This window comes from Siminovitchia jepli (assembly GCF_047228825.1).
Classification (GTDB): domain Bacteria; phylum Bacillota; class Bacilli; order Bacillales; family Bacillaceae_C; genus Siminovitchia.
On the sequence record NZ_JBFEGN010000008.1, the window covers coordinates 1 to 57671 of the forward strand.

Annotated in this window: 48 protein-coding genes and 2 pseudogenes (1 of these 50 running past the window's edge); 11 read left to right on the plus strand and 39 right to left on the minus strand. The window is 43.4% G+C overall.

The window, feature by feature from the left end; translation table 11 throughout:
• Positions 1-405: 405 nt before the first annotated feature.
• The 21 genes from AB1L08_RS05590 to AB1L08_RS05690 form a co-directional block, all read right to left on the minus strand.
• Positions 406-2100, minus strand: a complete 1695-nt coding sequence (locus AB1L08_RS05590) for a PucR family transcriptional regulator (protein ID WP_413063680.1) — start codon at positions 2098-2100, stop codon at positions 406-408.
• A gap of 40 nt (positions 2101-2140) precedes the next feature.
• On the minus strand, positions 2141-3151 hold the full coding sequence (gene eutB, locus AB1L08_RS05595) for a hydroxyectoine utilization dehydratase EutB (RefSeq protein ID WP_413063681.1): 1011 nt from the start codon (positions 3149-3151) through the stop codon (positions 2141-2143).
• Between the two features lie 131 nt (positions 3152-3282).
• The gene (gene nhaC / locus AB1L08_RS05600; RefSeq protein ID WP_413063682.1) at positions 3283-4728 is read right to left on the minus strand and encodes a Na+/H+ antiporter NhaC; all 1446 of its coding nucleotides are present in this window, start codon (positions 4726-4728) and stop codon (positions 3283-3285) included.
• 95 nt (positions 4729-4823) lie between these two features.
• Complete coding sequence (locus tag AB1L08_RS05605) at positions 4824-5243, minus strand: PaaI family thioesterase (protein WP_413063683.1); 420 nt, start codon at positions 5241-5243, stop codon at positions 4824-4826.
• Between the two features lie 39 nt (positions 5244-5282).
• Positions 5283-6425: a Leu/Phe/Val dehydrogenase gene (locus AB1L08_RS05610; protein WP_413063684.1), complete on the minus strand. Its 1143-nt coding sequence runs from the start codon at positions 6423-6425 to the stop codon at positions 5283-5285.
• Between the two features lie 27 nt (positions 6426-6452).
• Complete coding sequence (locus AB1L08_RS05615) at positions 6453-7697, minus strand: dihydrolipoamide acetyltransferase family protein (RefSeq protein ID WP_413063685.1); 1245 nt, start codon at positions 7695-7697, stop codon at positions 6453-6455.
• 12 nt (positions 7698-7709) lie between these two features.
• On the minus strand, positions 7710-8702 hold the full coding sequence (locus tag AB1L08_RS05620; protein WP_413063686.1) for an alpha-ketoacid dehydrogenase subunit beta: 993 nt from the start codon (positions 8700-8702) through the stop codon (positions 7710-7712).
• Entirely contained in the window at positions 8699-9793 is a 1095-nt protein-coding gene (gene pdhA / locus AB1L08_RS05625) for a pyruvate dehydrogenase (acetyl-transferring) E1 component subunit alpha (RefSeq protein WP_413063687.1), read from the minus strand. The genes AB1L08_RS05620 and pdhA overlap by 4 nt, the downstream gene beginning before the upstream one ends.
• A 539-nt stretch (positions 9794-10332) precedes the next feature.
• On the minus strand, positions 10333-11463 hold the full coding sequence (gene solA / locus AB1L08_RS05630; protein WP_413063688.1) for an N-methyl-L-tryptophan oxidase: 1131 nt from the start codon (positions 11461-11463) through the stop codon (positions 10333-10335).
• A gap of 125 nt (positions 11464-11588) precedes the next feature.
• Positions 11589-12536, minus strand: a complete 948-nt coding sequence (locus tag AB1L08_RS05635) for an Rpn family recombination-promoting nuclease/putative transposase (RefSeq protein ID WP_413063689.1) — start codon at positions 12534-12536, stop codon at positions 11589-11591.
• 521 nt (positions 12537-13057) lie between these two features.
• Positions 13058-13297 carry a hypothetical protein gene (locus tag AB1L08_RS05640; protein ID WP_413063690.1) on the minus strand — a complete coding sequence of 80 codons (240 nt, stop codon included), beginning with the start codon at positions 13295-13297 and terminating at the stop codon, positions 13058-13060.
• A 72-nt stretch (positions 13298-13369) separates the two neighbouring features.
• Positions 13370-14836: a sodium:solute symporter family transporter gene (locus AB1L08_RS05645; RefSeq protein WP_413063691.1), complete on the minus strand. Its 1467-nt coding sequence runs from the start codon at positions 14834-14836 to the stop codon at positions 13370-13372.
• Positions 14837-14841: 5 nt separating this feature from the next.
• Positions 14842-15261, minus strand: coding sequence for a hypothetical protein (locus AB1L08_RS05650; RefSeq protein ID WP_413063692.1), 420 nt, complete (start codon positions 15259-15261; stop codon positions 14842-14844).
• 101 nt (positions 15262-15362) lie between these two features.
• On the minus strand, positions 15363-16889 hold the full coding sequence (locus AB1L08_RS05655) for an acyl-CoA carboxylase subunit beta (protein ID WP_413063693.1): 1527 nt from the start codon (positions 16887-16889) through the stop codon (positions 15363-15365).
• Between the two features lie 26 nt (positions 16890-16915).
• Positions 16916-17128 (minus strand): acetyl-CoA carboxylase biotin carboxyl carrier protein subunit, encoded by a 213-nt coding sequence (locus AB1L08_RS05660; protein WP_413063694.1) that lies wholly within the window; start codon positions 17126-17128, stop codon positions 16916-16918.
• 12 nt (positions 17129-17140) lie between these two features.
• Positions 17141-18481 carry an acetyl-CoA carboxylase biotin carboxylase subunit gene (gene accC / locus AB1L08_RS05665; RefSeq protein ID WP_413063695.1) on the minus strand — a complete coding sequence of 447 codons (1341 nt, stop codon included), beginning with the start codon at positions 18479-18481 and terminating at the stop codon, positions 17141-17143.
• A gap of 20 nt (positions 18482-18501) precedes the next feature.
• A complete protein-coding gene (locus AB1L08_RS05670) occupies positions 18502-19293 on the minus strand; it encodes an enoyl-CoA hydratase (protein ID WP_413063696.1) in 792 nt (263 codons plus the stop codon).
• Between the two features lie 20 nt (positions 19294-19313).
• On the minus strand, positions 19314-20891 hold the full coding sequence (locus tag AB1L08_RS05675) for an ATP-dependent acyl-CoA ligase (RefSeq protein ID WP_413063697.1): 1578 nt from the start codon (positions 20889-20891) through the stop codon (positions 19314-19316).
• 187 nt (positions 20892-21078) lie between these two features.
• The gene (locus AB1L08_RS05680; RefSeq protein ID WP_413063698.1) at positions 21079-22764 is read right to left on the minus strand and encodes a sigma 54-interacting transcriptional regulator; all 1686 of its coding nucleotides are present in this window, start codon (positions 22762-22764) and stop codon (positions 21079-21081) included.
• Between the two features lie 89 nt (positions 22765-22853).
• Positions 22854-23741: a GNAT family N-acetyltransferase gene (locus AB1L08_RS05685; RefSeq protein ID WP_413063699.1), complete on the minus strand. Its 888-nt coding sequence runs from the start codon at positions 23739-23741 to the stop codon at positions 22854-22856.
• Positions 23742-23779: 38 nt separating this feature from the next.
• Positions 23780-24727 carry a helix-turn-helix transcriptional regulator gene (locus AB1L08_RS05690; RefSeq protein WP_413063700.1) on the minus strand — a complete coding sequence of 316 codons (948 nt, stop codon included), beginning with the start codon at positions 24725-24727 and terminating at the stop codon, positions 23780-23782.
• A gap of 97 nt (positions 24728-24824) precedes the next feature.
• Here AB1L08_RS05690 and AB1L08_RS05695 point away from each other — a divergent pair, with 97 nt between their 5' ends.
• The 5 genes and pseudogenes from AB1L08_RS05695 (at position 24825) to AB1L08_RS05715 (ending at position 30133) form a co-directional block, all read left to right on the plus strand.
• Positions 24825-24977 carry a hypothetical protein gene (locus AB1L08_RS05695; protein ID WP_489686520.1) on the plus strand — a complete coding sequence of 51 codons (153 nt, stop codon included), beginning with the start codon at positions 24825-24827 and terminating at the stop codon, positions 24975-24977.
• 564 nt (positions 24978-25541) lie between these two features.
• On the plus strand, positions 25542-27086 hold the full coding sequence (gene pruA / locus AB1L08_RS05700) for an L-glutamate gamma-semialdehyde dehydrogenase (RefSeq protein WP_413063701.1): 1545 nt from the start codon (positions 25542-25544) through the stop codon (positions 27084-27086).
• 101 nt (positions 27087-27187) lie between these two features.
• Positions 27188-27451: pseudogene (locus AB1L08_RS05705) on the plus strand (sodium:solute symporter family transporter); the annotation flags it as partial.
• A 105-nt stretch (positions 27452-27556) separates the two neighbouring features.
• A complete protein-coding gene (locus AB1L08_RS05710) occupies positions 27557-28795 on the plus strand; it encodes a PucR family transcriptional regulator (protein ID WP_413063702.1) in 1239 nt (412 codons plus the stop codon).
• A 348-nt stretch (positions 28796-29143) separates the two neighbouring features.
• Positions 29144-30133, plus strand: coding sequence for a proline dehydrogenase family protein (locus AB1L08_RS05715; protein WP_413063703.1), 990 nt, complete (start codon positions 29144-29146; stop codon positions 30131-30133).
• A 211-nt stretch (positions 30134-30344) separates the two neighbouring features.
• Here the strand turns inward: AB1L08_RS05715 and AB1L08_RS05720 are convergent, their stop codons facing one another.
• The 9 genes from AB1L08_RS05720 to AB1L08_RS05760 form a co-directional block, all read right to left on the minus strand.
• Positions 30345-31676, minus strand: coding sequence for a purine-cytosine permease family protein (locus tag AB1L08_RS05720; RefSeq protein ID WP_413063704.1), 1332 nt, complete (start codon positions 31674-31676; stop codon positions 30345-30347).
• A 156-nt stretch (positions 31677-31832) separates the two neighbouring features.
• Positions 31833-32984: an S-methyl thiohydantoin desulfurase family protein gene (locus AB1L08_RS05725; RefSeq protein ID WP_413063705.1), complete on the minus strand. Its 1152-nt coding sequence runs from the start codon at positions 32982-32984 to the stop codon at positions 31833-31835.
• A 16-nt stretch (positions 32985-33000) separates the two neighbouring features.
• Complete coding sequence (locus AB1L08_RS05730) at positions 33001-34098, minus strand: M24 family metallopeptidase (protein ID WP_413063706.1); 1098 nt, start codon at positions 34096-34098, stop codon at positions 33001-33003.
• 30 nt (positions 34099-34128) lie between these two features.
• Positions 34129-34401: a hypothetical protein gene (locus tag AB1L08_RS05735; protein ID WP_413063707.1), complete on the minus strand. Its 273-nt coding sequence runs from the start codon at positions 34399-34401 to the stop codon at positions 34129-34131.
• 1 nt (position 34402) lies between these two features.
• The gene (locus AB1L08_RS05740) at positions 34403-35569 is read right to left on the minus strand and encodes an S-methyl thiohydantoin desulfurase family protein (RefSeq protein WP_413063708.1); all 1167 of its coding nucleotides are present in this window, start codon (positions 35567-35569) and stop codon (positions 34403-34405) included.
• A gap of 30 nt (positions 35570-35599) precedes the next feature.
• Positions 35600-37195: a hydantoinase/oxoprolinase N-terminal domain-containing protein gene (locus tag AB1L08_RS05745; protein WP_413063709.1), complete on the minus strand. Its 1596-nt coding sequence runs from the start codon at positions 37193-37195 to the stop codon at positions 35600-35602.
• Positions 37196-37553: 358 nt separating this feature from the next.
• The gene (locus AB1L08_RS05750; protein ID WP_413063710.1) at positions 37554-38633 is read right to left on the minus strand and encodes a dipeptidase; all 1080 of its coding nucleotides are present in this window, start codon (positions 38631-38633) and stop codon (positions 37554-37556) included.
• A gap of 355 nt (positions 38634-38988) precedes the next feature.
• On the minus strand, positions 38989-40680 hold the full coding sequence (locus tag AB1L08_RS05755; protein ID WP_413063711.1) for a PucR family transcriptional regulator: 1692 nt from the start codon (positions 40678-40680) through the stop codon (positions 38989-38991).
• 387 nt (positions 40681-41067) lie between these two features.
• Positions 41068-42453 carry a sigma-54 interaction domain-containing protein gene (locus tag AB1L08_RS05760; protein WP_413063712.1) on the minus strand — a complete coding sequence of 462 codons (1386 nt, stop codon included), beginning with the start codon at positions 42451-42453 and terminating at the stop codon, positions 41068-41070.
• A 185-nt stretch (positions 42454-42638) separates the two neighbouring features.
• Here AB1L08_RS05760 and AB1L08_RS05765 point away from each other — a divergent pair, with 185 nt between their 5' ends.
• On the plus strand, positions 42639-43622 hold the full coding sequence (locus tag AB1L08_RS05765; protein WP_413063713.1) for a proline racemase family protein: 984 nt from the start codon (positions 42639-42641) through the stop codon (positions 43620-43622).
• Between the two features lie 301 nt (positions 43623-43923).
• Positions 43924-45285 carry a branched-chain amino acid transport system II carrier protein gene (brnQ, locus tag AB1L08_RS05770; protein ID WP_413063714.1) on the plus strand — a complete coding sequence of 454 codons (1362 nt, stop codon included), beginning with the start codon at positions 43924-43926 and terminating at the stop codon, positions 45283-45285.
• Between the two features lie 350 nt (positions 45286-45635).
• On the opposite strand, the gene AB1L08_RS05775 is transcribed toward brnQ, so the two are convergent.
• From AB1L08_RS05775 to AB1L08_RS05810, 8 genes and pseudogenes are all read right to left on the minus strand, one after another.
• Positions 45636-45827, minus strand: a complete 192-nt coding sequence (locus AB1L08_RS05775) for a cupin domain-containing protein (RefSeq protein ID WP_413063715.1) — start codon at positions 45825-45827, stop codon at positions 45636-45638.
• Between the two features lie 143 nt (positions 45828-45970).
• A pseudogene (locus AB1L08_RS05780) lies at positions 45971-46066 on the minus strand (DNA-binding protein); the annotation flags it as partial.
• Between the two features lie 271 nt (positions 46067-46337).
• Positions 46338-47822 carry an aldehyde dehydrogenase family protein gene (locus AB1L08_RS05785; RefSeq protein WP_413063716.1) on the minus strand — a complete coding sequence of 495 codons (1485 nt, stop codon included), beginning with the start codon at positions 47820-47822 and terminating at the stop codon, positions 46338-46340.
• Positions 47823-47843: 21 nt separating this feature from the next.
• On the minus strand, positions 47844-48740 hold the full coding sequence (dapA, locus tag AB1L08_RS05790; RefSeq protein ID WP_413063717.1) for a 4-hydroxy-tetrahydrodipicolinate synthase: 897 nt from the start codon (positions 48738-48740) through the stop codon (positions 47844-47846).
• 217 nt (positions 48741-48957) lie between these two features.
• A complete protein-coding gene (locus AB1L08_RS05795) occupies positions 48958-50427 on the minus strand; it encodes an alanine/glycine:cation symporter family protein (protein WP_413063718.1) in 1470 nt (489 codons plus the stop codon).
• 34 nt (positions 50428-50461) lie between these two features.
• Positions 50462-51400: a proline racemase family protein gene (locus AB1L08_RS05800; RefSeq protein ID WP_413063719.1), complete on the minus strand. Its 939-nt coding sequence runs from the start codon at positions 51398-51400 to the stop codon at positions 50462-50464.
• A complete protein-coding gene (locus AB1L08_RS05805; RefSeq protein WP_413063720.1) occupies positions 51397-52434 on the minus strand; it encodes a 4-hydroxyproline epimerase in 1038 nt (345 codons plus the stop codon). The genes AB1L08_RS05800 and AB1L08_RS05805 overlap by 4 nt, the downstream gene beginning before the upstream one ends.
• Positions 52431-53606 carry an NAD(P)/FAD-dependent oxidoreductase gene (locus tag AB1L08_RS05810; protein ID WP_413063721.1) on the minus strand — a complete coding sequence of 392 codons (1176 nt, stop codon included), beginning with the start codon at positions 53604-53606 and terminating at the stop codon, positions 52431-52433. Before AB1L08_RS05810 ends, AB1L08_RS05805 begins: the two co-directional genes overlap by 4 nt.
• A gap of 170 nt (positions 53607-53776) precedes the next feature.
• On the opposite strand from AB1L08_RS05810, the gene AB1L08_RS05815 reads away from it, so the two are divergent.
• From AB1L08_RS05815 to AB1L08_RS05830, 4 genes are all read left to right on the plus strand, one after another.
• The gene (locus tag AB1L08_RS05815; RefSeq protein WP_413063722.1) at positions 53777-55444 is read left to right on the plus strand and encodes a sigma-54 interaction domain-containing protein; all 1668 of its coding nucleotides are present in this window, start codon (positions 53777-53779) and stop codon (positions 55442-55444) included.
• 67 nt (positions 55445-55511) lie between these two features.
• A complete protein-coding gene (locus AB1L08_RS05820) occupies positions 55512-55787 on the plus strand; it encodes a (2Fe-2S)-binding protein (RefSeq protein WP_413063723.1) in 276 nt (91 codons plus the stop codon).
• Positions 55780-56112, plus strand: coding sequence for a (2Fe-2S)-binding protein (locus tag AB1L08_RS05825; RefSeq protein ID WP_413063724.1), 333 nt, complete (start codon positions 55780-55782; stop codon positions 56110-56112). Before AB1L08_RS05820 ends, AB1L08_RS05825 begins: the two co-directional genes overlap by 8 nt.
• Positions 56109-57344, plus strand: a complete 1236-nt coding sequence (locus AB1L08_RS05830) for an NAD(P)/FAD-dependent oxidoreductase (RefSeq protein ID WP_413063725.1) — start codon at positions 56109-56111, stop codon at positions 57342-57344. Before AB1L08_RS05825 ends, AB1L08_RS05830 begins: the two co-directional genes overlap by 4 nt.
• A 213-nt stretch (positions 57345-57557) precedes the next feature.
• Here AB1L08_RS05830 and AB1L08_RS05835 read toward each other — a convergent pair whose 3' ends face one another.
• A protein-coding gene (locus tag AB1L08_RS05835) for an aminopeptidase P family protein (RefSeq protein WP_413063726.1) crosses the window boundary here: on the minus strand, positions 57558-57671 show its 3' end. It continues 987 nt past the right edge of the window; the window shows 114 of its 1101 coding nt (coding positions 988-1101); the start codon falls outside the window, past its right edge; it ends in the stop codon at positions 57558-57560.

The following is a 57671-nucleotide window of genomic DNA, read 5'->3' on the forward strand; positions in this document are numbered from 1 at the left end:
GATTCGTTCAAGGGTGCCTTTGTCGCTTTTCGCTTTCCCTCCACCTTTAGACGCGTTATTGGATCCGCATGCACTGATAAGAACCAAAAGGACGGCTGCCAAAATGACAAAATATTTTTTCATGATTATCCCCCTTGTTTGCTGTATTTTAGAAATTGTACGCGACTGCTTCTGCTCCTCATAAAATAGACATTCCTTTGTATCATGCTTGAAAATTGCTGCTCCCCCAAAACAAGAAATCTGCCAGCTTTCGTCGTTCTTTGTCTTGTAAGTGCTTACATTTATATTTCATTATAAATAGTAAAAATGTAAAAAACATTATAAAACTTGTATGAATTTCACCGGGATGTCTTTATACAATTTGAATAAAAAATAAGACAGGCAAAGAACCTGTCCAATTTTTTCTCAAAGTACAAACCGGTCTTTATTTTGATTCATGCCGCTCATCCAAATTTTGATGCTGAAATCAAGCAAAAACAAATCATCCGGATTTGTTAAGGAGAGGTTTGTCAGTGATTCAATTTTTCGGAGCCTATATAATAAAGATTGGCGATGCAAGTTCAAAACGCGGGCAGCTTGGCTTACATTTCCGGAGTTTTCATTATAGGCAATAAACGTATTAATCAAATCCATTTCTCTTTTTTGATCATATTCGATCAACGGGGAAAGTGTTGACATAGCAATTTCCCGCACTTCTTCATTTTTCGATAAGTTTAAAATAAGCCGGCTGATCCGGGTATTGTCAAAATGGTAGCGCTTCCCGATCCCTTTTTGCTTTCTTCCGACTTCCAAGGCGGAAAGTGCCTTTTGATAACTTCGGAAAAAAGTCATTTTCCCATCTTCATGCTTTCCAATTCCCCATGACACAATCAGCCCGGGAAGCAGTTTATTTAATCTGCGCTCCACATGGTCCAGAAACTGATTGATCGTTCCATTCGAAGACGATTGGGATGCGAAATCGGTTGTCTCCAGGAATATGACCAGTTTATCCTCTTCCTGAGCATACATCACGTTCCGATGAATCGATTGGCCGGCATCGGCCAGTTCACTCTCAATATACGTCATCATGCTTTCAAACCACGAATGCTTTGTTTCATGATTGGTCCCGCCATCTTCATAAAAAAGAGTCTCCAAATTTTCCGGATAACCAATAATGCATTCATATTTTAAGTCAATATCAAAACCGAGATTCCGCGCCTTCTCCCGTAACGTTTCCACTTCCGGCTCTTCTTCTCCCGTTAACCCGATCACAAATTCATTCTGCAAAAGCGCCTTATTTTCTGCAATGGCCGTCTCACTCGTCAACCAAAGTGCAGAAACCATAACAGCCTGTTCAATAATATTGACTTCTCTTAATCTCATCTTATAGGTTGGAGGGGCAACGATAAAAAAAACACCTTGATCTTGTTCACTGGATTGAATGTTCATGTGAAACAATTGAACTTCCTTGCCGATTGTCCTATTTAACTTGGAAAAAATCGGATGATGCGACTCCTCGGCATCGTTATTTTCTTTCATACTTTTCCACAAGCGGCGAACTTGGTGAATATTGGCGGAACCAGCTGCAACATGCCCTTTGTTGTTTACAACAAGTACCGGGAGCCCCAATTCTTTCTCAACGACACGAATAATTTCCGCAAAAGGCTGCTTCGTTAAAAACATTTCAATCAGCTGCTGCTGGAATTCTTTTAATCTGATCAGTTCATCGTGTTGAATATGGTTAATGGCGCTTGTCACTTCGTGTATGATATCTGCGAATCGAATTTCCCACGGCAAATCCAAAAGAACAAAATGATTTTTCTCTGCAAACTGGGTGATTTCTTCCGGTATTCTATTAATATAGTGGCCTGTGGCAATCGCCAAGGCGGATGCACCAGACTCGTAAACGTCTTTGCAAAAATCAAAAAAAGACTGCATATTCGTATAACAGCCAATGCCTGTTGTTAAAACCAGCTCATTCTCCCTGACAAAATTTTCTACGGGACTTTCAATGACGGACACCCATTCCACTGATTTTTGACTGATGACGCCTTTCCCAGAAATAACCTTTGCAGTCTCGAAAATGGGAAACTTTAATACCTCTTCCAATAACAGATTCAACGTTCACCCTCCCCCATAATGTGATATAAGGCAATATGCACTATTTCCGTTGATAGTCTTGAATCACATTTGAAATAACAGAGAGATCCACATTATTTCCGGTGATAATCGTTCCTGCCTTCATGCCTGCCAAATCTATCTTTCTATTCAGCAATGCTGCAACTCCGGTAGCTGCAGCCCCCTCTACAATCATCCGGTGTTCGGCCGCCATAAAGCCCATTGCTTCGGCAATTTCTTCTTCCGATACCAGTACAAAATCATCTACCAGATTTTTGGCAATCTCAAAAGTATACGCATTGTTGAGCCCAATTCCTCCAAGCAAACTATCCGCAAGCGTGGGCTGTTCCTTCAGGATCACAGGCTTTCCGGCCCGGATACTCTCATACATGACGGGAGAACGCTCCATCGATACGCCAATCATTTTCATTTTCGGATTATATGACTTTAAAGCGGTTGCAATACCGGCAAACAGTCCCCCTCCGGATATCGGTATCACGGCAACTTCAATGTCTGGTTCCTCTTCTGCCATTTCGATGCCAATCGTCCCCTGTCCGGCGATAATATCGGGGTCGTCAAACGGCTTAATCACCGTTACACCGTTTTTTTCCTCCAATTCATAGCAGTATTTTTCTGCATCATCCTGCCCTTCCCCGACGATTTCAATCCGTGCCCCTGCCAACCGTATGGCGTCCACTTTTGCTTTTGGAACACGATTTGAAATGCAAACGGTTGCAGAAATCCCCATTTTTTTCGCCACATAGGCAACTGCCAGTCCGTGGTTCCCAGTAGAAAAAGTGGCGACTCCACGCTTTTTTTCTTCATTTGACAATTGCAAAATTTTATTCGCGGCACCCCTTACTTTAAAAGCGCCAATTTCATGGTAGTTTTCAAGTTTCAAATATACGGGTGAACCGAGTTGATCCGAAAGCTGGATGGATTGGATAAACGGTGTAGGTTTTACAATTTGATAGACTCGCCTTTTAGCTTCAAAAATCTGTTGGAGTGTCACGTGTTTCCCTGCGGAAGTATGAAGTGTTTCTGTCTTTCCCAATATTAGCCCTCCTTTAAGTACTTTCAGCTTGATGTTTTCCTGAATATTAATAATACTATCACAAGAAGTGTGAAATTTATAAACCATTTTTTTGCTTAAGAGCCGTGAAAAATAAAAGGCTGCCGGAAGAGTCAGTTTTCGCTGACTTTCCGAACAGCCAAATTGAATTTGTAATCCTCTTTATTCTGTCTGGGTTCTGAGTAATCTTTCCTGGCAATGGAAATATCCAAATAGCCGTAGATGATATTGATGACAGGCACGAGAAAAGCAAAAAAGATGAACGGAATAAATGCCGTTGCCTTTACGCCCAAGACCTGTGTGGCAAAAATGGACGGTACACTCCATGGGATAAGTGTAATTCCCACCGTACCGGCGGCTTCCACGCATCTGGACAGGTTTTTCGTATCCAATCCCCGTTCTTTAAACTTATCGCGGAATGTTCTGGCCGGCAAGATGATGGACAAATATTGCTCGCCGCTTGCCAAGCCGACTAAAAACGTTGATGAAATGGTGGACAGAATCAGTGAACCGGTGCTCCTGATTTTGTGCGCCACCGCATCGATTATTCTTTTGAATGCCCCGGTGCCGTCCAATATTCCGCCCAATCCTGTTGCCAGTACAACCAGCCCGATCGTCGGAAGCATGGATGTGATGCCGCCGCGGTTCAACAATGAATCTATCGTTTCTACGCCTGTATCAACCGTATAACCGTCGGTCATCACGTTCACAATTTGGGTGATACTGCTTCCCTGGACAAAAAACGCAATCAAGGCACCCAGCGCACTGATAAAAATCAATGAAGGGACAGCGGGAAGGCGCTTGTAAACAACATAAAAAGTAAGCAAAGGCAAAATCAGGAGCAGCGGATTGATCAGAAAGAGCTTGTCCAGCCCCTGCATGATCTCCTGGACTTTTCCATCAGTTGCTGCCCCGGCCGAATAATTGAGGCCGACAACCCAATACAGTATAAGGGAAATGGCAAATGCCGGAACTGTATCCCAAAGCATATGGCGGATATGGCTGAACAGATCCGTATCAGCCATAACCGGTGCAATATTGGTCGTGTCTGACAAAGGTGACAGCTTATCCCCCAAAAAGGCACCGGAAATGACCGCACCGGCAACAATGGCCGCAGGAAAGCCCAGGCCTTCCCCTATTGCCATCAAGGCAAGACCCACCGTTGCAATGGAAGTGAGCGAGCTTCCAAGTGTCATGGAAACAATCCCCGTAATAAAAGCGACCGCAGGCAGAAAAATTTTCGGGCTGAGAATTCCCAGGCCATAATAGATAATGGTAGGAATTACACCGCCCAGAATCCATGTACCAATGATTATGCCGATAAGAAAAAGGATGAAAATGGCAGGCAGAGCCCGGGCCACCCCTTGAGCAATGAACTTTTCAAGCTCTGCCCATTTGAATCCTGCCATCATTCCGACAGTGGCAGTGGCAATGATGCCCCCCAGTAAAGGAATGAACATGCCCGCATCCCATTTGAAGATGGACAATGCCGCCAACAGGGTCAGTATGACAATTGGGGCCCATGCATAGTATAAGTTCAACTGTTTATGAGAATTCATGGAGACCTCCAGTTTTTCTGAAAAAAATAAAGAGAATTATATTATACAACGACTTAGTCTATTTCAGTTGAATTGACGTCTTTCCAAAAGGTTTCTTATTTTTCAATAATCATGACGGAAGAAACAGCATTCCCCGCTTTTTTATCGTTCTGTACCAATTCCGCCGTTAAGTAGGCCACCTTTTTTCCGAGCCTTTCAACGACAGCGTACACTTCCACTGTTCCGGGAAAAACCGGCCGGTGAAAGGTTGTATGTAAATCAATCGAAGCAAAGGTCTGGCCTTCCTTCAGCAGCGACGAAATGGCATACGCCATCATGATATCCGCCGCCGAAGCAAGGTATCCGCCCATTGTCACTCCGAGTCCATTCAGGAATTTTTCGTCCACTTCCCAAATCCCTTTTGCTTTTCCATCCTTCGCAAAAACAGTTTGAATCTGCAGGGTGAGATCACAATTCGGAGGGGTGGCTTTGTTGTTGGCCACCTCCATCAGATCTATTGTATCATGTTTGTTCATCCAGACTTCTCCCTTCCAATGTTCGCGCTTTCAAATCACTCATTCTTTAATATTCCACTTTGGCTTGCGGCCCCTTGTAAAAAAGCTGTTGCGGTTCCGTTGGTCTTCAATCGTCTTTTGGCATTTTCGGTTTGCTGCTTCCACCGTCGTGATGCAGTCAAGATCAGCCTGTTTAAAAATTTCCAGGAGGGAGCGGTATATTTCTTTCGTTTTGAGCAATACCCGTTCCTTATTCGGTCCATACAGTTCGTCAGCTACCTGGATCAGCCCGCCGGCATTGACAATATAATCAGGCGCATAAAGAATTCCCTTTTCTTCCAGCAACTTTGCATGATGGTCACTGAGGAGCTGGTTGTTTGCAGATCCCACAATGGCTTTTACTTTTAACCGGGGAATCGTTTCGTCATTGATCACGCCGCCCAGCGCACAGGGGACGAACACATCGGCATCCACACTGTAAATCTCATCGCTTTTTACAATCGTTACCGAGCCGCCCAGTTCTTTTGATTTTTCTTTGATGGATTTCAGGACATGTTCATGAATGTCTGTTACAAATAAATTGGCGCCGGCTTCAAGTAATTGTTCCGCCACCTTATATCCTACTTTCCCCAACCCCTGGATGGCGTATGTTTTTCCGGAAAGGTGATCACTGCCGAACAAATACTTGTTCGTCGCTTTCAGTGCATAGACAACCCCTTGTGAAGTCGGAATGGATGAATCGCCGCTTCCGCCGTATTGTTCGGGAATGCCGTTAATAAAATTCGTCTCTTTCAATGCGTGGACGAAATCATCCATTGTCGTTCCCATGTCTGTACCCGTATAGAATCTTCCATTCAGGGAGTCTACGAATTGGCCGAACGCCCGGAACAAAGCCGGTGATTTGTCTTTTTCCGGATTGCCGATAATGACCGCTTTCCCGCCGCCAAAGTCGAGACCGGCAGCTGCGCATTTATACGTCATCCCTTCTGACAGGCGAAGGACGTCTTTAAGTGCCTCGTCCACGCTTGCATAAGGATACATCCGGGTCCCTCCCAGTGCCGGACCGAGCGTTGTATCATGAATCGCGATGATTGCCCGCAGGCCGGAGGCCGGATCGTTGCAAAAGACGACTTGCTCATGGTTGGCCATTTTTTGAAAAATATCTTCATTGCCGATTGATGACTTTTCAAGCTGTTTTGCCATTTTCTTTTTCCTCCGTTCAATTATTTGCTAGACAAGCTCCAGCATTAATTTTTTAGGATTTTCAATCAGGGATTTAAACCGGTTGGTAAAAGCGATCGCTGTACCGCCATCGGCGACACGGTGGTCAAATGTCATCGTTACATTCATGATGGAACGGATGACGATCTCATCATTTTCATTTACGACAGGCATCTTTTTCGTTTTGTGGAATGCCATGAGACCGGTTTCAGGATAATTGATGATCGGTGTGGCGCCAATGCTTCCCATTGGCCCTACATTGCTGATCGTAAACGTGCTGCCTGTGATTTCCTTTACCGTCAATTTGTTCTCTTTCGCTTTTTGTGTCAGTTCCTTCATTTCCCGATGAATGACGCGGAGCGATTTTTTATCCGCATCGCGGATAACCGGAACGATCAAGCCTTCCTCCGCATCGGCGGCAATGCCCATGTGCACCGATTTTCCGAGGCGGATTACTTCATTTTCTTCATCCAGTTTGGCATTGAACACCGGGTATTCTTTTAACGCGATGGCCAGCACCTTAATGAAAAAGGCGGCAACAGAAATATTTTCATCCATTGCTTTCAGCTCTTTGCGGAAATGGAGCAGTTCGGTCATGTCGACTTCCTCAAAATGACAAACATGGGGGATCGTAAAGAGCGACTGGCTCATTTTCATCGCGATTTGCTTGCGGCGGCCTTTGAATGGAATCGTGTCAAATTGTTCCTCGGACTGTGGTGCAGTTTCTTTTTCCGCGGCTTGCGTTTCTTCCGGGACGGACACTGCTTCCGTTCGGCCGTGATCCCTTTCTTTTACATACCGGAGAACGTCTTCGACCGTTATCCGCCCCCCGCGTCCCGTTCCTTCGACAAGTGCAATATCCACGTCATGTTCCCTGGCCACTTTTCTTGTATAAGGAGCGGCCTTCACCCTTTTAAGCGGATCTTGCCTGGGTTTTTCCATAATCATTGATTTTTGTATCGGAATGGCTGATATGGCCCCCTCTTTTTTTGCATTGAAAGGAGCTGGATCTGAACCTTGTTCAGATGCGATGGTCAAAATCGTTGTTCCGACCGGAATCGTTTTTCCGATATCAACCAAAATTTCCTTGACGGTGCCGTTGGCCGGTGATGTCAATTCCGCTACCATTTTTTCTGTCTGGACCTCGACTAGCGGCTGGTCAACAGTGACAGTGTCGCCTTCTTTCACCAGATACGATATGATATCCCCTTCTGTCATTCCTTCGCCAATATCATGCAATTTTACCTCGATCATTCAAATCCCTCCTTAAAAATGGATGACTTTGTCGATTGCTTCCTTGACACGTGCAGGCGTCGGCACATAATGTTCTTCCAAAGCCCAAAATGGAACATGGACGTCCGCTCCGGTGACCCTTTCGATCGGAGCTTTCATATATAGGAAAGAGGTATCATTGATGATCGAAACAACATCGTTGCCAAGTCCGCCTGTGCCGTGTGCTTCATGGACGATGACGCAACGGCCCGTCTTTTGGACCGATTCGGCGATAATATCTTTGTCAATCGGATATAATGTCCGCAAATCGATCACATCACAGGTAATGCCTTCTTGCTCCGCCTGCTCTGCAGCTTTCATGGCGATCGGCATCATCGCTCCCCAGGCGATGATGGTCATATCTTCCCCTTCTTTTAACCGGGCCCCTTTTCCGATTTCCACCGTATATTTTCCCTCCGGCACCTCTCCCCTTACCGAGCGGTACAGGCGCAGGGATTCCAGGAACAGGACCGGATCGGGATCTTCAATGGCAGATATAAGCAAGCCTTTGGCATCATACGGATTGGACGGGCAGACGACTTTGATTCCGGGCATATGGGTGAACAATGCCTCCACACTGTCCGAATGGATTTCCGGGGCGCGGACCCCCGCTCCGTACGGGGCCCGGATCACCAGCGGCACGGTAAACTGCCCCATGGAACGATAGCGCATGCGTGTTGCGTGGGTCATAATCTGCTCATAGGCCGGGTAAACAAACCCCAAAAATTGGATTTCAGCGACAGGCTTCATGCCGTACATCGCCATCCCGATGGATGTCCCGATGATTCCCGCTTCACTCAAAGGCGTATCAATCACCCGCTGTTCGCCAAATTCTTCCTGGAGCCCATCCGTTGCCCGGAACACACCGCCGTTTTTTCCGACGTCCTCACCCAAAACGAGGACTTCCTCTCTTTCTCTCAGCATCGTGCGCAATCCGTCCGTAACCGCCTGAATCAGCGTCATTTGTTTCGTTTCGGCAGCAATCATCTTGTTCCACCTCTCAAATGCTCCAAATATTGTTTTTTATGTTCTGCAATCGTCCACGGAAGCTCCTCAAACATGTGATCATAAAGATCATTTACATCTGGCGGAGGCATCATTTCCATTTCCTTCACCGCCGCCTCAATTTCTTCTGTTGCCTCTTCTTCAACGCTCAGTGCCCAAACTTCGTCCCAATAGCCATTCTTTTTCATAAACAGTTCAAGCCTCGTGACTGGATCATACTTTCTCCGTTGTTCACTTTCCTGCTGGTCACGGTATTTTTTCGGATCGTCTGCCGTTGTATGGGCGCCGTATCTCCATGTAACCGCTTCAATTAAAGTGGGCCCTTCACCGCTTCGCGCACGCGCGAGCGCTTTTTTCGTCTCAAAATAAACGATGAAAATATCATTCCCGTCAATGCGGACGCCCGGCATGTCATAGGCGACTGATTTTTGGGCAATCGTTTTTGAATTCATCTGCTTTTCAATCGGAACAGAAATCGCATAACCATTGTTTTGATTGAAAAATACAACGGGGGCTTTGAATACGCTCGCAAAATTCAGCCCTTCATGGAAATCGCCTTCCGATGTCGCTCCATCTCCGAAATAAGCGATTGAAGCTGCCGTATCTCCTTGAAATTTGGCTGCCATCGCTGCACCTGTTGCAAGTGGAAGCTGTGTGGCAATCGGGACCGACGGCGGCAGGATCTTCTTCCCTTTTGGCGGCACGTTGCCTTCAATCCGCCCATTCCAATTGGCCAAAATATTGTAGGACTGGCCAAAAGTAATCATCGCCGCATGGTCTCTATATGTCGGGAACATCCAGTCCGTGTCATCCAACGATAAAGCGCTTCCAACTTGTGCCGCTTCCTGCCCTTCAAACGGCGGATAAGTTCCCAGACGTCCCTGGCGCTGAAGATTGACCGCTTTCCGGTCAAATAACCGCATTTTTTTTAGCTGCCGGTAAAACGTTTGAGCCAATTCCTTTGTCATTTCGCTTTTATACGTGTCATTTACAAGATTCCCTTCATGATCGACTACCTGCAGCATCGGAAACTGCAATTCGGCATCAAATGTCCTTGTCTCTGTCGCTCTCATTTTCTATCACTCCTTACATCTTTTAGAGCATCTTTCAAAATCCGTTCATTTACTGTCAGCTTAATATAAATGAAAAATCCGCGCAAACACATGCTTCAACGCGTTTTTTCTTTATAGCATCAATCTTTTAATCCGTTAAAGCGGTGTGCTTGATTGGAGATGTTCAGTTGCTTCCGGGTTTGAATCAAGCGGAATATAAGCCTAATGTGGCAGGTTTGCCAAAAAAAAGAACTAACCACTAGGTCAGTTCTTTTTTATGTTCATTTTATACATCTTTGCCATGATTTTTGGAGATCTTCATTCTTATTTTTCAAAAAACATCTTTTTTCCCAATTCAATTCAAATGATGACAATTTTACCGCTCCCTTACAGTACGATATCCTTTTTCTGTTCCCATTTCCATAGCTGAATGATAAAAACGATACCGGCTAAGAGAAGAAGACTATAACATACTGGGACAATCCATTGCGGTAAATAAATGCTTGTTATCCGGTCGACTAAAATGACCACGATCGTTCCCAATTTATCTCGGTCAGCGATCAAAACCTGTCAATTGCAAAAGCGGATATATCCATTTCAGTTTTTCCATCCATGATCATTTGGCTCAATATCTCTCCGACGACACTGGCGAATTTGAATCCATGCCCGGAAAAACCGCAGGCAAAGAATACATTTTTCAAATCAGGATGCTTGTCAATGATAAAATCGCTGTCTGGCGTATTTGTGTAAACACAGGTTTTTCCATATTTTAGTGGCATTTCGCGGGACAAGAATCTTTCGGCGAAGCCCTTTACGTCCTGTTTATCGTCGGGAATTGTTCCGAAATCGGCCAATTTTTCCCCCGGCTGCACCGGATGTCCTTCATCGTGGCGGCCGATTTTTACCCCTGCACCATCTATGCTTGGAAAGCCATAGTACAATTCATCCGAATTTGGATAATTGACCGCGAAAGCAGGAAATTGGTTCATACGATAAACGGCTTCGTCAGAATCAAACCAGGAAAAAGTTTTTCTTACGGGCTGAAGCGGCAATTCCAGACCCAACGTGGAAAGGATGGGACCTGTCCCTTTTCCGGCAGTGACGATCAATTTTTCACCTGTAAAAACCTCACAGTCCGTTTTAACGGTAACCGAAGATTCGGTGGCTTCTATTGATGTCACGGTTGTGTTTGTTTTAAGTACTGTACCATTTTTTTCTGCAAGTTCCCGGTATGACCGGATGCAATCTTCAACCATAAGGACACCGGAATTTTTTTCAAAACAGCCGATGAGATCATCCGTGAATTGGAATCCAGGCCATCTTTTATTCATTTCCGCGGCAGTTAACACCTCAACAGGCAATGAATAGGTTTCACCGCTCTTGATGACATTTTTTATAAACGCCGAATCAGGGGCACCCACATTTAAAACACCCGTCTGCAAGAACAACTTTCCGTTGGATTCTTTTTCTAATGCAAGCCACAGCTCCTGCGCTCTAAGCGCAAGCGGAACGTAATTTTCCCCCTCGCCATAGGCATGCCGGATAATCCGGGTTTCTCCATGATGGGAACCTTCCGTATGCGGCGGATCGAAAGCATCGATCAACAATACCTTCTTTCCTTTATTTGATAAATAATATCCTGCAGCCATTCCCATGGAACCGGCACCGATAATGATCACTTCGTAGCTCATGTCTCAACACTCTCCTCTTATTCTCCATTATAAGTAATTCCGCACTTCCAATTATCAAGGATTTAGATTCTGTTCCACTGTTTGTGCGGTATATAAAAAGTGTGGGTACCAGGCACCCACACCTTTTATAATTTCCGAACTTCCGCTTCCGAAAGTTCGGTCACTTTCACAATCTCTTGTATTGAATAGCCTTCCTGCAACATCTTTTTGGCAATCTCCCGTTGTTTTTTTTCAATTCCTTCCTCTCTTCCTTCCTCCTTGACTGTTTTCTCCCATTCAGACCAACTTAATGGTAAGTTGTTTCGATCGAGATAGAGCATTTCCTTTGCCTCCTCTGATATGATAATTTCCCTTCTTAGCTTTTTTGTCAGTTCTTCTGGAATTTGCAGCAGATAGTCAATGAAATAAATGAGAGCAGATACATATAGGCGTCGTTCTTCTGGGGGATAATTCTTATGTTGCAATACGGATTGGATGATTTCTCTTTTAAAGCGATAGCGTTTTTCAGTGTCGCGTTTGGCTTCATTGGCATATTTGCCTGCCAACACAGCCAAACCAAAGGGGTTCTTGGAACGTAGCAGTTGTTCTTCATCTTGATCTTGAAATTTGTAGATATTATATTGGTACGTTAATGTTGTGCCAAAAGAGGAACGTTGATACATATTTGGCCGGAAATAGTTAGAAGCATCTGTTAACAAAGCGATGGCGATCACATCGCGGTCGTACTTATCAAATATTCGATAGTAATAACGAAACATCCTTTTAGAAAAGTCCGGATCGGGATCTCCTTGAATCTCAATATGGATAAAAATCCACTTTTCTCCGCCGTTCTTCAGAAAAACCTTCACCACTTGATCGGCAACCTGTTTCCCTTTCTTTTCCTGGATAATTTCCCGGAAAAGCTCTTGCTGCAAAAATTCAGGTTTCTTTAAAAAATCTACCTCCTCGTATAAATGAGCAGCAAAAAACAACAGAAATTCTTCAAACAATTCATAAATCAATTTCTTCCATAGGCCGTCATAGTCGACATTCATGTATTCTCGGGGCTTTTCCAATACCAAACTTGTTACCATCAGTTTATCACATCCTTGACCCGTTTGATACCTGAATTATACCATGAAGCAAACATATGTTCCGCAAAAAAGCCATTAAAAAGAGGTTTAATCAATTTCAGAGAATGGTTAAACTTCTTACTTAAAGGCCTGCGTTCAAGTTACGAACTATACCCTATCTTTTATTAAATTTTTAAACTTTCTATCTCTCTCTTCCCTTTCACTCCTTTATGCGCAAATCATATTTCTTCAATAAATGGAATACTTCATTCAACGTTTCCTGAGGCTGCTCGCTTTGTGAAAAATGTCCCAGTTCCTCTGCCAGACTCCCCGGCAAAATAAAAATGAAGTTACTAAACCTCCTCTTAAAGAAGGAGTAAAGAAACATCCGAAGGAGAACATTTGTTTATAACGAACCTTATAGATACATTTACAGCTAAGGCAATGACAATATATTCTGTCAAAACCAGGAACAGGTTTGAGCTTCGTTAATCCTTATCAATCAAGAACACTAGCAACAAAAGGAACAGGTGTCTGAGAACTCAGACACCTGTCTTATTCACCAATCCCGCAATCCTTTCATTTCTTCCCTCTCGCTCTTCTTCACTGGCCAGGTCATACTTTTTCAAGAGATGAAACAGTTCATTCAACGTTTCCTGAGAATGTTCATTTTTTAAAAATGCTTCTGTCCTGCCGGCCAGTCCTTTTGGCAAGAATGGTTTTTGATCATCGAGCTTTTTTACAACATCTTCACGCGAGTGATCCAAATTACATTTCCCCATGTTCCATCACCTTCCTTCAGTCTTATCATAAAGAACCCGGACCGAAAAAGATAGACTTCCGCCGAAACAACCTTATCCCTCCATCGCATCAACTACATCTTTGTCCAATTTGACGACAGACTCCTGTGTCAGAAGGGAAACGCCGATAAACACGATAATCGATACGATAAAGGCAAATGCTCCGACAATGACGCCTGGCGGCAAAAGGGAAACTTCGTATTTATTCAAAATTTCCAAGGTGAAGTTTAAGATCAGCCCGACGATAATACTGGCAATCGCCCCGTATTTTGTGGCCTTTTTCCAAATCAGCCCCAAAACGATGGGCGGGAATACTGCAGAAGCGAATGTTCCCCAGCCGAAGATGCCGAGCAAAGCAACGAGCGTATCCATATAAAACGAAAATAAAAGAGATAATATCAATAGTCCGACGACCGCCAGCCGATTGAACAGCAATTCATTTTTAACCTGTTTATTAAATGCCCTCGGGATATCTCGTATTAAACTGGCTGCACCCAATGTAACGAATGCGGACCCAGTAGACATGATAGCTGCAAGTAGCCCGGAAAGCACAAGGCCTGCCACAATCGGCGAGGTAAAATGCGTAACAAAGGTGGTAAGAGACTCGTCAGGGGAAGCAATCTCCGGAAACTTCCCTTGAATTTCCAGGGACCTGGCTGTCAGCCCAATCCCAATCACCAATAAGGTGGTAAAAGCATACGCAAGACCTGCCGTAAAAGCACCCCACTTTAATTCTTTTTGGCTTTTAATCATTAAGAATTTATTAATAAAATGCGGCTGTCCTGCTGCTCCCAGGCTGAACAAAAAAATCCAGCAGACAACGGTGATGATTGGATATGTTCCAAAAGATGAAGTTAACAGGGGATCGGCACTTTGAAGGTTTTCGGAAATAGTTTGCACACCGCCTCCTGCATTGATGGCCAGGAAAAAGACAATCAAAGAAACAACAACCATAATAACTCCTTGGAAAAGATCTGTATAAACGCTTGCAATAATGCCCCCGCCTACACAATAAAACGCGAGAATGCCAAGCCCGATAATGGCCCCCAGCTTGGGAGAGATGCCAAAAATACTTTGCATGATGACACCCATCGCCTGGACTTGCGTCCCCAAATAACCTATCACGCCAAAAGCAATCGCAAGACCAAGCCATCCGCGGACAGCCTTGCTTTCGTATCTTTTTTCCACGACGTCACCGAGCGTATAAACTTCACCCAAACTCCCGATTTGCCAAATCCTTTTGCCAGCCAAATACCATGTTAGCGCAAATCCCAACGAAGCCGATATGCCGATTCCCGCAACGAATCCCATCCCGTTGCTGAAAGTCAATCCGGTGCCGCCCAGCATGCCAAATCCGCTTTGAATCGAAGAAAACGCCGCAATCGCCATGACAAACATGCCCAAATTTCTTCCGGCAATTAAAAAGTCGCTCGCTGTTTTCGTTCTTCTTGTTGCCCATAGCCCGATCAAAATACAAATAAGCAAATAGATGGCTACAATAATAATGATTGTAGTACTCAAAGACTTCACCCCTCAATATTTATGTTCTTTTTGCCCCCATGACGGAGCTGCTGTGTAACATCATCTTTCGGAAAGGTCAAAGTATATAATAGACAAACAAGAACAGCCATTGGCCAAATGCCGAAAATATACAAAGCCATTGCCGGTGAAAGACCAAATATGAAACCCGTTCCTCCTGACGGGGAATCCAGCGTGATGACATCGTGGAATATATACAAAAGTAAATAAATCGCTGTAACCGTTACGGGAATCCAAATTTTACGGGGATTTTTTTTGACATCTTTGATCAGCCCCAGGAAGATGGCAAGCCCGATCATCAGTAAATAAGGATAGAGAACTGCCCTCCAGGACCCGGTTACCATCCCGATGAACATCACAATGGAAAGTCCGAGCAGTGCATAAATGGCTTGATCTGTACGCGACATCCGTATTCCTCCTTTTTAATAAGTTTGAAAAATGAACCTCCACTAAATATTCCGTCATTTTTTGTTTTCGGGGTTCCACGGAACCCCATGAACGGCTTTTCTTAAACTGGATAAACCGGGTGTTTTCGTTCGGAAAAAACCGTATACTTTGACGAATATGCTTCAAACCGTTGGATCAGTTCTCCGCGTAGCGAATCGGCGGAAACGATGCCGTCGACGATCATTTCCGAAGCCAGTTTATATATATCAATCCCTTCCTTATACTCTTTTCTCTTTTGCTGGATAAAAGCATTCCGCTCACTTTCATCAAGCTCGGCTATTTTCTTTGCATAGACAGCGTTTACGGCAGCTTCCGGCCCCATCACAGCGATTTGGGCTGAGGGCAGCGCAAGGCAGCAATCCGGTTCAAACGCCGGTCCGCACATCGCATATAATCCCGCCCCATACGCCTTCCGGACAATGATGGAGATTTTGGGCACCGTCGCTTCCGACATCGCCGAGATCATTTTCGCCCCGTGGCGGATAATTCCTTCACGCTCCACTTTTGTTCCGATCATGAAGCCGGGAACATCGACAAGGAACAGGAGCGGAATATGAAATGCATCGCAAAGGGTCATAAATCTGGCCGCCTTGTCTGCAGAGTCATGAAATAATACGCCGCCTTTCACCCGGGGTTGGTTCGCGATGATTCCGACCGGTTTTCCATCCAGTCTGGCAAGCCCGGTAATGATTTCACCTGCAAACAACTTCTTGATTTCAAAAAATGAATCCTCATCAATAATTCCATTTATAAAGTCATACATATTGAACGGAGCGTTTTGATTGGCAGGAATGAGCTCTTCCAATGTTTTTTCCAACTTTTTTGCAGGAACTGCTTCCCGTACCGGCGGCTTTTCCGAAAAATTCGCCGGAAAATACGAGAGATAACTTTTAACCAGCTCAATGGCTTCTTCCTCATTATGGGCCAATACATCCCCGCACCCTGATACCGAACAATGCATGCGGGCACCGCCCATTTCTTCCAGTGTCACCTTTTCCCCGATGACCATTTCCGCCATTCGCGGCGAACCGAGATACATGGAAGCATTTTGATCAACCATGATGACGATATCGCAAAAAGCGGGTATATAAGCACCACCAGCTGCTGATGGACCGAATAACACACAAATTTGCGGGATTTTTCCGGACAGTTTTACTTGATTGTAAAAAATTCTCCCTGCCCCGCGGCGGCCCGGAAACATTTCTACCTGGTCGGTAATTCTTGCACCTGCCGAATCAACCAGATAAATGAGCGGGACCCTCATCTTTTCGGCCGTTTCCTGGATGCGGATGATTTTCTCTACGGTCCTTGCCCCCCATGAACCGGCCTTTACAGTGGAATCGTTCGCCATGACACAAACCGTCTGGCCGCCCATTTTCCCGAGCCCCGTCACGACTCCGTCCGCCGGCAGGCCATCCGCTTCGCAATTGGCAAACATGGCATCCTCCAAAAATGAATCCGCATCAAGCAGCCGCTTTAAACGGTCGCGGACGAAAAGCTTCCTCCGTTTCTCATTTTGTTCATGGTATTTGGGAGCACCGCCTTGCTGAATGCGCTCCATTCTTTTATTCAGTGTTTCTCTTAACATGGTTCATGGCTCCTTTGTAAAAAAATTTATTCCAGCTCGATCAGTACGTCACCTTCGTTGACAAAGTCACCTTCATTGACTTTGATTTCCTTAATGACTCCACCTGTTTCAGCCTGGATGGGAATTTCCATCTTCATTGATTCCAAAATGACAACATCTTCACCCGCTTGAACTTCATCCCCTTCTTTATAAAGAATCTTCCATACGTTTCCAGCCATGCTGGCCAATACTTTACTCATAATAATTCCTCCTCACTGCTTCAAATGTTTATCAATAAAATTGGTTGCTGTCTCGCCTTTTTGAAAAGCAGGATGGTCCGCAATTCGTTGCAAAAGCGGAATATTGGTTTTAATCCCTTCTACTTCATAGGCCGAAAGTGCCGCCTGCAGCCGCCCGATCGCTTCATCCCTGTCTTTTCCTTTCACAATCAGCTTGGCAATCATCGGGTCATAAAAAGGCGTTACATTTGATTTGTCATGTACACCGACATCGTTGCGGACGCCGGGACCAGCGGGCAATATCAATTTCGTTATTTTACCCGGAGAAGGGAAAAATGTTTTCGGATCCTCCGCATAAATTCTTGCTTCTATGGCATGACCCTTTGGATGGATATCTGACTGGGACATCGTTAACGAATAGTCGGCTGCAATTTTCAATTGCTCAGCAACCAAATCCAGCCCGGTGATTTCTTCTGTAATCGGATGTTCCACCTGCAGGCGGGTGTTCATTTCCAGAAAATAAAAGTTTTTGTCTTGATCTACTAAAAATTCAACCGTCCCGGCATTGGAATATCCTATGGCATGGGCTGCCTTGACAGCTGCTTCACCCATTTTCTTCCTTGTGTCATCATCTAAAAACGGAGAAGGGGCTTCCTCCAGCACTTTTTGGTGACGGCGCTGAATGGAGCATTCCCGCTCCCATAAATGAACGGTATTGCCGAGCTTATCGGCCAAAATTTGGATTTCAATATGGCGCGGATTTTCAATATATTTTTCCATATACATGGCACTGTCGCCAAAAAAATCCGCCGCCCGCTTTTGATTTCCGGCAAATGCTTTTCGCAGTTCATCGGCATTGCGGGCAATTTGCATACCGATCCCCCCGCCGCCGGCGGAAGCTTTTAACATGACCGGAAACCCGATTTCCTCGGCCGTCCGAACGGCTGCTTCTACATCAGCAAGCGAATGGGTAATGCCGGGAACAACCGGAACACCTGCTTCCTGCATGGCTTTTCTTGATTCAATTTTGCTGCCCATCCGGGAAATCACATCCGGAGAGGGGCCGATGAATACAAGGCCTTCTTCTTCACATCGTTTGGCAAATTTACTGTTTTCGGAGAGAAAGCCATATCCCGGATGAATGGCATCCGCTGCGGATTTTGTCGCGGCATCCAAAATTTTTTCTGGGTTCAGGTAACTTTCAACCACTCTTGGGCCTCCCAAAAGGTAGGCTTCATCCGCCTTTTGAACGTGCGGCGCATCTGCATCCGCTTCAGAATATACTGCAACTGTTTGGATGCCTAACAGTTGGCAAGTCCGTATAATCCGAACAGCAATCTCACCCCGGTTTGCAATCAACACTTTTTGAAACATGACTGAACACCGCCTTCTCTTTACTTGTGAGTAAATGCAGGACTTCGTTTTTCAATAAAGGCTGATACCCCTTCTTTCACATCTTCCGTTTGAAATACTTGGCCGAAATATTTGGCTTCCAATGCCAATCCGCTTTCAAGAGATCCGTCCCGCCCTTCCGTGATTGCTTTTTTCATCAGCGACAGGGCGGGCATCGAGTATCCGGACATTTTTTTCGCCAGCTCCCGAGCTTTTTTTACAGCCTCACCTTGGGGAACAACGATATTGACAAGCCCAATCCGAAGGGCTTCACGGGCCGAAACGGGTTCCCCTGTAAACATCAATTCTTTTGCTTTCCCTTCCCCGATAAGCCTTGGCAGCCGCTGCGTACCGCCTGCTCCCGGAAAAAGGCCCAGCATGATTTCCGGAAGCCCGATTTGGGCATGTTCTTCCGCTATGCGCATATCACAAGCAAGGGCCAGCTCGCAGCCTCCACCCAAAGCCAGACCGTTGATCGCCGCAATCGTCGGCTTCGAAAGCCGGTCAATCAAATCAAAGGGATACTGAAGCCATTTCGATTTTTCTTCGGCCAATTCCTCTCCTTTGCCGATCCAATCAGGGAATTCCTTAATATTGGCCCCCGCAACAAACGCTTTTTCACCGTTTCCTGTGATGATCACTGCCCTCACGTGCGGGTCACCTTCAATATCTTTCATCATATTGGTGAGTTGATTGACTACTTCCCCGCTTAACGCGTTTACAGGCGGATGATCAATCTCTACGATTGCGACCCCTTCATTCTTCAAGACACGTACTACTTGATCTACATCCACTATCTTCCCCCCCGTAAACATTATTTTTTTCGAATCCGCCCGAGTGCTTTTTCCCTGTCCCATGCGTCCCCAATCCCTTCTTCCTTCAGCTTAAATTTTTGCACGCGCTCAGTGGCGGTTTTGGGAAAGGAATCGACATATTGAATGTAGCGCGGAACCATAAAGTATGCCATACGGTCTTCACACCACTTAATCAATTCAACATACGGCAGGGTTTCACCTTCCCTTAAAATGACATATACCTTGACGTCTTCCTCCCCGATTTCGGACGGAACTCCGACAGCCGCCGATTCAAGCACCTTTGGATGGGCATTAATCACTTTTTCAACTTCCCATGACGAAATGTTTTCACCTCTTCGCCTGATACACTGTTTTAAGCGGTCACAGAAATACATATAGCCTTCTTCATCTTCGTACCCAAGGTCACCGGTTCGAAACCAGCCGTCGAGCAAGGCTTCCTCTGTTTTATCCGGCATTTTATAATACCCTTCCATAAACGCATGTTTCTGTAAGGAACGGATGAATATTTCTCCGATTTCCCCTATTTGCAAACGCTTACCATTTTCGTCGGCAATTTTGGCTTCAGCAAAAGGAAACGGCTTTCCGATTGAAGGAATTCGTCCTTCATGAATAGGATTCGAGACGCAAAATCCAGTTGTTTCCGTCAGGCCGTAGCCTTCAACAATTTTTATTTTAAATCTTTCTTCAAATGGTTTCCAGAATTTTTCCGGCGTTGCAGCACACGCCGCAATGCGGGCGGGATTATCTTGATCGTTTTCTTGTTCGGGCTGTTTGCAAAGAATGGGAATCATGGAGCCCAAAGCGTTGAAAATGGTCGCATGATGAAAGCGGACTTCATCCCAAAAGCGGGAAGCGCTGAATTTCTTGCTCAAAGCAATGGTCGCATTGGCGTGAATTCCGCCCAACACGGTATGGGCTTGGGCATTAATATGAAATAAAGGCAAAGTGGTAAAAAGAATATCGTCCTTGCGTACGCCCACCATCCGCTCGGCAAATTCCTTTGCAGAATGGACATATGCTGCATGGCTCAACATGACCCCTTTGGGCGGCCCGGTTGTTCCCGATGTGTACAGAATGCTGTTGATCGCGGTTCCCGGAAAATCCAAAGAAGGCAGATTGCTTTCGGGATGTGTGATAACATCTTTGAGTTTCGTGTATTCTCCCCAATCGGGTAATTGCTTTTCTGTATGGATTATTATTTTTACATCCTTTGGCAATGAAGACAGACATGGCCTGATGCGATCCATATAGCTATCGTCCAATACGATCGCCTTGCATTCCGAATGCGATAAAATATACTGCAGGCCGTCCCCTTTTAAATGGACATTGATGGGTACAATAACGGCTCCTATGCATGTAAGCCCAAACCATACATCCATATATTCCGGGCTGTTATCGAGCATCACGCACACTTTGTCCTCCGTTTGAATGCCCAGCTCGGAAAACCCTCTCGCAGATTGCGCTGCGCGCCTATACAATCCTTCATACGTGATTCGCTGCTGTTCAAACTCGAGAAACACTTTTTCCGGTGTTTTTTCAATTCTCCGGACTAAAAACTGCGCCAAATTTTCAATCATCCAACGTCTTCTCCCCTTTCATGGATTTTTTGCACTTAAACTCTATAACGCAAAAACCATGCCATTCACTTTTTACGGACAGATCCGGGAAAAGCCGCATAAATGTCGCAAAAATGATCTATTTAACCGTCTCAATTTTGCGACTGGTTCGCAGCTTTGCAACAAAAAAAGAGGCTTTTTAGCCCCTTCACTCATCCATTATTCCGTACTTTTCGATTTTCCTGTAAAGACTTGCCCTGTGGATCCCCAATAGCTTTGCCGCCTTCTGTCTGTTTCCTTCCGTTTTTTCCAGCGCTTTTAAAATGGCTCTTTTTTCAGCTTCTTCCATTTGGTTTTTCAACGAAAAGATGCCATCTGTTTCCATCGAACTTCTTCTTTTTCTTAAATAAACAGGCAAATGATGCATTTGAATCAAACCGTCATTTTCAACGACGTTCATGGAACGTTCCAAAACATTTTCAAGCTCCCGGATGTTTCCCGGCCAATGATAGCTCAAAAATACCTGTTGAACTGCGCCATTCATGGCAGTAACATTCACACCCATTTCTCCATTCAGCTTTTGCATAAGATGGCTTGCAATGGGAATAATGTCTTCCTTTCTTTCCCGCAATGAGGGAATATCAAGCATAAAAACGTTCAGGCGATAATACAAATCATCCCGAAAGCTACCCTCGCGCGTCATTTCCCATAAGTCTTGATTCGTTGCAGCAATAATGCGGACATCAATTTTTTTGGATGTCGTTCCGCCAATTCGTTCAATTTCCTTCCTTTCCAGCGCTCTTAGAAGCTTTGCCTGCATATCAAGCGGCAAGTCACCTATTTCATCCAAAAACAATGTTCCGTTATTGGCCAGCTCAAATTTTCCCTGCTTCCCGGTTTTTTTTGCGCCGGTAAAAGCACCGCTTTCATAACCGAACAATTCCGCTTCCAACAACTCTTTCGGAATTGCGGCACAGTTAACAGGGATAAACGGCCCGGCACTGCGCGGACTCGCAAGATGGATCGCGTGGGCAAACAATTCTTTTCCCGTTCCGGTTTCCCCCTTAATTAAAACCGTCGATCGGCTTCTCGCCACTTTTTGGGCATTGTTTTTTACTTCCCTGATTTTGGCGCTGTTTCCCACGATGCTTTGAAAGGAATATTTGGCTCCCCGAATCCGTTTCATCTCTTTTTCATAAAACGCAATTTTGGACTCCATTTCCTGAACCCTGTTCGCCAATGCTTTAAATTCGTCAACATCATGAAACATGATCTTTCCAATGGCTCCAGTAATTTTTCCGTTCTGAAAAATAGGGATTCGGGTCGCCAATACCGTTTTTCCGCCAATTTTCATCAAATGTCCTATTTCTGTTTCACCCGTTTGAATGACGATATGCATTCTCGTGTTTTCAACGACCTCGGTACAATGTTTTCCAATGACGGAATTCGGGTCATCAATTCCGAGCAAGTTGGCATAGGAGCGGCTTAAAAAATTGACATTCCCTTTGTCATCCACGCCTAGAATACACTCGGACAGTTGGTTGAGAGCGTTTTCATATTTGTCGATCGTTTGCTGGAGCAATTGATCAGGCTGGTCGTCAATGATGATGAGCATTCCGGCTTCGTCGTGCCCATCATGCATGGGACATTGGTGTAAAAGAAGACGCTTCCCTTTCCTTGAAATATGGATATGATGTTCATTGTGCAGCTTCGTTTCCGGAATGATTGCTTCCAATTTTTGGCCGATCAGTTCATTCCTTCGTTTTTTAAAACATGTACCGGCCAAATCATTGCAGGCAATGATCGTTCTTGTTCGGTCCGTGATGAGCATCGCGCGTTGCACATATCGAAGCAGGTGGTCAAATTCCAAGTGTAAAGCGAGGCGAGTATTCATTTCAGCCATCTCCCTTTATTTGGTCCCCTTGATTTACTTTCATTTTAACACTAATTTGAACGAACGGGGTTAAATGGATTTGTCAAACTTTATTTGGGATGACAGATCATAAAAACCTGTTCGAGCAGGGTGCCGCTGTCCGTATACATTTCTTTGAAGCCGGATGATTTCAAAATACGGATAAGGAGCTCGTTTGATTTTGGCAAATTGTAAACTACCCGGGGATAAGATTTCTCTCCGGAAAACACGTTTGCCAGCATGCTTTTGAGGATTCCCTCTCGATCGGATTGATTTTCGGCCGCAATACATTGAAAAAGAGTCACTGCGGCAAGGCTGCCATCTTCGGTATTTCTCTTTTGGTACAGGGCATACCCCACAGGTTCACCGTCTCGGTTTTTGGCAATGACCGCTTCCCCTTGGCGGATAAAATTCCAACGCGTTTGCCATGGGACCTGCTCCTGATAGAACGGAAGGCAGGCAGCCCTTTTGGCCAATCCGTTCTCCAGTAAATACTCATTTTTTTCTTCCATTAAGAATGTGTCTGTGCTCTTAAGAAACAGAAGGCGGTCTACCGTCTCATACCCAAAAGATTCGTAGAGCCGGATTGCATTTTCATTGACGCTGAACGCTTCCAGGCTGGCCCGTTCCACGTCTTCTTTTCTGTATATCTCCATCGTCGCTTCCATCAGCTTCTTTCCAATTCCCTGGCCCCGATGCAATGGTGACACACTGGTACCTCCATTCCATGCCCACTTTGTCCCGTTGAATGTTTGGATCGCATTCAGAATGACACCAACCGGCTGCCCATCGTCATAGGCAACGAAAGAAAACCGCGGTGAAATTTGGTCATTCCCAAACCGGAAAGCCAGCTGATCGACTGGCATCCTCAAATTGGAATAATAATCTGAAAACCCCTTGTTCCATGCTTCAGCCGCATCTGTCAAGGGACATTCGCTCAAAGCCTTAACTTCAATCATGGGGTAGCCTCCTAGAATTTGATTTTTTGTATATCTTCCTATTGATACATCCTCAAAACAGCCAGCGCCTCGGCCGCTACTTTTTCACGGAGTTCCGCCGGTTCAAGTGCTTTCATAAGCGCACCATAACCAAGAATGATTTCACAGGCCGATTCGACTGTGTTGAATTCGACATCGGCTTCGATCCAGCCACTGTTCACCGTGTCAGTGGTGTGAATTTTCATATATGGCTGTTTTGAAAGGCGGTCGTGCACCGTTTCGCAAAAGCTGATTCGGGCCGGGTAGCGGGGAAGCTGCGCTTTGAACTGCTTCGTGGATTGTTCCCAATATCCGGCCAAATCAAAGTGATCCGGCCGTCGGAATGATTCCGCTGTGATCCGGGCACGCTCGATACGCGAGATGCGGTATGTACGCAGCTCACCATCCGCCGCAGCAGCCAGATACCAGATACTCCCTTTGGCCACAAGCCCCAACGGCTCGACAATACGCTCATAAATCTTTTCATCTCGCCGGTACACCATTTCCAGCTTTCTTTCCTGCCAGACGGCTTCCTGGACTGTTGAAAGGCATGGAAGCAATTCCTGCCTTTGATGCCAGCCGGCACCATCAATATGGATGCGTTCCTGGAGCTTTTTTGTCTCGTGATGCATGCTTCCCGGGATCGCCGCCAACAATTTTTGAAAGGCGGACTCAAAGGAATTCTCCAATCCCAAATCGCCAAGCAATGATGAAGAATGGGCAAGCAGCAGCGTTTGCATTTCTTCCGTCTTCATGCCGGTCAGGTTCGTTCGATAACCATCCGCAAGCGACCAGCCGCCATTCGTTCCACGTTCGGCATATACCGGTACGCCTGCGGTGCTTAACGCTTCCATATCGCGATGGATCGTCCGTTCTGACACTTCCAGTTTTTCCGCCAATTCTTTCGCCGTCATTTTCCCGTTGTTTTGCAGCAACAGCAAAATGGCGATCAATCGGTCAGCCCTCATCGAAATCCCTCCCATCCTCTTTATTTTATCAATATGAAAACAGATGTCATCTTTAGCTGTCTATAATAAAAAAGAAACCGGAAAGGTGGATGTTTGGATGAAACCTTTGCAAGAAAAAATTGCGGTCGTCGCCGGAGCAACCCGCGGTGTCGGACGGGCCATTGCAGTTTCACTCGGGGAGGCTGGTGCAACAGTCTACTGTACAGGCCGAAGCACGCGTGAAAAGCTTTCCGACATGATTTTATTGTAATTTTTGTTTACGATCGTATTTTCAATTCGGATCCTATTTACCTTGTTCCCGGATCGTATTCACTTTACTTACGATCGTATTACCTTCATTCCGGATCGCATTTACCTTGTTTACGATTGTATTTCTTTGTACCGCTCCTATTTCATCTTGACAGTGGAAAACTTCTTTTTCGGCGGGAAGTTAAAATAGCCTCCCAAACGATGTAATGTCAGTCCGCTCGCAACACCCTCTGTTGTCTGTTACCCACAAGATAAAGCCGGAAAGATTGTCACTAGCCGACATTGTCGAATGAAATTGATTCATAATACGATAAACTCATAGGCAAAAACAATAAGCTGTGATTGAATTAGAAGCAATCACAACAAATTTTTTCTTGTATCTGCCAAATAAAATTTGAATCGGCCGTTTTTGCGGCCTGTCAAAGGGCATACAAAGAAGCGCCGGAAGTTGCCTATCCTGCTAAAGAAGACGCTGACAATAAGACGGTTGGCGGAACGGCCGGCAAAAAGGGTGGTTAAAAGTTAATCATTTCCTTCATAAAAATATAAAAAGGAGCTGTAGTGTATGATTGCTTACAGGCACGAACCATTTACGGACTTTTCAAAAGAAGAAAACAAAAGAGCGTTTGAAGCGGGGCTGGAGCTGGTGGATAGCTGCCTTGGCCAAGACTACCCCTTGATCATCGGCGGAGAACGTGTCGAGACCGAGGAGAAAATTATTTCCGTCAATCCGGCGAATAAAGAAGAAGTCGTCGGCCGCGTATCCAAGGCGGACAGGGATCTGGCGGAGCGCGCCATGAACAGTGCCTTGGAAGCGTTTGAGTCGTGGAAAAAAGTGAAGCCGGAAGTCCGGGCGGACGTCCTTTTTAAAGCTGCGGCCATCATCCGCCGCCGGAAGCACGAATTTTCCGCCCTTCTCGTAAAAGAAGCCGGAAAACCTTGGAAAGAGGCCGATGCCGATACGGCAGAAGGCATTGACTTCATGGAATATTACGGACGGCAAATGCTGGAGATCAGGGACGGCAAAAAAGTGGAAAGCCGCCCGGGGGAATATAACCGCTATGATTACATCCCGCTTGGCGTCGGCGTCGTCATATCCCCGTGGAACTTTGCGTTTGCGATCATGGCGGGGACAACAGTTGCCTCCATTGTCAGCGGAAATACGGTTCTGTTAAAACCGGCTTCCACTACCCCTGTCGTTGCGGCCAAGTTCGTGGAAGTGTTGGAGGAAGCGGGCTTGCCAAAAGGCGTGGTCAACTACATCCCGGGAAGCGGCGCGGAAGTGGGCGATTATCTCGTCGACCATCCGAAAACCCGGTTCATCAGCTTTACGGGTTCACGGGAAGTCGGCACACGGATTTACGAGCGGGCCGCCATCGTCAACGAAGGGCAAATCTGGCTGAAGCGCGTCATCGCCGAGATGGGCGGAAAGGACACGATTGTGGTCGATAAAGAAGCGGATCTCGAACTGGCTGCCCAGTCGATCGTCCAATCGGCATTCGGCTTTTCCGGACAAAAATGTTCTGCCTGCTCCCGAGCCGTTATCGTAGAAGACGTGTATGATGAAGTACTTGAGAGGGCCGTGGCGCTCACAAAAGAATTGACAGTCGGCGACCCGGCAAACCCGGAAAACTTTATGGGGCCGGTGAACGATCAAAACGCGTTCGATAAAATCATGAAATACATTGAAATCGGCAAAACGGAAGGTGAACTGATGGTTGGCGGTGCAGGCGACGATTCCAAAGGATATTTCATCCAGCCGACAATCTTTGCCGGCCTGGACCCGAAAGCCCGCCTCATGCAGGAAGAAATCTTCGGGCCGGTCGTGGCTTTTTCCAAAGCGAAAGACTTCACGCATGCCCTGGAAATCGCCAACAACACGGAATACGGACTGACGGGGGCCGTCATTTCCAACAACCGCAAGCATCTTGAGCAGGCACGTGAAGATTTTCATGTCGGCAATTTGTATTTCAACCGCGGCTGCACGGGAGCGATTGTCGGCTACCAGCCATTCGGAGGATTCAACATGTCGGGAACCGACTCAAAAGCGGGCGGCCCGGACTACCTGCTGCTTCACATGCAGGCGAAGACAACGTCAGAGATGCTGTAAAAATAAGAAAAGCGCTGCGCTTCTTTCTTGTTTTTAAAGAAAGCATAAGTTTTTTTAGGCTTTAACACTTTGGACAAAGACCTTAGTTGTCTAGCTCCAAGTCCGGGTTTGGTGCCTCATTCGGCCCGATCGTCGTTTTAAGCTTGTACTGGAGAAAGCTGACGAACTGGGGAGCCATTGCCGGGATGATTTCCGGTGCCGTTACAGTCCTTGTTTGGCAAAGATTGGACTTTGAGCTATATGAAATTGTACCAGGTTTTCTGATCAACCTGATCGTAGCTGTCATTGTCAGCCGCCTCACCTATAAACATAACGAAGAAATTGAAAAAGAATTTGATGAGAGCCTGAGGTTGCTCAAGGAATAGAAACTTCAGCCGGGGATTGCCGATCCCCGGCTTTTTTATTTTTCAGTATGAAAGTGTGATAAAATTTAAATAAACGCATTCAAACAGGGATAGGGGGGGATCTTGATGGAGGGTCTGTTGGAAAAAGTCCTTACGCTGACCAATATAGACGAAATCACCGAAGTGATCAGCGCATACTTGAAAAAGCCTGTCGTCATTGAAGATGACCAATTTTCATTACTGGCTTACAGTTCTTTTTATATTGAACAATTTGATGAAGCCAACAAGCAAACGATTTTTTCAAAACGGTGGACTATTTCAATATTGGAAATGTTTATGGACAGGGGAATTGTTGATCAGTTAAAAAGCGACCCCAAACCGTTTCGGGTGGAACAAATAAAAGAAATCGGCCTGAACCAACGTGTCGTTGTGAGCGCAAAATATAAAGACCATATTTTAGGCTATATATGGATCCAAGAGACCGACGGGACGCTGACGGATATTGAACTCGATTTTATCCATGAAGTCTCGCATCATGTCGGCAAAATCCTCTATCAAAAAAAGCAGCTAAAACTGAAAAAAGATCAGGAAAAAAACAGCCTGTATAAAAAAATAATGGAAGATGAATTTCATACGGAGGCCCAGGTCAAGTGGGAAGCGGCCAATATCAATATGTCGATTCCGGCTTCCTATATTATCAACGTTTTTACCGTAGGGCAATCAAGTGAAGAAATTTTTGGAGAATTATTGGAGAAGGTTGGTCTTTTTTCAAATGCCATTAAACTGCCTGCCCACCTTTTTATCGATCAATTGAAAGTTGTTGTCATGATCGGAAGCAACCTGTCACCCCCGGGAGAACTCGTTGAAAGCGCCAACGAACTTACTTCTACGGTGTTAAGCCAATTCAGTAAAAACCAATTATATTCCGGAATCAGCAACGAACGCTCCTCCATTCTGCAGTTGAAAAAAAGCTATATGGAAGCAATGGAAGTCATTAAGGCCGCCAAATTTATCGGACTGGACACCCTCCCCTCCTTTGAATATAAAAAGCTTGGGCTGTTCCGCTACTTGGAAACCATTTCTCAATACCAGGCAAAAATGAATTATGTAAATGAAGATTTGCTCAAACTGAAGCAAAAAGACAAAGAAGACCAATCGAGCCTGCTTCATACGTTGGAAGTCTACCTGTTGCAAAATTGCCGCTTAAAGCCTACGGCGGAAAAACTGTTTATCCACACAAACACGCTCAAATACCGTCTGAACCAAATTACCGAATTAACGTCCATCACCTTTGATGACTTTCAGACAAACTGTCAGACGTATATCGATTTGCAGATATTAAAAGCCGACGGGAACGCCGATTAAAGGGGCTGTTGCAGGCCCCTCTATTGTTCATTCCCCACTTACCAGCTAGCACCGCTTTAAGTGGGGGGACTTCTTTTAGAAGTGCGTTAAATTTTACATAAAATCCGGTCGCATTTTTATGTATTTCTGTCCAGTAAGAACTTGCACTATAGCTAAAAAGCGGACCAAACCTGCTTGTAAGTAACCGACAACAGAAATGGACTTTTCTCGTTTCTTTACGACAATGATAAATAACTGAGAGAAATTTATAATAAATATAGGGTTGCTTTTTGAAAATGATATGAGTCCCCGTTGAAAAATTGAAGGGGTTTTCATGATTATATCACCAAGTAAAGGAGTGCGGGAACCATGGGACTAACCAGGGATTTTTTTATCATGCTTTCTCAAAACAAAGCTTTGAATAATACTGCGAAAAGATGGGGCCTAAAACTGGGGGCCCAATCAGTTGTAGCCGGAACCAATATAGAAGAAATGATTGAAAGTGTAAAAAAACTAAATGCACAGGGTATTGCGGCAACAGTCGATAATTTGGGAGAATTTGTTTTTGACAGGGAAGAGGCAATAAAAGCAAAAAAACAAATTCTGGCGGTCATCCAAGCGATTCATGACCACAATGTGGATGCCCATATTTCCTTGAAGCCCACCCAGCTTGGTCTGGATATCAGCTACGATTTTTGCCTTGAAAATTTAAGGGAAATCATCGCCAAGGCCAATGAATACAATATTTTTATCAATTTCGATACGGAAGATTACAGCCATTTGCAGCCGACATTTGATTTGATTGACGAATTGTCCAAAGAATTCAGCAATATCGGCACGGTCATTCAGGCTTATTTTTACCACGCCATGAGTAACCTTGAAAAATATAAAGATTTTCGTTTAAGAATTGTCAAAGGGGCATATAAAGAGCCGGAACATCTCGCCTTTCAAGACAAAAAGGATATTGACGAAAACTTTATCAAACTCATAGAATACCATTTACTCAACGGGAAATTTACATCCATCGCGACACATGATCACAACGTGATCAACCACGTGAAGCAATTTGTAAAACAGCACGACATTCCAAGGGATAAATTTGAATTTCAAATGCTTTACGGGTTCAGAAAAGACCTGCAGCTTCAGCTTGTAAAAGAAGGTTATAACTTCTGCACATACGTCCCATTTGGTCATGATTGGTTTGGCTACTTTATGCGCCGCCTGGCCGAACGCCCGCAAAACCTCGCACTCATCGGCAAGCAAGTTTTCAACAAGAAAACAAACACAGCGATCGGAGCAGGTGCTTTGGCCCTACTTCTGCTTCGTGCCAATAAAAAGAGAAGACATAAGAGAAAGTGATCATGCATTTCACAATGCCATAAATGAAATAAAGGCTACCTAGATTTAATATGCTCTAAATTCTAGGTAGCCCTTATATTTAATGAAACCATTTATCAAAAGACAGCGCTTGATTTTTTTCCCAACAGAAGCGCGGAAACCGATGCAGATTATCTTCTCTACTCATCACACTTATCTATTGAGTGATAGCGAATTCGAGTTCTACAAATGATTAAGCCGCTTGATTATTCGTATCCGATCGAATCGCATGAATCAAGTAGTAAATGAGCGCTGCAATGATGGCTCCATTAACTGCCGGTATAAAAAATGGGATGAAATACGCACCAAGACCTCCTATAAACCACGACAAAATCCCCGGCCAATAAAAACCTTGCTTGCGATTTAAAGTCTGTTTTGAAACAAAGAAATATTCGCTGATCATAACACCGGCTGCAGGAGCTACAAATGAAGCAAGAATCCCTAAAAATCCGATAAAATACTGCATAATTCCCAACAATGATAATATTGTTCCTACAACTGCGGCAATGAGGGTCCACCAAAACCTGCTCCACCCAAATACCTTTGTGAGGGCAAGGCCTGCACTATAAGATGATGTAATATTGGTAGACCATTGCATCACAATGACTAAGGCTAAAGAAATCAACGGAAGGCCCAATACTTTCATGACTTCTGCAATATTCCATGGTTCATTCACATTTTCTATTGACGTCGCGGAGATGCCCATCATGACAGCTACAATCGTTAAAATAAGAAGAGGCGGAAAATTCCCTGCAATTCCAGCATAAGATACATGGGACAGCTTGTTTTTCGTCCACCGCGTGTAGTCAGCCGTAAAGGTAGCACCTACCACCATGCTGCCCACCATTAAGTTGCCCCCCCAAACTATTGATTGGCTAGTTGCTGGCTCATAATTTAAAAGGCCTTCTAAACCCGTCATATTCATTACTCTAGTAAAACCATAAATTGTGATGATTAAGATGGCCGGAATTGCCAAGTAGTCTAACCATGCCATACTTACTACGCCAAACATCGCTGGCAAACAAAAAAGAATTCCTAAAAAAATCATGAGCCAAGGAGTCAAAGCTTGATTTCCACCAAATACTTCAGTTAATGCATCCGCAGCAATTGAAACTTGAACTCCATACCAGCCCACACAAGGGATGATCGTTACGATAAAAGCTGTGGCGATATTTGATCCTTTAGATCCGAATGCCGCCTCACCCACTATATAAGTGTTAAAGCCTTCGCGGGCACCGATATATCCTGTAGGTATAAAGAATAAAAATACCAAAATTGCTGTTCCTAAAACTGCTGCCATAATTGACTGCATCAGTGTCAACCCGGAAATTAACGCACCTCCAGTTGCAAAAGCGGAAAGAGATGCTGTCATACCGAAATAAATGGCAGCTATTCCTAACCAACTTTTTCTTTTTTCAGGTGGAACAGGAGATTGTGCGTATTTGCCTTCTTCTTGATTAATGTCATATTGGGCGGATTCATTGGTAGCATTATTGCCTACAATATCTTTTAATTGATTTGCCATGTTAAGTCCTCCCTCTTATCCTCCGAATTTTCCAGGATATTCTGTAATAATTTGCATTTCCTTTTGAAACGATAAAAAAAGGGTTGGTAAAGGACCGTTAACGTTTTTGTATGCTATATACCAACCCGCTCAATAAAAAATAAAATTAGTACCTTCTTAATTGTCACCAAATAAATTTAATGATTCTAGAGAATGATAATCTTCATCAATTCCAAATGCTCGGGGACCACATACTTCAATACCTTTTTCCGTAGTCATTTTTTCATCTGCCGGAATCAAAAGGACGTATCCTCTATAACCGTATTTAATAATATCTGTTCTTAATGCTTGACCAGTTTCAGGATCCATTAAAATAATTAAATCTGGAGGCAATGAACGGGTTTTGCCATCAATGGTTAAGTGCAGCCATTCGTTTTGGAACATTATTTTCGCAGTGGATCCCTTATAAGAGTCGATGCCTTCCATGACGATCGTTCCTGATGAGAAACCACTTGTCACTTCAGATCCAAAGTCCCTATTTAAATCCACGACTTTCCCTTTAAACACTAGATTCCCGTTCATATACTTGGCTACTTCATTCACAGGCTCAATATTATTCTCGCGGTATTTCCGTACAATTTGACCGATGGTTCTTGCCTGAGTCACAGTTCGATGGATAGAGGTTCTTTTCATATCTTTTCCTGTCATTGGGTAACAGGAAATCCACGATATTCCTCCATATGCCATGGCTGCGCTTCGGATAATTCTCTCTGCTAGTTGTCCATCAGCGGAATCAACTAAGCAAACTTCTTCTTTCTCATTTGTTGCAGCTACAGGTGTCGGACTTACGCCCCCAATGTAAAAAGAGGTCATCTGAAGTTCTGGGAATGCTCTTCCCATACCATCCGCATCAATGACAGGTATTCCTAAGGCTCCTGCTACAGCCATCGGGATCGTCATATTAACTCCACCAGCTTCCGCGGGAATAATTGCGTTTACCTTCTTATCTAAAAAATTAGAAACGGTATCCAAGCTTTTGAAGATTTCTTTTCCACCTGGCGGCTTTTCGGTCAGAACGAGAGGAGCACCTAAACATCCCACACTCGTAATTAGTTCATCATCCGGAATATCTAGCGGATCGATCAAAACGATGTCATTGCTATTTTTAATCATTCGCTGTGCCCAGAGAAATCCAATATCAGGATCCCCGCCGCCTCCGGTAGCCAGAAGTGTTGAACCGACCGTTATATCCTCTAAGTCTTCCATCGTGATCACTGTATAATGTTTAACGTTCCATTTCTCCAGCAAATCGTATACAGAACCAGACAATGAATCCACCTCATTCTTAGTTTAGTAGCAGCTCTCTCGATGAAGTTGTTAAATACTCATATCCGTCTTCGGTTACTAATATCATGTCCTCTATCCTTGCAGCGCCGATTTCAGGAACATAAATACCGGGTTCCACAGTAAGTACCATGTTCTCCATTAAAATACTTTCTTCCCCTTTATCCAGAATGGGATGTTCGTGTACAAACAGACCTAAACCATGTCCTGTCAAGTGTGGAAAATATTCGCCATATCCACTTTCTGTAATAAAGTCTCTTGCCACCGCATCAACTTCATGGGAACGGACGCCTGGCTTTATTGCTCCAATTGCTTTTTTTTGTGCTTTCAATGCAATGTCAAAAATCTCTTTTTGCTTCATCGAGGGTTGTCCCAAAGAGAAGGTTCTTGTTATATCGGAGCAATAACCGTCATAAATGCATCCCATATCGAAAAGAATCAGTTCACCCTCTGTTAACACTTTATCTGTAGAAACCCTTCGCGGAAGAGCAGCATCCAATCCTGACATCATAAAAGGTTCAAATGAGTAATTTTCCGCTCCGTTTTTTTCCATCGTGTATTTCGCATATCCCGTTGCTTCCCGCTCTGTAACGTTTTGGTTGAGAGCAATATACCGCTTCACTTCATTCATCGTTAAACTCGCAATATGTGCAGCTTTTTTTAATTTCTCTATTTCCCAATCAGTTTTTATTTTCATTTGGTTGACAAGCAATGAGTCAATCGGTTCCATTCTCCCTTTACATATATCGCTTATATAAGATAAATGATGAGCAGATATCGTATTTTGCTCTATTCCTATTGTTTTCCATTCCCTGTTTAACAGCTTCCTCAAGGGAGCTAAATAATCAGGTGTATCTTCCAGAAAAGAAACGATATGGTCGATCCAACAGTCTATTTTAGCTCTGAATAAATCCAATCTCGGGACTAGAAATGATATTGAGGCATCGTTTCCAATAATTAAAACCGTTTCGGCCGCTTGGTTTACTCTGAAATTAGTGAAGTATCTAATATGGCCTTGATTAAAAAGAACAGAAGTATCAATTCCCGCGGCTTTCATATTGTCGGCAAATTTGGCTACTCTTTTTTTAAATTCTGACATGCAATCCCCTTCTAATGAGACTTTTTTATATTAAATTTCAAGTTGGTCACTAATTTCGGGATTAATTATAAGAATCTTTTTAGGCACTCTGGACTCGATAGATGAGCCTGCCTGGCTCGTAAGTTCAAGGATGATATTCTCATCAATTAATGTTTCCAATGCCTTATCATAGTCTGCTAGATTTTCTTCTCCAAGATCTTTATACACATCTTTTAATTCAATGTACGGATTATTAAGGACAATCTGGATTATAGTTTTGCATTTATCATCTTTATGGATGAGATTCTGAACTCTTTCTAACATTTCAATACATCCTCTCAGATATTATTTGTTCAACTGGAACATACCCTTCTGCATATCCAAAATAAGACGGACCAAAAATTTCTAAACCTTTATCGGTACGCATTCTTTCGTGTGCTGGAATTAGAATGATGGACCCCCGGTAACCGTATTTCATAATATCGGTTCTGATAGGTTCACCTGTTTCATTATCTAGAATAGCAATCAGATCAGGCGGCAAACACAATGTTTTTCCATCTACTTTTAAACGCAGCCATTCGTTTTGGAAATCTATTTCGGCAACTTTATTTTTATAATTTCCGATTCCTTCCATACGAATCCTTCCGGAAGAAAAACCTTTTGTTGCTTCTCCGCCAAAGTCTCTATTTATATCGACTATTTTTCCGTCAAAAACTCGAAAACTTTCTACATTTCTTGTCTCTTTTAATTTCTTTATCACTTTCTCGACCGGGTCGCCATGGTTTTCTCTTGCCTGCTTCACTGCGCGTCCAATTTCCCAAGCAATACTTTGAGAATATAAAATAGACTTTTCTTTGATTTCCTTTCCTGTTAAAGGATATGAGGCCTTCCAAGAAATGCCTCCATAGGCCATGGCGGCACTTCTGGCAATACTTTCTGCCCTTATATTATCTTCTTGGGTATCGATAATGGTCATATTCCCTCTATCATCTACTGATACTGCAGGGGAAGCATGGCTTCCGTTCGCTACCCATGATGTTTGATGCAACTCTGGAAAGGCTCTATTCATTCCGTCCACATCAACAACCGGAATGCCAAGCTCTCCCGCAATCGCATAAGCAACCGTGGAATTGACCCCACCGCATTCAAAAGGCACAACAACCTCCAGCTCTTTATTAATATATTTGGATAATTGCTTAAATGCTTTCTCAAGTACATTTTGAGATGGCGGTTTTTCAGTAAGTACAATTGGTGCACCTAAACATCCGACACTTGCTCCGACAACATCATCAGGTAAATCTTCCGGATTAATTAAAACAATGTCTTTTCCTTTCTCTAATGTCCCCAGAGTCCAAAGGAGCCCGATTTCCGGATCTCCACCACCGCCAGTAGCCAGAATAGAGGCTCCCAATGTGATTTCCTCGATTGCTTCCTTATCGATTACTCGATAATTTTCAATCCCCCAACGTTCTAAAGTTTTATATACACTCATTCAAATAACCTCCCTTTCTGAATCCGACTCTCAGTTGAATATTTTCCCTTTAACTCTTACTCTGATTTTTTGCCTTTTACCGGGCATATAAGCGAATGGAATTTCTTCAATGTCAATTACTTCCGCAGTCTCTTTCAAACCGCCAGCACTTTCCAAATTGTTTTTAGCCATTTCAATAACATGGTTGATTGCTTCCTCGCGATCCTCTATCTCCAAATCAGCCACGCTTTCAGCGTACGCCCCTATCTCCGCAATAGTCGCTCCAACAGCACCACATACTTCAAAATGATTCGGATTGATTATTTCAGTTGTTCCTTCCACCCCTTCTTTAGGCATCGTCGTTGCTCCTCCACCAACGATAAGTGCCGGAATATCCTCTGGGGTTGTTTTCATTTGGTCAATTGTGATTTCTAACAGTTCTTTTATTTTTTCTGTTGAATGATCAACAAGCTCTGTTGAAAGTTCTTTAATTTTTTCTGGATGTGTTACAAAGTTGGTGTCAAAGATATCCAATTTTTCGTTCAAGCCACCCCTGGCAACCGCAATATCATGAACTGTTAAGATAGGACCGCCAAACGACTTTCCAAGTTTTACAAGATTATATCCTGTACTTTCCGGCCCTATTGCTAAAACTTCTGTTCCTTTATTTTTAATGATTGTTCCACCACCTAAAGCAATGGAAAGGAGATCTGGACAGCGGATATTCGTTTTTACTCCACCGATTGATACTGTTATAGCGGACTCTCTTGGGAATCCGTCAACGATATAGCCCACATCTGTAGAAGTCCCGCCAACGTCTACGACAACGCCATCTTTAATACCAGATAAATAAACGGCTCCCCTTACACTTGCAGCTGGGCCAGATGCAACAGTAAAAATGGGGTAATCGATCGCAAAGTCCGAAGACATTACGCTGCCATCATTTTGAACAACAAAAAGCGGCGCATTAATTCCTCTCCTTTCTGTGGCATTTTTTAACGCATTAATTGAGCGTTGCATGACTGAAATAACGGATGCATTAAGGATTGTAGAGTTTTCCCTTTCTAATATGGAAATAGTAGAAATGTTTTGAGACAAGGTGATATGAATATCTCCGAGCTCTTCTCTAATGATTTCAGATGCTTTATTTTCATGATCAGGAATCATGGGAGAAAATACTCCTGTAATAGCAATCGAATCAACTGTTCCTATTAACCTTTGACAAGCGTTTCGAATCGCTTGCTCATCTAGCGGAACAATATCCCTCCCATCATACTCTGAACCTCCTCTTATGATGAATACGTTTTCATTTCCTCCAATTGCTTCAATTAAATCTTCTGGCCATCCTGTCAGTGGTGGAATAGCAGTTGTTGCAGGTGCAGCCAACCTAAATATGCCTACTTTGTTCAAATTTTTACGTTCGATAATAGCATTTGTTGTATGGGTCGTTCCGAAAGAAATCATACCAATTTCGATAGGCTCGACTTTACTGTCTTCTAATAAATCGTCCAGAGCATTAATAATGCCTGTTGTGACATCCTCCGTAGTTAATGTTTTTGTTTTTGCTAATATTTCTTGGCCCTTAACAATCACACCATCTGTAAATGTTCCGCCCACATCAAAGCCGATTCTTACATCTTTTTCCATTCAATTCATTCCTTTCTTAAATGATGAAATTAAAACAGCTATTTTTGGTTCCTTAAGCCAATTGCTGTTCAAAACCCCCTTTTTCAACAACAAATTCTATATTTATTATCTGTGATGAGACTACCTAATCATATATAAGCCATTAACAAAGGTTTTCCGCTTTGTTGTAAACGTTCTACAAATTTATTAAATTCCTATCCTTCCAAGATGAGCTGCGTTGAAAAAAATCTTGGGAAAGTCTATTCCCCAAGATTTTTATTAGTTTTATATGGCAATTAGCATGTTAAGGCTTTGTTTAAGCTCTTGATTTCGTCTGCTTTTTTCCCTCTACATCATTTATTTATCATTCTTCGTTTTTTTAATAGAATCTATCATTATTTCTTCTCTTAAAATCAATGGCTGTTCTCCAAACACGCGCAAAATTTTCCCAGGCAATTCCCTTTAAATCTGAATTAGAGAAACCTCGTTTTTTCATCTCACTAATCAGATTTGGAACATCTTCCGCTCCATTTAACCCGGGATTACCCGGTAATTCTCCTCCAATGCTTTCCAAGTCTTCATCATTCATATAATCTATAAAATCAAAACCAAAACTGAGATGTCTCGTTCCCACCAGATCCGCAATATAAACTGCGTGATCTATAAAACGGTCAACCCCAGGTCTGTCGGGGTCCACAAATGCCGAAAAGGCATTTAATCCAATCACTCCATCTCGTTCAGCAATGGCTTTTATCTGATCATCGTTCAAATTTCGCGGAATATTACAGACCGAGCGGGCATTTGAATGAGAAGCAAATACTCCCGGGCCAGGATATGCGTCAAGGGCGTCCCAGAAAGACTTGTCATTTAAATGGGACAAATCAAGCATAACGCCCATTTTCGCCATATTTTTAAGTAATAAACGGCCTTTAGAAGTAATACCACGAACTTCGCCTTCACTTGGCCCATCAAGTCCTGTTAACCAAAATCCTTTTCTAGACTTTGACAGCTTTCTAGCCTCTGAATAATCATATCCAGGATATCCGCTAGCGAATCCATTCGCTTCATTCCAGGTTAAAAGTCCGGAAGTTAAGCCAGCATTACATAATGCTAAAAATAAAGTTTCATCTTCTTCCAGTGCAGCCATACCTTCAATAGTCAATAAAATTGCAAGCTTCCCTGCCTCTATTGCCCCTTGAGCATCTTCCGGGGTTTTAACGAGCACTAAACTTTCCGTAGATTCACTCAACTCAGCAGTTAATGCTTGAATCATTTCCCTTGTTCTTTCGGCTGCACGGTGTGCCTGGTCCAACTCAATCCATATAGTGAGCCCAAGTGCATTAATGCCCGCTATTTGGAGAATCGGCAAATGTCTTTTTTCTATTACTTGGCGTTCTCCTTTGGACCTTCTCCTCATTACATCCAATAAAATATCACTATGCAAATCTATAAAATACATTTTATTACCACCAATCTTTTTGGCCGAAGCTTTGCTTTCGCAAATATGGATTTGCGAAAAAGTTTAGCCGTTCCTTTTTAAGTAGCGCACTTTTATTTTAATGAAGCTTCACGACAGGATATATGTTTTTTATTACAAAAAATTAAATGTATTATGTAATCCATTAACAAATGCGGGAAATGATGCAATATATATGAAGCAGCTTAAGTGAAGAAAAGAGGGAATTTTTGAGGCTAAAAATATACAAACATTTCGGTCTCTAAATGGCCAGCATCAAAAAATCTGGTTATTGGGCAGAGAACCCCTTTGCTCTACCCAAATGAATTTTTTACTTCTTTTCTACTTGTCGTTTTACCTATATTTGTTTTGAATATTGGGACAATAGCTTTAATGCAAAATAAATATTAAATCTTTTAGATGGATCAGTAAATATACTCTCATCTCCAAATATTTCTTTAATTTTTTGAATTCTATATCTAACTGTGTTCGGATGGACATATAAATTTTCAGCCGTATCTTTATAATTTAAATTATGATCAATAAATCTTTCTAAGGTGATTAGCAGTTCATATTGCTGGCTCGATTCCAGCGCTAATATTGGATGCAATATTTTTTCATAGTATTTTATTAAATAATCATCTTTTTCATAATTTGTGAAAATTTGCAAAAATCCAATGTCATCAAAACTAGTAATTTTTTTCTTATGTTTTTTACCATATTCTATCGCAGCTAATGATTCTTTAAACAACATGTACAAGTTATCCGTTTCTGAAGAGCTTAAACCTATACAACAGTTCATGAACGAAAAATGATTCCTCATGATGTCGACTAATTTTTGAGTAAGTTCATGTTTATAATGTTTCGTCCCAGATGAAATAAACACAACGAGATAATCCTTATACCAGGATGAAAAGTCGCTTTTTGGCAAATATAGTTCAATATATTTAGTAATCCGCATTTTAAGATTCTTCACATACTTCATATGGTCTATTTTATTATCAACTTGTTCAAAGGTGACATCCATCACAATAATTACTGATTTATCACTTATTTTTAAATCAAGTTTTTCATAAAGCATTTCCGCTTGTTTTAAGTTATTTTTTTCAAAAAGTTCCCGATTGGCGGAAGCTTCCATTCTTGTTTTTTCTTCATAGGAGTTGGAGTTGTCTTTATCTATAGATAGCGCTTCCACAGTTGTTTTTAATAATTCGTAAGAAAAAAATTGATTGGAGTCTAATAAGATAAAGATGACGGATCTAAGATAATTGTTATTCGTGATTGGTTCTGCTATTATTTTTGTGAAATTACCGCTCTCTGCTATCTCTATAATGATTCTGTTGCCATTTATAAAAAGTTTAAATACATCCTCTTGATTAACAAATGCTGTAAAATGGCTACTTTTAAATAATTGTAATAACCTCGAGGATCTGCTCAAATGGTCAACGGTAACCGGACTCATACTTACATCTGTGAGAAGCATTTCGACATTAGATAGTTTTTGTATTCTATAGAGAGCATCTTTGAGGTGTATGTTGTGTGATAAATATTGAAAGTATATTTTATTTATTTCCTTCAGTACATCAATTCCACTATTTTGCTCTTTTAATTCCAGCTTAAAAATCAACTCAATGATTTCAGCATAAGTAACATTAGGAAATACTTGGAAAATAGGAAAATTAAAGCGCTTTGCATAAAGAATTGTTTCTTCAAAAATTTGATATTTCTTATGATTATTACCCGGGTGAAATGCGAGGCAAGCAACATTACCGTTAATTAGTTTTTCTAGAAGTGAAATTTGAAGCTCCTTTGTGTTAAAATTTTGCAATGTCGTAAGTGCTAGTTCATCACCTTTTAACCATGAACTAAACTCTTTTAATTCTATAACAGATACCTTTTTAATCACTCTCTCACATTTTGCAGGAACGAAAACTGCTTGGAAAATGGAGTCAATTTGCGAAATTTTTTCTACACTTACACCTTTGTTTATAACATTTAATTGTTCATGTTGAATATCCCGATCCCCAACAACCCTGTAAGTAATTTTCAACAAGACCATCCCCCTTTTAGTTCTCCGCAAAAAATCGTATATAATCCAGGCTGATTTTCTAGAAAAATCTTTTGTCGCAAATTGTATGAAAAAATAATTTTTAACAATCCAATTGGACCTTGGGGACCTTATAAACATATTTTAACACAATCAAAATATGTCTATTAAATGTACATTTTGCATATTCATATCAGATTTTAGAATTCGCTCAGATGCGCCCCATAGCTTCATTTCCTGATTAACCATTAGACTATCATACCCTTAGAGTTGTTCTGCTTATTGTACATTCAAAGTACGGTAGAAATTAAAATATAACAGCAGTCTTTACAATGCAGCGCTGGAAAAATGAGATAAAGCTTGATTGACGCCAATATGTTCACGTGTTTCTTAAACCCGAACATTATACTCCTTAATTTTTTTGTAGAGGGTCACTCTCGAAATGCCTAGCTTTTTGGCTGCAGCACTTTTGTTGCCGTAAGTTTCTATGAGCGCCTCTTCTATTCTTTCTTTTTCTAAAAGCGCCTTTTCTTGAAGGAGTCTCTCGGGCTTTTCTTCCTTCGGCAGTTCTTTCTTTGTACCGATTGGAAATATATGAATAAGATCTTCTGCTGAAACTGTTTCTTTATCAGTAAATATCATCATTCGTTCTACTACATTTTTTAATTCTCTAACATTACCGGGCCAGTGATAACTCATAAACATCGTCATGGCACTTTCTGAAAGAGATGGTTCTGTTTTATCATACTTGGCAGCAAACTCCTGAATAAAATTTCTCACTAAGATGGGAATGTCTTCAATCCTCTCCCTAAGCGGGGGAATTTTCAATGTTACCACATTGAGACGGTAGTATAAATCCTCACGAAACGTACCTTGTTTAACCATACTCATGAGATCACTATTAGTGGCTGCCACAACCCGAATATCTACCTTGATCGGTTCATTTCCCCCAACGCGATAAACCTCTCTTTCTTGTAAGACCCTTAATAGCTTTACTTGCATATCGAGAGGCAGCATGCCGATTTCATCTAAAAATAAAGTACCGCCGTCTGCCATTTCCACTTTTCCAGCTTTACCTTTTTTAGAAGCACCTGTGAAAGATCCTTTTTCGTAGCCAAAGAACTCACTTTCGAACAACGCCTCTGGTATAGCACCGCAATTGACCGGAATAAAAGGTTGCTCTTTTCTCAAACTCGCTTCATGAATACCTTGGGAAAATAACTCTTTCCCAACACCGCTTTCTCCTTGAATTAAAACGGTCGCATCTGTTTTAGCCACCTTAAGGGTCAGTTCTTTCGTTTGCCTTATAGCGGTACTATTGCCTTTAATATCGGATAAAGGTCCAATTTTTCCTTGTACATTATATTGTTGTTTTAATTTTTGTAATTGTGTAGTCTTCAATGTTAGCTTCTCGTTTAATTTCACAATACTAGTAATATCCTGGTCTATCGAAATAGCCCCGATCAGGTTCCCGGTTTCATCAAAAATAGGAGATGAACTTATTAATACATGTTTATCCGGGCGAGGCTGATGATAGGCATTAAAAACGGGTTTTTTTGTTTCCAAGATTTCTAGAACTTTTAAATCCTCTTTATTAAAAAACTCACTAATTTTTTTTCCTTTTATTTCTTTAAATGGGATACTGTAAATGAATTCAGCCTGCTTACTCCAATACATTACTTCTCCTAATGCATTCACAATTGTGACCGCATCCGGGCTTATTTTAATAAGCGTTCTTATGTAGTGGATTAAATAATCATGTGACATGTGACTCATGATGATCCCCCTGTAAAGTTGTTAATTTTATGTTAACACCAATTTTACATTTTTGTAAACTTATATTACAATTCTATCATACTGCATAATGAAAGCCTTATCATATAACCTTTGGAATGCCTTTTTTGTTGGCATGGTATTTGCGTATATAACTCTATGAACTATTAGTAGGAGGTTCTGAAGAGATGGTTGATAAATATGGCTTCATTGAAACAGTTGACGCACACACGATGGGAGAAGCCGCTAGAATTATAGTTGGAGGCATTCCAGTGATTAATGGTCAAACGATGATGGAGAAGAAACAGTATGTGCAAGCAGAGATGGATCATCTCCGCAAGCTTCTGATGCATGAGCCAAGAGGGCATTTAAACATGTTTGGCGCTATTTTAACCGAACCTTGCGAAGAAAAATGTGATCTTGGCGTCTTGTTTATGGATAGTGGCGGCTACTTAAATATGTGCGGCCACGGAACCATCGCCGCCATAACGGTGGCCATACAAACCGGTCGCCTTGAAAAAAAAGATAAAGTGCTGCTCAATACGCCTTCAGGAATGGTAGAGTGTTTCGTCACATACGAAAACGACAAAGTGAAGGAAGTTTCCTTTGTAAACGTACCGGCCTTCTTACTTGAAAAAGATATAAAAATTCTAGTAAAAGACGAGGGCTGGGTCACAGTAGATATTGCTTTTGGAGGCAGCTTTTTCGCTATCGTTGGGGCAAAGCAGTTTGACCTTCATTTGGATATTGAGGAACAGGATAGAATTACTGCTCTTGGAATGGCCATCAAAGATGCCGCTAATGAGCAATTGACCATTTCCCACCCAGAAATACCTGAAATTAACACTGTAGATCTTGTCGAATTTAGTTTGCAACTAGGAGCGAATCATTATAAGAATACTGTGGTTTTTGGGGAAGGACAAATCGACCGATCACCTTGCGGAACAGGAACATGTGCAAAACTGGCAACCCTCGATTTAAAGCGAGGAGAGCAAATCATTCAGGAAAGCATCATTGGGTCCCAATTTAAAGGAACCGTAGTGGACTTCACTAAAGTGAAGAACTATGAAGCGATTATTCCTAAAATCACCGGTTCTGCATGGATTACAGGATTTCATAAATTTTCGCTGGAAGCCACCGACCCTTATACTGAAGGCTTCTTATTGAAATAATAGAACTCTAAAAGTATCGGTTGGAAAAGTGAAAATAAGTGAATACGATCATTGTCTCCACAACAAGTTTTACATGTACAAGTGGCAATGCTCTCCTCCATCATAGACCCAACTGGAAAGATGAAGAAGAAGCGTGGATAGCCGTTTTTATACTATTCTCTTTTACAAAAATGGAATAAACAAAAGCGGAATGGCTAAAGGCCTTTCCACTCAAAGAACTAGATGCAAACGTGTTTAGCAGTGATTGCAATCGTTTTCAACAAAGGCACACATGACAACCAATAGAGGAAGGGGAAAAAGAATGGAAAATAAATTGCCTTTTTCACAAATACTTGCCATTGGATTAATGCTTTTCGCTATGTTTTTAGGAGCCGGAAACGTTATTTTTGCGCCGATGGTAGGCCAACAAGCTGGTACAAACACTTGGATTGCAATGGGCGGATTTTTAATCACAGGGGTTGGCTTAGTGCTGCTCGCAATTATTGGGTTAACCCGAGGTGGGGGAACAATTGAAAAGTTAGCCGGAAGAGTTCACCCTACTTTTGCAGTCGTATATTCAGTTTTGTTGTTTTTAACGCTTGGACCAATATATGTAATTCCACGAACAACGTCTGTTGTTTATGAAATTGCGATTAACCCATTAACAGCAGCAACATCAAACATGAATATTTACCTATTTATTTTTTCAGTGATATTTATCGTTTTAACGATTTGGCTCTCATGGAACACAACAAAATTTGTTGATCGCCTAGGAAAAATCATCACACCGATTTTCGTGATCTTATTAATTGTTTTAATTGGAAAGTCGATCATTACACCGATGGGAAGCTTTGGAGACCCTCAAGCGGAATATATAAGAGGCGCTTTCTTAAAAGGATTTACCCAAGGTTACTATACGATGGACGTACTGGCTGCTTTCGTATTTGGCGGTATCTTCATTAAATCAATTAGTGCACTAGGGATCAAATCTGAAAAAGCAGTGTCAAGCCTATTTATTAAGGCCGGTATCATCACAATCATCGGACTAGTTGCTTTGCAAGTTTCCATGGCTTGGATTGGAGCTTCGAGTGTTGACTCTATCGGATTTAAAGAAAATGGAGGAGAAATCCTCGCCCAAAGTGCCCTTACTTTATTCGGCAAATCTGGCATCTTTATGATCGGAACCGTTATCTTCTTAACAGGCATCACAACGAATGTAGCTTGTTTAGCAGCGGTTTCTGAGTACTTTGAGAGGATTATTCCGTCAGTCTCTTATAAAAAATGGCTAATCATCTTTTCCATTTTGGGACTGATCATCACAAACTTTGGATTGAATACCATTTTAACGTTGGCCTCCCCAATCTTATTGCTGCTTTACCCTTTGGCGATTGCCTTGATTGTCTTGATCTTTACTAACAACTTGTTCCAAGGCCACAGATCTGTTTATGTCGGAACAATGATTGGAACAGGTGTTGTCGCCATCCTTGATGCCATTAAAGATGCAGGCATTGCCCCAGAGGCCATTAACAATACTTTTGACTTCATCCCATTGTTCGAAAATGGCGCCGGCTGGATTATTACCGGATTCATAGGATTTTTAATTGGATTAATTGTAGCGAAAGCAAGAAAAGAACCTTCTACATTGCTTACAATGACTGGCCAGGGAGTGCAGGAGTCAGAGTAGACTATTATATAGTCAAAGGTTGGGGGTAGAGGAGGAAAATCTCTCCTCTACCTCAACATACCCTTAAAACCCGATTTTTAGCGAGTATCAGCGCCGTACCTTTGTAAACTGCACATGAAGGTTGTATCTGAATCCGTCCTAATGTTGTTGCCGAATATTTTATAGTGTAGTTGATTTTGTTGATAAGCATGAAGCTACTTGCCCTTGACCACCGTGCCACTTCTTAGTGGATCGTGGACTAGGGGAATTTTCTACACTTGTAAAGACAATAAAAAGACAAATTCAGGAAGGAGGGTTTATCTTAAAAAAATGATCTTGACAAAGGGATACATTACATTCCCTGCCGCAAATTAAAAAACGGCCGGATTTACTGAACTGATTAATCTAGTCTCTCTATCAAGCGAATTTTCCCATTTATGAGGAATGGTTGAAGGAAAATGAATGGCATCCCCCTTTTTTAACAAGTATTTTTTTTCATTAATATAAATAAGAACCTCACCTTCCAATACATAATAAAACTCTTCTCCTGGATGCTGAACCAATTCTGGGTCTTTATGCTTTGGGTCTAAGGCAACAATAAAAGCATCAATTTTTCTGTCAGGGAAATGGCTGCTTAATCGTATTAGAGTCGAATCTGAACTGCTTATTCGAAAAGGCTTTTGTTCCTTTTTATAAACCGCATAGTTTAAATCGCTATCATCTTCAAAAAATATACCATTGGCACTTCTAAAGCATCTGCTATTTTCTTCAATGAGGTAATGGCCAATGAAGTTGTTCCTCTTTCAACTTGCGAAAGGAAACTGACAGAAAGGCCAGTTGCAGTACCGAATTCTTTTAAGGTAGCCTCCTCTCTTTTCTTAGTTGATCAATCTTCATAAAAATGTCCTCCATCAATATCCTCTCTCCTCTTTTTACAGTATAGATTAAATTAGTTGTAAAAAACTGAATTAATCAACCCTTTTTTCTTTTTAAAATTATCTTTTATTTAAAACGATCGATTAGGAAAGGCAGCCTTAATGGCTGCCCATTTCCTTGCTCAAATAAAATGATCGTTATTTCACCTTCACCCACACACTCTTCACTTCAGTATATTCATTGAGGGCATAGCTTCCCAGTTCCCGGCCAATCCCCGATTGTTTATAGCCGCCAAATGGAGCGCCTTCCATTTCCAAGCCGTAGTCGTTAATCCAGACAGTGCCAGCCTCGAGACGGCTTGCCACATAATGGGCTGTTTGAATATTTTCCGACCAAATCCCCGCGGCCAGGCCATAATTGCTGTCGTTTGCCCTGCGGATGACCTCTTCCACTGTGTCAAACGGCATGACAACAACGACCGGGCCGAAAATTTCTTCCCTGGCGATGACCATATCATCAGTCACATCGGCAAAAATAGTCGGCTGCATAAAATAGCCTTTATCAAATGCCCGCTTTCCGCCTGCAACAATTTTGGCTCCTTCTTCCTCTCCCTTTTGAATATAGCCAAGGACGCGCTCTAATTGCTTCTTGGAAATGAGCGGCCCCATTTCCGTTTTCTCATCGAGACCGTTGCCCAAAACAAGTTGGTTCGCTTTTTCTGCAAGAGCATTCAAAACTTTGTCGTACAATGAACGCTGCACATAGACACGTGAACCTGCGCTACAGTTTTGTCCGTGATTGTACATGATCCCTTGGAAGGCTCCTTCAATCGCTTCTTCCAAATTGGCATCTTCAAAAATGATGTTTGGCGATTTGCCCCCAAGTTCCAGGGTGACATGTTTGATTTGATCCGCCGCTTTTTTCATGATGTTTTTACCCGTAACTGTCGATCCGGTAAATGCCACTTTATTGATCTTTGGATGTGTAACAATTGCTTCACCAGCTACTGGGCCAAATCCCGGAACGATATTGACCACGCCGTCAGGAAAGCCTGCTTCTTTAAAAAGTTTAGCTGCATAAAGAAGCGAAAGAGGCGTTTGTTCGGCAGGCTTGATCACCACGGTACAACCCGTTGCAAGTGCCGCTCCCATTTTCCATGATGCCATGGCCAATGGAAAATTCCACGGGATAATTTGCCCCACAACCCCTACCGGTTCGTGAACCGTATAATTTAAATATTGTTTGGAAATGGGGATTGTTTGTCCATACAACTTCGTTGCCCATCCGGCATAATAGCGGAAATGGTTCACTGTTCCATCGACATCGTCTTCCAGCGCACATTGATAAGGTTTTCCGTTATCAAGCGTTTCAAGCTGGGCAAGCTCCTCCCTGTTTTCTGCCAGCAAATCAGCAAATTTATAAATGAGGTGAGATCGTTCTGCTGTCGTCAATTCCGACCACGGACCTTTATGAAAGGCCTTATGGGCCGCTTCAACCGCCAGGTTAATATCGTCAGGCTGCGCTTCACTGATGGTTGCGAGTGCTTCCTCTGTTGCCGGATTGATCGTTTCAAATGTTTTCCCGCTTGTTGAAGGCGTAAATTCTCCATTAATATATAGACCAATCGGCCCACTTAAAAATTCCTTTACTTTCGGTTTCAGTTCAATTTGGGAAATAAGCATTTTCCTTCCTCCTTCACTTGACTAGATATGAGAAATCTCGGTTACATTCGCCATAATCGCTTTCAACTTCTCTTTCTCCTCCGGCGTCAATCCCAGCCTCGGATAACGGGACGGACCTCCGGCCTGGCCATTTAGTTCCATGGCCCGCTTGACGATTTGCACATATTTCCCTGACCCTTCCAGAAATTTGCAGAGCGGGAGAATGCGGTCGTTGATGTCCCACGCTTTGTCAATCTCGCCTTTTTGAAAATGGTTAAACATGTCTGTTACAAGCTTCGGTACGATGTTGCCGGCCACGGATACCCAGCCTGTAGCTCCGACGAAATACGATTCCATGACAAGCTCCTCGGCCCCGCAAAACACTTCAATGTCGCCTTTTCCTTCACGTGCCAGGTCCCTTGCTTTCTGGATATCCCCGCTCGATTCTTTGACATGTGTAATGTTCTCGCAATCTCTCCCAAGTCTAAGCATCAGCTCTGTGCCCATGTCAATTCCCGACAGGCCGGGATTGTTATACAGCATGATTGGGAGGTTCGTTTCTTTGGCTACTTCTTTAAAATGAAAATAAATTTCTTCTTCCTTTGGTTTACAGTAGTATGGATTGATAATAAGGGCTGCTTCCGCGCCGTTCGCTTCCGCCTGCTTCGTGTATTCGATCGTTTCTTTCGTCGTTTCGGACGCTGTTCCAACCATTACCGGGATTCGTCCGTTCACTTCTTTGACCACCGTTTCAACCATCCTGAATTTTTCATCCTTCGTCAGGCTGACGAACTCCCCTGTGCTACCGTTGATGATAATTCCGGCGACACCCTGCTCGATAAAATAATTTACATTGTTCTTGACGCCCTCCCAATCAATCTCCTGATTTTCATTCATCGGGGTAATTAAAACCGGAAAAGCTCCTCTGATTTTTGACATGCTTTTTTCCTCCCATTTATATATTATGTCTGTCAATCTGTTGATCTGTCTCTTTTGCTCACTGAGTATTCCGTATACCAATGAACTTGTTGCTGTTAACCATAAAGTCCCGTTTTCCATTCAATGAACCTGCAATCATTTACCGAAGCCGAAGCGTTGACATCAATAAATGGTACGGATAGCTTCAGGTGCATGATTTGTTAAATCGCTTTCATTTTTATCCGAGTGAACTCTTTTTACCGGGAGAACGTTCTTCACGACTTTTTTCCTCCCAAAAATCAGCACCGCTAATGCCGGCTGTAATGGGATCGAAAACTGGATCTTTACCCGCTTTTTTCTGAGTTTCATAATCTTTTAATACCTTTAAAGTCGGTTTAGTAAGCAGCACAATTGCTAACAGACTGAGCCATGCCATTGAGCCAAATCCGATATCGCCAAGAGCCCACATCATGGATGATGATTTAACGCTGCCGACAAAGATCATGAGGAGCATGACAACTTTTAGAATTGTTTTCAGCCAAGGCAAATCCCGCTTGCCGCTCAAATACACCAACGTCGTTTCGGCAATATAGTAATAAGCCATTAATGTTGTAAAAGCAAAGAAGAAAATGGCAATGGAGACAAATCCGGGGCCGAACCCAGGCAATGCCGTTTCTATTGCCATCTGAGTATAGACCGGACCAGGTTCAACATTTGCCAGCGGCTGGACAATAGGGGCTTTTCCTTCCGGTGTAACGTTATACATCCCGGTTGCCAATATCATTAAAGCGGTTGCCGTACAAACCACAATGGTATCGATGTAGACAGAAAAAGCCTGTACCAATCCCTGTTTGGCAGGATGCGTTATTTCGGCAGCAGCGGAACTATAGGTTGCCTCACCGCAGCCGGCAACATTAGAAAAAATTGCACGCCTTACACCCCAGGCAATTGCTGTTCCCACAATCCCTCCAAAAATTTGATTAGATCCGAATGCACTGGTGAAAATCAGGGAAAACATAGCCGGAACTTTGTCATAATTCATCCCCAAAACAATAAAAGTAACTGCAACATAACCTAAAGCCATAAATGGAACAACGGTTTGTGATACACTCGCGATGCGTTTTACGCCTCCGAAAATAACAGCTCCGAGCAGGATAACCAAGAATATTCCTGTAACAGTCTTGCTTAAACCAAACGCGTTTTCCAATCCCGCCGCAATATTATTTGCCTGTACCCCAGGTGTTAAAAATCCGTAGGATATCGTTACAACTACGGCCATGATGGCGGCAAACCACTTAAGCTTCAATCCTTTTTCAATAAAATACGGAGTTCCTCCGCGGTATTCATCTCCAACTTTAGTCTTGTATACTTGAGCAAGCGTTGATTCAATAAAGGCACTTGCTCCGCCCAGCAAAGCCATGATCCACATCCAAAAAACAGCTCCGGGGCCGCCGTAGGCAATAGCGGTAGCAACGCCGGCGATATTTCCTACCCCTATTCGGCCTGATAAAGCCAAGCAAAACGCCTGAAAAGAAGAAATCCCATTCTCGGAACTTTTACCCTCAAACAGCAGCTTGATCATTTCCTTAAAGTACCGGATTTGTACGAACCGCGTCATAATGGTGAAAAATAACCCCGCACCAAGTGCTAAAACAACAAGACCGGTACCCCATACTTGATCAACCAGCCAATTAATCATTTCTTCCATATGTGAGTCTCCCTTCCTATCACAAATGGGTCATTTACTTAATCAAGAAGCCTTTCGGCAAAGGATCCGTCGGGTCAAGCACGAATGTTTGCAAACCGGTAATAAATCCTCTTGCTTCTAAATTGAACTGATACTTTCCACCTTTTTGTTCCGCCCTGGCTTCGAGAAAACTTCCAAAAATGCTTTCATTTTTAATGGCCTCGTCGGGTTTAAGATCCCCTTTTGACAATAGGCTTGCCAAGCAAGCTGCCGTAGGACCGAAACCCGGTGAACGGATGATCCAGCCGTCCTTCCGGAATGTAATGGTTTTGAGTCGCCCTTGCTGAATGGAGCAATCATCCATAAGGATTACTCCTTGAATTTCCGGATTTGGTTTTAGCGCCTGCAAAGTGCTTTGCCCCCATTCTTTTAACGCCGAAAGCTCTTTTAGCTCAATGACGGCAGTCACATCGCTTTTATGAAACAATGCATATCTCTGATCTGCCTGAACTACTGTATATGCCAAATGATTGAGGGGTGCATCAGCCTGAATCAAAGTACAGCCTCCAAGTTTCAGCCCGACCGATACAACCTGTTCTTTCTCCATGACGGCCGCTGCCGAAAGGATGCCTTGAACGGTTTCTATCAAATATTCTCCGGACTCTTTCTCCTTTAATTGGCCGTTTTCAAGCAAGGCAGTCAGAACGGCAACGATTCCGCCATAATGATCAGAAACAGTTCCCTCTTGGCTGAAAAAGATGGCGGCTATATCTGCTTCTTTACTTACAGGCGGGACAACAAGACAGCCGGTGATCCCTGCAAACCCACGCGGCTCTTTGACAAGCAGTGAAATTTCTTCCGAAAAGGCGGCCGGAAGCTTTTCCTCCAATTCTTGCAGACTCCTATAATGAACGAGAGGCACATCATGGATGATCCGAAAAACTTCGCCCGCTACGTGCACGTCTGTCGTGCTGTATATTTTTTGCAGCTTCATGTCACATCCTCCGTTTCCTGCTCCATCGGCGGAATGAGAAGAAACCCTTCCCTGAGCGGATCTTCCTCGTTGTAAAAAAAACGGTGCATTCCCATTAGCCAGGCCGATCCCGATATGTTTGTCACAACCGCCTCCACACCTTCGACCTTCGTTTCATGCAGTACGCGCCCTTTAAATAACGTACCGACGATACTCTCATGGACAAATTTGTCCCCGATTTTTATCTCGCCATTCCCATATAGAACAGCCAACTTCGCTGAAGTCCCCGTCCCGCACGGTGAACGGTCGATTCCGCCCGGCGGTACAACGACCGTGTTTTTCACGTCCGCCTTTTTATGCGTAGGATCCGTGAAAAATTCCACATGGGTAAGCCCCGTGATAAACGGATATTGCGGGTGGACGACTTCCGTTGTTTCATTGATGGCATTTCTGATTTTGATCGCCTTGGCAATAATGTCGGAGGCGTTTTCAGGAACCAAGTCAAGCCCGACCGATTTTGCATGGATAATCGCGTAAAAGTTCCCGCCATATGCAATATCCGCCTGCACTTCGCCGATACCTTCGACATCAACGTTAACGCTTTTCAACAAAAATGACGGCACATTGTTAAAAGAAACTTCCACCGCCTTCCCGTTTTCTACAAGGATATCTACTTCCACCAATCCGGCCGGCGTATCCAGTTTCAAGGATGTGACAGGCTCCTTTGCCGTGATGATTCCTGACTCAATCAGAGCTGTACAGACACCGATCGTATCATGTCCGCACATCGGCAAATACCCGCCCGTTTCTATATAAATCACTCCGATATCCGCATCGGGATCGCACGGCTCCGTCAAGAGAACACCGGACATGACATCATGCCCCCTTGGTTCATTCATGAGGAGCTTGCGGATCCAGTCATATTCATTTTTCATGTACAGCATCTTCTCCGACATCGTCTTTCCTTTTAATTCGGGAAGTCCGCTGATGAGCGTTCTTGTCGGATTTCCTCCCGTATGTGTATCAATCGTTGTAAACACCTTTTGTGCCTTCAAATGCTGGCCACCTCTTTCTTGAAACGGTTATAGCTGAGAGGAGTGATGGGTATGGAGGTCTCTTTTTCATTAATCATTTCTTCGACCACTTTCCCGGTAACAGCAGCCAGGCTGATTCCGTCCCCCTCATGCCCTGCTGCTATATAAAAATGAGGAATTTCATCAACCCGCGACACGATGGGCAAATGATCTTCCGTGTACGGCCTGAGGCCTGCATAAGAACGAATCATCATCATATCCGCCATTTTCGGGTAAAAGCGAATGGCCCTGCGCGCAATGCATTGAATCACTTCTTGCCTCACCTTCGTGTTGAAACCAACAAATTCCCGGCTGCTCCCGATTAAAAAATTTTGGCTTTCCGTTGGTTCAAAGACGAGAGCCACCCCGTATTTTTCCGTCAACGGATCGACCCGGCGTTCGCCGCCAAACTTTGAAATTAAATAGCCAAACTCCATCACTTTTCTGGAACCGACATAGTCCTGTCTGGAGGCAACGATAATATGTCCTTTCCTCGGCTTGATTGGAATCGACAGACCGAGCATTTCTCCAATTTTTGGGGCCCACACACCAGCAGCATTCACGACATGGTTCGCTGTAAACAGTCCGTTCGATGTATCGACGGAGAACATCCCGTTTTCTTCCTTTTTTACATCCATGACCTCTGTATGTTTCCAGGCCTCCGCCCCCTGCTTCATGGCCGCCTCCAACAATGCAAAAGCGAGCATGTATGGATTGACGGTTGAATCTGTGGCACATTCCAAGCCGCCAAGCAGATCATCCGCAAAATACTTGGACTCTTGCCGTATATCGCTTTGGTCCAGCATCCGAAACGGCAATCCCTCTGCTTTTTGGCGCTCTACCCATTGCTCAGCCGCTTCCATTTCCTCTTCCGATTCACAGACAAGGATGCTTCCGGGAGCCCGATATTCAAACGGGTAATCCAACTCGCACGATAAATCATCAACGAGCTGTTGGCTGACCAAAGACATCCGGCTGTCAAAACCCGGATCTTTATCAATGGCCAAAATATTTCCGTCACAGCGGGAAGATGTACCACTTACAAAATCTCCTTTTTCAACAATGGACACTTGCCGCCCGGATTTGGACACGTAATAGGCGATGGCGCAACCGATAATGCCCCCGCCGATCACCAACACGTCACAATGTTTCAAAGCTGTTCCTCCCTTCGGTGTGCCTTTATGAGTTGCAAATACCGTGCCAGATCGTTCCGCCCGCCCAATCAAAGCATCAACAATACTTTCAGAAAAATTTTAAAAACTTGAACATATTAGTGTATAATAATTTTTACACTGTAAAATTATTTATATAAAGGAGTGGAAACATGGATCTTTTGCTTCCAACAATCCGGGAAGTGCTGCACACGAATAGGCAAAACTCCGACATGGACTATATATTGGAAAGAAACGGCCAATTTTTCTACCGAAAAAACCCAATTGAAAAAGAGTGGCCATGCGAAACGGTATACGAGGACGACGCTTTCGTGACCTTGGCAAATTCCTTCAAAGAAACTTTCGTTACAGTGGTCCTTGATGCGAAGAACAGGCCGGCCGGCTATATTACTGCAGCTCATATGATTCAATTCCTTTACACTTCGTTTCAACATTTGAAAGCCTTTTACGAAACGGTCATTAATACGTCCGACTCTTCTGTAACGGCCATTGATGCCGAAGGTCGTGTAAAAACATGGACAAAGGGAGCGGAGGAGATTTTTTCCATTAAGGAAGAAGAGATTCTCGGACGGCCGATTACCGAATTCTTTGAACCTGATAAACTGGAAATCTTGCAGTCTCTTGAGAAAGGGAAAAGCATTAAAAACAAACAGCACCATCCCCGTTCCGACTTATTTGTACTGATTAATTCCAATCCCGTATATTACGAAGAGCAAATTATTGGGGCCGTCGTGTCGGAAACAGACGTCACAAGCCAAGTAGTATTGAACGAAAAATTGTTTAACATGTCCTCTGAAGTGCACCGCCTTGAGCAGGAGGTCGCCAAATACAGAAAAACGATCGATCCGTTCAGCACCATCAAAGGAAAAAGCAGTCTCCTTCAGAAAACGGTGGATTTGGCGCGAAAAGTCTGTGCTGTCAAGTCAACCGTATTGATTTTGGGAGAAAGCGGCGTCGGGAAAGAAGTGTTCGCCAAAGCAATTCATGAGGCAAGTGAAAAAGAAAATGCCCCGTTTATTTCGGTTAACTGCGGAGCCATACCGGATTCACTGTTTGAAAGCGAAATGTTCGGCTATGAGCGCGGGGCCTTTTCAGGCGCGAGCCAGAAAGGAAAAAAGGGGAAAATTGAACTGGCCAATGGGGGTACGTTATTCCTGGATGAAGTGGGAGATATGCCGCTCGACATGCAAGTCAAGCTGTTGCGGGTATTGCAGGAGCAAAAATTTTACCGGATTGGCGGGGAAAAGGAAATAGATATTGATTTCCGCATCATTGCCGCAACAAACCAAAATTTATTGGAACTTGTGAAAGTTGGAAATTTTCGCGATGATTTGTTTTACCGACTAAATGTTGTCAGTATCCAAATCCCTCCTCTGCGTGAAAGGAAAGAAGATATTATTGAACTGACAAATCATTTTTTAAAAGAATTGTCGATTCGCTACGATCGTCCGATCCAAAAATTTTCCCCGGAAGTGATGCATGCCCTGCTGCAATACGATTGGCCAGGGAACATTCGGGAACTGCGCAATGTCATTGAGCGGCTCGTTGTGTTTGCGACGGATGGCGTAATCAAAAAAGAATATTTGCCTTTCAATTCGGATTACTCCTCTCATGCCACGGCTCCCCAGCCTCCCAAATTGGAGGATCAAGAACAGGATGAAACCATTTTGCCGCTCCAGACCGAAATGGAAAACCATGAAAGAAAAGTACTGGAGCGTGCCTTAAAAATTGCAGACGGAAACAAAGCAGAGTGCGCCAAACAGCTTGGCATCACAAGGGCCACCCTGTATAACCGGCTGAAGCGCCTTGGTCTTGACTGAGCCGCCTCCTTTGCTGGTACAGTTTTTGCATTATAAATTGGCATAGACATCAAAAGGAGGCAAACATATGGATCGCAACAAGCACTTGGTTATTTGCCGATGTGAAGAAGTCACTTTCGGACAAATTCAAACAACTGTTGAAAAATATACATGCAGTGCAAGGGAATTAAAGCTCAGAACACGGGCGGGAATGGGGTTCTGCGGAGGCCGCACGTGCAGGGCAGCACTTGACCGGATTATTGAAGATGTGATGCCCGGCATCTCTGTTTCAGACATTCCGTTGAAATATCAACCGCCTGTCCGGCCGGTCACTTTTGGAACGGCAGGTGATCTTGATGACTAGAATCCTCGATCATCCCATTTTGGGAAATCTGAATCATAGAAAAAGCATTTCTTTTCAATTTGACGGAAAAACATACACCGCTTACGAAGATGAAACGGTCGCTGCCGCCCTTTTGGCCAACGGTATCCGCGAATTGCGCGTCCATGAAGAGAGTGGAACGCCGCGCGGCTTTTACTGTAATATTGGCCATTGCATGGAATGCCGTGTCACCGTCAACGGAAAGAAAAATCAGCGCGTCTGCCTGACCGTTGTGGAAAAAGATATGGTCGTTGAGAGTGGAAAACAGTATCCCAATATTATCAAAGGGATGGTGGCAAAAAAATGAGCGATGTCATTGTGATTGGCGCCGGGCCCGCCGGACTTGCAGGAGCCATTGCCTGTGCTGAACACGGCCTTCATGTAACTGTTATCGATGAATTTATGAAACCGGGAGGCCGGCTTCTCGGCCAGCTTCACGAAGAACAGCCCGGTCAATGGTGGAACGGAATCGAAGAAGCGAAACGGCTGCATGAAAGGGCAAAGCAATGGTCCGTCGATATTCGCTGCGGCGTCTCTGTCTTTGACTTGGAAAAAAAGAGCGGCCTTTGGAAAGTATACACAGATTCCGAAACGTTTCAAGCCCCTTTTGTCTTAATTGCAACCGGGGCAGCCGAATTTCCAATCCCCATTCCCGGTTGGACATTGCCGGGTGTAATGTCCATTGGAGCCGCCCAAGTAATGACCAATGTCCACCGGGTTCAGGTGGGTAAAAAGGGCATTATCATTGGAGCAAACATATTGTCCTTTGCCATCTTGAACGAGCTGCAGTTGGCCGGTATTCATGTAGACCGGATGGTGCTTCCGGAAAAAAATGCACTCAGCAAAACAGCCGGCGTACCAGAAGACGTCATAAAGTCTCTTCTCCACGCCTCCCATTTGGCTCCGTCCCGGTTTTTGCGGCTCGGAAGCCGCTTCATGAAAATGGGCTGTTTCCGCCAGTTAGCTCTCCAATTTTATCCAAAAAAAGGTATGAAAATAAACGGTACACCGCTCCAACTCCGGAAGGCGGCTGTTGAAATCGTCGGAAAAACAAAAGTGGAAGGAGTCCGGACTGTCAACATCGATTCCCGGGGAAATATCGTGTCAAATTCCGAGACAGAATATGAAGCGGATTTCGTTTGCATTGCCGGCGGCTTATATCCCCTTGCTGAACTCGCCGCTGTCGCCGGCTGTCCGTTTCGGTACATCCCGGAATTGGGAGGGCATGTCCCTGTTCATTCAGAAACGATGGAAACACCGATTGAAGGCCTGTTTGTGGCAGGCAACATTACAGGGATCGAGAGCGGAAAAATTGCCATGGCGCAAGGAACGACGGCTGGGCTCTCAATTGCTAAGTATGCTGCAACATCATCTGCAAAGATTGATCGAAAATTAAAAGAGGCAGTGCGATATGTGCGGGACACCAGACAGGAAGCTGCCATTCAATTTTTTCCGGACATCGAAAGTGGAAGAGACACCATGAAAAATGCTTGGAAAGAGATTACGACCGAAAATACAGCAAAAAGTAAGATAGTATAAAGCTATTGGGAGGTCCTGCTGGAAAAAGCAGTTCAGCATGTAAAAGAAATCAGGTAGTCAATCTCCTTTCAATTCCACCTGGACATTCAAGATGGAAGAAACAAACTAGAAGAGTTGTGGAAACAGGTCTCTACAGAAAAAACAAAAACCCGAAAAACCGGATAAAAAAATCAGGACGAAAAGGTCCTGATTTTTTAATGATAATGGGGTATTTTATCCCAAACGTATTAATTCAGTTGGAAATGTAGTCAAAACCTCCGCTTCTCCATTTTCATCGATATAAACATTTTCCTCGATACGAACCCCTCCTAAATTCGAAATATAAAT

Coding starts and splice junctions, on each gene's coding strand:
- AB1L08_RS05830 (WP_413063725.1), top strand. CDS start 56,109: ATGAGCGATGTCATTGTGATTGGCGCCGGGCCCGCCGGACTTGCAGGA.
- AB1L08_RS05605 (WP_413063683.1), bottom strand. CDS start 5,243: ATGAACAAACATGATACAATAGATCTGATGGAGGTGGCCAACAACAAA.
- AB1L08_RS05825 (WP_413063724.1), top strand. CDS start 55,780: ATGACTAGAATCCTCGATCATCCCATTTTGGGAAATCTGAATCATAGA.
- AB1L08_RS05795 (WP_413063718.1), bottom strand. CDS start 50,427: ATGGAAGAAATGATTAATTGGCTGGTTGATCAAGTATGGGGTACCGGT.
- AB1L08_RS05640 (WP_413063690.1), bottom strand. CDS start 13,297: ATGGGGAAATGTAATTTGGATCACTCGCGTGAAGATGTTGTAAAAAAG.
- AB1L08_RS05610 (WP_413063684.1), bottom strand. CDS start 6,425: ATGGCAAAACAGCTTGAAAAGTCATCAATCGGCAATGAAGATATTTTT.
- AB1L08_RS05710 (WP_413063702.1), top strand. CDS start 27,557: ATGGAGGGTCTGTTGGAAAAAGTCCTTACGCTGACCAATATAGACGAA.
- brnQ (WP_413063714.1), top strand. CDS start 43,924: ATGGAAAATAAATTGCCTTTTTCACAAATACTTGCCATTGGATTAATG.
- AB1L08_RS05765 (WP_413063713.1), top strand. CDS start 42,639: ATGGTTGATAAATATGGCTTCATTGAAACAGTTGACGCACACACGATG.
- AB1L08_RS05695 (WP_489686520.1), top strand. CDS start 24,825: ATGAAACCTTTGCAAGAAAAAATTGCGGTCGTCGCCGGAGCAACCCGC.
- AB1L08_RS05675 (WP_413063697.1), bottom strand. CDS start 20,891: ATGATTGAAAATTTGGCGCAGTTTTTAGTCCGGAGAATTGAAAAAACA.
- AB1L08_RS05690 (WP_413063700.1), bottom strand. CDS start 24,727: ATGAGGGCTGACCGATTGATCGCCATTTTGCTGTTGCTGCAAAACAAC.
- AB1L08_RS05745 (WP_413063709.1), bottom strand. CDS start 37,195: ATGGAAAAAGATGTAAGAATCGGCTTTGATGTGGGCGGAACATTTACA.
- AB1L08_RS05750 (WP_413063710.1), bottom strand. CDS start 38,633: ATGTATTTTATAGATTTGCATAGTGATATTTTATTGGATGTAATGAGG.
- pruA (WP_413063701.1), top strand. CDS start 25,542: ATGATTGCTTACAGGCACGAACCATTTACGGACTTTTCAAAAGAAGAA.
- solA (WP_413063688.1), bottom strand. CDS start 11,463: ATGAGCTACGAAGTGATCATTATCGGTGCCGGTTCCATGGGAATGGCT.
- AB1L08_RS05760 (WP_413063712.1), bottom strand. CDS start 42,453: ATGAGTCACATGTCACATGATTATTTAATCCACTACATAAGAACGCTT.
- AB1L08_RS05655 (WP_413063693.1), bottom strand. CDS start 16,889: ATGTTAAGAGAAACACTGAATAAAAGAATGGAGCGCATTCAGCAAGGC.
- AB1L08_RS05685 (WP_413063699.1), bottom strand. CDS start 23,741: ATGATTGAAGTTAAGGCTTTGAGCGAATGTCCCTTGACAGATGCGGCT.
- AB1L08_RS05800 (WP_413063719.1), bottom strand. CDS start 51,400: ATGAAGCTGCAAAAAATATACAGCACGACAGACGTGCACGTAGCGGGC.
- nhaC (WP_413063682.1), bottom strand. CDS start 4,728: ATGAATTCTCATAAACAGTTGAACTTATACTATGCATGGGCCCCAATT.
- AB1L08_RS05615 (WP_413063685.1), bottom strand. CDS start 7,697: ATGATCGAGGTAAAATTGCATGATATTGGCGAAGGAATGACAGAAGGG.
- AB1L08_RS05635 (WP_413063689.1), bottom strand. CDS start 12,536: ATGGTAACAAGTTTGGTATTGGAAAAGCCCCGAGAATACATGAATGTC.
- AB1L08_RS05785 (WP_413063716.1), bottom strand. CDS start 47,822: ATGCTTATTTCCCAAATTGAACTGAAACCGAAAGTAAAGGAATTTTTA.
- AB1L08_RS05620 (WP_413063686.1), bottom strand. CDS start 8,702: ATGATTGCTGCCGAAACGAAACAAATGACGCTGATTCAGGCGGTTACG.
- AB1L08_RS05735 (WP_413063707.1), bottom strand. CDS start 34,401: ATGTTAGAAAGAGTTCAGAATCTCATCCATAAAGATGATAAATGCAAA.
- dapA (WP_413063717.1), bottom strand. CDS start 48,740: ATGTCAAAAATCAGAGGAGCTTTTCCGGTTTTAATTACCCCGATGAAT.
- AB1L08_RS05820 (WP_413063723.1), top strand. CDS start 55,512: ATGGATCGCAACAAGCACTTGGTTATTTGCCGATGTGAAGAAGTCACT.
- AB1L08_RS05720 (WP_413063704.1), bottom strand. CDS start 31,676: ATGGCAAATCAATTAAAAGATATTGTAGGCAATAATGCTACCAATGAA.
- pdhA (WP_413063687.1), bottom strand. CDS start 9,793: ATGAGAGCGACAGAGACAAGGACATTTGATGCCGAATTGCAGTTTCCG.
- accC (WP_413063695.1), bottom strand. CDS start 18,481: ATGTTTCAAAAAGTGTTGATTGCAAACCGGGGTGAGATTGCTGTTCGG.
- AB1L08_RS05680 (WP_413063698.1), bottom strand. CDS start 22,764: ATGAATACTCGCCTCGCTTTACACTTGGAATTTGACCACCTGCTTCGA.
- AB1L08_RS05730 (WP_413063706.1), bottom strand. CDS start 34,098: ATGTCAGAATTTAAAAAAAGAGTAGCCAAATTTGCCGACAATATGAAA.
- AB1L08_RS05650 (WP_413063692.1), bottom strand. CDS start 15,261: ATGTCGCGTACAGATCAAGCCATTTATGCACTGCTCGGACTTTCCATT.
- AB1L08_RS05815 (WP_413063722.1), top strand. CDS start 53,777: ATGGATCTTTTGCTTCCAACAATCCGGGAAGTGCTGCACACGAATAGG.
- AB1L08_RS05715 (WP_413063703.1), top strand. CDS start 29,144: ATGGGACTAACCAGGGATTTTTTTATCATGCTTTCTCAAAACAAAGCT.
- AB1L08_RS05740 (WP_413063708.1), bottom strand. CDS start 35,569: ATGAGTGTATATAAAACTTTAGAACGTTGGGGGATTGAAAATTATCGA.
- AB1L08_RS05660 (WP_413063694.1), bottom strand. CDS start 17,128: ATGAGTAAAGTATTGGCCAGCATGGCTGGAAACGTATGGAAGATTCTT.